This is a genomic window from Phycisphaerales bacterium, assembly GCA_040221175.1.
Taxonomy (GTDB): Bacteria; Planctomycetota; Phycisphaerae; order Phycisphaerales; family UBA1924; genus JAHCJI01.
This window is the reverse complement of record JAVJVK010000013.1, coordinates 115,344-173,014: the sequence shown is the minus strand read 5'-3', so window position 1 is coordinate 173,014 and position 57,671 is coordinate 115,344. Positions and strand designations below refer to the sequence as shown.

Genomic DNA, 57,671 nt, shown 5'->3' with positions numbered 1-57,671 from the left:
CGACCCTGCAGTTCCACCTCGCCTTCGGGCGTGTCGAACGTCGCGCTGGCGTTGTCCAGGTCGACGTGCGTGCAGCGATGGTCGAAACGCAGTTCGACGCCGGGCGTCTGCTCGGCGGCGTCGAGCAGGGCGATGTTCAGCCCGCCGCGCGACACGCTGCGGATGGCGTCGGCAGGGTCCTGGCTGTAGGGCTGGAAGACGGTGCCCCGGCCGGTGGCGTCGGTGAGCGTCTTGGGATGCATGATGCGCCCGGGCATCGGCAGGGCGTCCTGCAGCACCTGGTCGGCGATGCCCGCGGCCTCGAGGGCGGTGATGCCGCGAACCGAGAGGGCCAGGTTGATCGACCGCCCGCCCACGTAGCCGGCCGCCCGCGGATCGCCCCGCCGCTCGGCGACGACGACCGGGAAGCCCTGCCTGGCGAGCAGGACGGCGAGGAGCGAGCCGGCTAAGCCGGCGCCGATGAGGAGGATGGGGGCGGGATTCGGGGTCGCGTTCATCGGCCGATGGTAGGGATTGGCCACGTTCCACCCGCCCTGAGAGCCAAGAAGCCCCGCACACACCCTCGCCCGGACGGCCGGACCACGTGTCCCGCGCTGGTTTCCCCTCGCCAACCCGGCCCGGGCGAACGCCAGGGGCCGCGGGACGCGTGCCCCGCGGTGCGAACCGCGTGCCCCGTTCAACGGGGCACGCGTCCCGTTGGGCGGGGCGAGCGGCCCGTTCGGGAGGGCGTTCGCCCGGGCGGGGTGGGCGGGCGGTCCGTGGGGATGGGCGTGGCGGTGGAGATCCTGGCTCGAGAGGCGGGCGGACGAGGGTCAGTCCACGATCACCGCGGCATCGATGACCCGGCCGGTCTGAGGGTTCAGCCGGATCACGAGCCATCGGCTGTCGATGGCGAAGAACGACCCGTCGTCGCCGAGGTGGTACGCCCTGTCCCAGCCCGCGAAGTCGCGCTCGTATGAAGTTCCAAAGCGCTGCTCGATCTCGGCGACCTCGACCGCACGACCGCGCTCTGCTTGGCGAACGATGGACTCGGCCGCGCGCACCAGGGCGGGCGGACGCGTGAGAAAATAGATCGCCACGAGCGATGCCACGATCAACAGCGGCGCGAGTGTGATGACGATCGTGCGTGTGCGAGGCCTGCTCATGACGGAATTGTACAGGCAGGTAAAGGCGACGGCCCCGGAGTCTCCCCCGGGGCCGTCATGTGGTCGCGTGCGGCCTGTAAGCCGAGTTCTGTCTCTGCCCCGGCGCGAACGGCCCTCCGGAACAGATGACGGCCATTTCTCTGGCCACGCCGTTGCCGGCGTGATCGGGGCATGAATCCGGCAATGCCGGGCCCCAGCGGTCTACCCGCCGCCTGCCGCCCGGGCCGGGCGTCGATGGCCGATTGCTCGACCATCGCGACGGCTGCGTGACCTTGCACGCGGTGGGGTTTGCCGTGCCCCGTCTGTCGCCAGCCGGGCGGTGCGCTCTTACCGCACCATTTCAACCTTACCTGTGCGCTCGCAAGCGAACGCCATCGGCGGTGTGTTTTCTGTGGCACTGTCCCTCGCCGGCTCGCGACCTGACTCTCAAGAGAGCCACGAGTTCCGACGGGTGGGCGTTACCCACCACCGTTGCCCTGCCGTGCTCGGACTTTCCTCGAGTGCGAAGATTGCTCATCACACCCGCGACCGTCCGGCCGCACCACTCGTACCCCCTACTATACGCGCACCGCCGGAGCACCCGACTTTGGACGCCACCCTCGCCATTTGGGCCACGCCGGAACAAGCGCCGCTGCTGCGTGCGCTGGCGACCGAGCTGGGCGCGTCGATCGTCGCCGCCGCCGCGCCCGTGCGCGCCCACGGCACGACGCTGGCCGACGACTTGGGCGCGACGTTCGCCGGCGATCTGCTGGACCTCTTGAACACCGACGCGAGGGCCGTGCTGCTGGCCACCGCGTGCGAGGGCTACGGCGAGGCGTTGCCCCAGGCCGTCGCGCGGGCGGCCGCCGAGGGAAGGCGCATCGCGACCCTCTCGCCGCTGCCGATGCCGCCCAGCGACGCGGCCGAGGCCTGGCACGCGCCCATGCAGGGCCGCGTGCCGACCGAGGCGGTGCGCTTCGGGCCGCTGCTGCGCCACAGCCCGGCCGTTCAAGAAGCGCAGGAGACATTGGTTGCGTTCGGCGAGGTCCGCAGCGCGCTGTTCGCGGGCTTCCGAGACCCGACGATGGCCGGCCAGGGCGCGACGGGCGCGCTGCTCGTCGATGCGCTGGACCTCCTGGTTGGCATGCTGGGCGAGGCCGAGCGTGTCGAGGCTTCTCTCAATGGCCCCACGAAGCCGAGCGCGAGCCTGTCGCTGGGCTCGCTCACCGGCGACCTGACCGCCCACGCCCGCTTCGACAACGGCTCGTCGGCGGCCATCATGCTCAGCGACCGCGCGGGCGGCTGGCAACGCCGGGCCACGCTGCTGGGCGAGGCCGGCCGCCTCGAACTGGGCGACGACGGCCACCGCTGGATCGACCCCGCGGGCAAGATCATCGACAGCACCGAACGCCGGGCGCGATCCCAAACAACCGATCACGACCGCGCCGCCATCGACGCGCTGGTCGCGTTCCTGTCACCCCTGCTCGACGGCCGCGCGACGCCGCCGCTGGATACCCAGCATCTGGGCCCGATGGCGGCGGCTGTGCTGCTGAGTGCTCGGACGGGGCAGGCGGAGAGCCCGAGCACGCTGCGGGCGATGGTGTAGGGCCCGACATGCAATTAAATTCATGGTAGGTTTGCGCTGCCAGAGTCTCAATTTCGCTATTGACTTTGAACGCAGCAGTACACGCTCGCAAGAACTCTGATTCCGCACATCATCTCACACTAGCCGGCGAGAAGCAAAAGATGAATCATGTCGTCATTAAGTTTGCGAAGATCTTCGGAGTACTCGCCATTATCAGCATCGCCCTCCAAACATGTATTGGAACAGCATTGAGCTTTCGGGCCGGTGCCGACGAAGCGAATCAAGACGTCGAATGGCACACCGTGCAAGATTTTATGGCTACCGAAGGGGCCATGATTCAGATCAAAGATGGCGAAGCGACGCCTATCAGCGGCCAAATTCGCGCCACCAAGCCTTCAGTACAGCGATGGCTCCAGCTGGGTGACCTCTTTGCCCTGCTGGCGCTGGCCGTGCTAATCCCCGCCGCGGGGAGAGCTCTGCCACCAGCAAGAGCAAAGTCTGATTAGTCGTCCCGGCCATCTCGGTCGTTCTGTGCGGGTATTTGCATTGTATGTGATCCGCGTGATCACACACACATTCCGGACCGAACTAGTCAACCCTGGTCAACCGCGCATACTCCAAAATCAACGTCTTCACCCCTATCCCCTTGAATTCCACCCGCGCCCTCGCACCGGTTCCGGTGCCGCAGCTCAGCACCTTGCCCACGCCGAACTGGGGGTGGCGGACGCGTGAGCCGACCCTGAGGGCGGCGGTCTTCGGCTCGTCGTCGTCGCCCCAGGGGTCGAAGTCGTCGCTCCCCCCACGACCACCTCCACCAAAATCGCTGAAGTCGTCCGAGCGGTCGCTGAAGCTCACGTGTTCTGCATCTTGCTCGCCGATCTCGCTGAGGAAGCGGCTGGGGATCGTCCGCTCGGGCACGCCGCGGACGGCGCGCACGCGGGCGCTCGTGATGAGCAGCCGCTTCATGGCGCGGGTGATGCCCACGAACGCGAGGCGGCGTTCTTCTTCGAGCTCGGCCTCGCTCTCGCGGGCCCGGCTGTGCGGCAGGGTGCCCTCTTCGAGGCCGATCATCGCGACGGCGGGGAATTCGAGGCCCTTGCTGGCGTGCAGGGTCATGAGCGTGACCGCCCCGCCCGCCGCGTCGACGGCGTCCTGGTCGCTGACCAATGCAACCGTCTCGAGCCAGGCACGGAGCATCGCCAGCAGCGGCGGCGCCTCGGCGTCGTTGCCCGCGCTGGCCTGCTCGGCATCGGTAAACGCGAAGGGGTCGCCCGCGGGGTCGTACTCGCGCTCGAACTCGGCGGCTCCAGTAATCAACTGGTCGAGGTTGTCCAGCCGGCTCTCGTCCTCCTCGCCGCCACTCTTGGCACGAGACTGGTACATCGAGCGCAGCCCGCTATCGTCGATGACCCGCGCCACCAGGTCGGCCAGCGTCGCGCTGACCTCGGCGCCCATGAAGCTGCCGTGGCCGGTCCAGCCGTGCACCATCTCGACGAACTCCCGGCAGCTCTTGCCCGATCGGCTGGTCACCTCGGCGTGCTTCTCGGGCTCGCGAAGCAGGTCGAACAACGGCACGCGGGCCATGTTGGCCGCGGCGTCGAGCTTGTTCAGGCTGGTCTTGCCGATGCCGCGCGTTGGGGTGTTCACGATGCGGAGCAGGGAGATGTTGTCGGCCGGGTTCGCCACGACGCGGAGGTAGGCGATGGTGTTCTTGATCTCTTCTCTGTCATAGAAGGCGGTGCCGCGGGCGATGCGATACGGCACCGCGTGCGAGCGCATGGCGTCCTCGATGACGCGGCTCAGGGCGTTCGTCCGGTAGAACACCGCCATGTCGCGCCACTCCAGGCCGTCCTCCGCACGGGCCTTGAGCCAGTCGGCCACCAGCTCGGCCTCGTGCCGCTCGTCCTGGCACAGCACGGCCTCGACCGGCTCGCCGCCGGTGCTGCTGGTGAACAGGTCCTTGTGCTTGCGGCGTTTGTTCTTGACGATCAGCGTGTCGGCGGCCTTGAGGATCGGCGCGGTGCTGCGGAAGTTTTCGCCGAGGGGGATGACCTCGCACGCCGGATACTGCTGCTCGAACTCGAGGATGTTGCTGATGTCCGCCCCGCGCCAGCCGTAGATGGACTGATCGGGGTCGCCCACCACGCAGAAGTTGGGCCCCGCCTCGCCTCGCCCGTCTTTTCCGGCTTCGCCGGCTAAGAGCGCAGCAATCTCGAACTGGGCGCGGTTGGTATCCTGGTACTCGTCGATGAGCAGGTACTGCCAGCGCTCGCGGAGCTCGGCCCGGGCCGTGTCGCTCTTGCGGAGCAGTTTCGCCGTCAAGAGCAGGAGGTCATCGAAGTCCACCGCGCCCGCCGAGCGCATCGCCTGCTGGTAGGCCTCGTAGATGCGCGCGACCTGCTTGGTGTAGAAGTCCATCGCGTTGGTGGCGTACGCGTCGGCGTCCTGTAGCTCGTTCTTGGCGCCGCTGATGGCGTTGAGCACGCTGCGCGGGGCCCAGTTGCTGCTGTCCATGCCCAGGTCCTTGATGGTCCGCTTCATGAGGGCCACCTGGTCGCTGGTGTCGTAGATGGTGAAGTCGGGCTTGAGGTGGGGCAGCGCGTCGTCGTCGGCGTATCGCCGCAGCAGGCGGGCGCACAGGCTGTGGAAAGTGCCGATGGTCAGCCCCCGCGTGCTGCGGGCGTCCATGCCGTCCTGCCCGCCCAGCAGTACGCCCACGCGCTCGCGCATCTCGGCGGCGGCCTTGTTGGTGAAGGTCAGCGCCAGGATCGACCACGCCGGCACGCCCAATCGAACCAGGTGCCCGATGCGCCGGGTGATGACCCGGGTCTTGCCGCTGCCCGCGGCCGCCAGCACGAGCACGGGGCCCTCGGTGGCCAGCACGGCCCGCCGCTGGTTCTCGGTCAGGTCGGCCAGCAGGGGGTCGTTGTCGGGGTCGGCGTGGGGGTCGATCCGGGCATCTCCCTCCGGCCCGTACGCGTGCGGGTCATAGGGGTCGTGCTCGGGCGTGGTCGTGCCATCCGTGGCGTGGGCGTGGTCCATGGGGCACAGTATGGACCCACCCGGCGCACGTCCGCCCATCGGCCTCGCACGAGCGACAGGTGCCTACGGGCACCCGGCATCGAACGCGTTCTGGAAGGCGAGGAAGTCGAAGATCGTCAACTCGCCGTCGCCATCGAAGTCCGCCGCGGGGTCGCCCATGTCGAAGAGGTTCTGGAAGAACAGGAAGTCGGATGCTGAGTAGGCGCCGTCGCCGTCGAGATCGGCCGCGCACCGGCTCGGGTCGCGGCCATACAGGATGTACGCCTTGCCGGCATCGTCCACGCCGCCCGCGTCGTTGTCGTCGGCCCCGATGATCAGATCAAGTACGCCGTCGGCGTTGATGTCGCCGCCACCCGAGACGTCGCTGCCCGCGCTGTCTTGCGTTTCTTCGCCCTGGAATCGGACGACGCCGCGACCCACCAGCGTCTCGATGTCGGTCAGCGCACCAAACCCGCCGCCCGAGCGACCCGAGACCAGGTAGGCGAACCCGACGCGACGATCTCCGTCGTACGAACCAGCGGCGCCAATGAGCAGATCGTCCACGCCGTCCTGATCGACATCACCGACCGATGCGATCGCGTTGGCCAGGTTGGCCCCGCCGCGCGGGCCGACCAATTGGAAGCCGTTGTCGCCGTCCAGATCGGTCAGGTCGAACACCGATGGCAGCTCGCCGGCAACGCCGTAGACCACGTAGCACGCACCATTACCCCTGGAGGTGTCCGGGCCCCACGCAGCGGCGCCGACGGCGAGATCGTCGATGCCATCGTCGTTCAGGTCGCCCGCCGCCGAGAGCGCACTCCCGCTGGCCACGAACTGGACATCGCCCAGCAGCCGCGCGCCCTCACCCGCGCCCAAGCGCGCAAGCTCCACCACCGGCGGGAACCCGCCCGCGCGGCCGTACACCACGTAGGTCTGGCCCTGGCCCCCGGCCCCACGCACATCGGCCTCGGGCGCGCCCACGGCCACGTCGGCCACGCCATCGGCGTTCACATCGCCCACGCCGGCGACGGCCCGGCCCGCGCTCTCGCCGGTCGTGCCAACGAGGCGGAACCCGTTGACCCCATCCAGCATGGTGAGATCGATCAACCCCGGGAACCCATCGCGCGAGCCATACACTACGTAGGCCTCGCCGATGCCCCGCGGTGCACCGATGATCAGGTCGTCCAGCCCGTCGCCGTTTACGTCCCCCGCGGCCGAGACCGACGAGCCGCTGCTGCCGATGCCGGCCAGGGCGACGCCGTCGCTGCCGTCCAGGTCGGACAGGCGCACGTCGGGCGGGAATCCACCGGCGCGGCCGAAGACGACCCAGGTCCTGCCCGAGCGCGTTCCGGCCGCCCCGGTCGCGAAGGGATCGCTGAGCGCCAGGTCATCGATGCCGTCGCCGTTGAAATCACCGGCCGCCACGACGACCGCCCCGGCATTGCGATCCGGCCCGATGAGCCGGAACCCCAGCACGCCATCCAGGTCGCTCGGCCCGATCTCCCCGGGCAGCGAGCCGCCGGCGGTCGGCCCGCGACCAAAGAGCACGTAGGCCTCCCCGCCCGCGCCGGCGCCGCTGGCGCCAATGGCGACGTCGTCGATCCCGTCGGCGTTTACATCGCCCACCAGCGCGACGGCGCCGCCGACGCCATCGCGGATCGCCGCGCCGTTGAACGCCGCCCCGGTGCGTCCATCGACGCTCGACAGCTCAACGATGGGCTCGAAGGGCTCGCTGAGCGCGCCCTGCGCGCAGGCATCGGGCGTGCTCGCACCGATCAGCGATCCAACGACGACCGACCCCAACAACCAGCGACCACAGCGCGTGTCCATCTGCAACCCTCCCTTGCCTGCCCGCTCCAACGGATGCTCCCTTCCAGCATACCACAAACCAGAGTGAGTTTCATGAGGAAAATGTGAAACGACACGTGAAGCATCGACTTGCCCGCCGCTGACGGTGGGTCAACCAACGATGTTACGGATGATGTATGGGAATGCCGCCTTCTACCGGCACCCCGCGTCGAACGCGTTCTGGAACGCCAGGAAGTCGAAGATCGTCAGCTCGCCATCACCATCGAAGTCGGCGGTGGGGTCGCCCGCGTCGAAGAGGTTCTGGAAGGCCAGGAAGTCGAAGATCGTCAGCACGCCGTCGCCATCGAGGTCCGGCCGGCAACGATTGATCTCCGCCAAGTAGATCCCGTCCTCGCCCAGGCGACTCAGCCCCACGTTCATCACGACCCGATCGCCCGAGAGGGCGCGCGGGCGGAGGTTGAAGTTGTAGACCTCCTTGCCATCGGGCAGGGCCTGGCCGGCACGCAGGATCTCGATGATCTCGCCGTCGATCCACACGTACAGCGCGACGACGTCGCCCGCGTGCGTCTCGCCGCGGAAGAGCACCGTGTCGCCGTCGACGGCGATGCCGCTGACGAAGCCGAACGTCTCGCCGCTGGGCATCGTGTCGCCGCGCTTGACGACTTCCTGGAGCGTGCTCGAGCCGCCCCACAGGTACAGGGCCGAGTAGAAGTCGCGTGGCAGGCTGCCGCTTGAGCCGCCCACCAGCACGCGCTCTCCGTCGGTATCGATGGCCGCCACGATGTCGAACGCCACGCCCGCGGGCGCGCCCACCATGGGCTGGCCCTCCTGGGCGAGCAGCGTGGTTTGTTCGGTCGACGCATCCCACACCCACGCGCCCCAGAGCGCGCCGATGTCCGAGCCGGTCGCGATGCCCCAGAAGGCGACCAGGTTCCCGCCCGCGCTGGGCGGCTCCACGTCGAAGTACGTGCCACCGCCGGGCGCGGCGATGCTGCGCGTGGCGATGGGCGTGATCGCCCCGCCCAGAGTCGTGAAGAACAGCGGCTCGCCCGCGTATCCCGCGTCGCGATACGCCACGCCCGCGTCGTTCTGCGCGGGCAATCGCGGGATGCGCACGCCGGGGAAGAACTCGTCGATGATCACGCTGACCTCGCCCGCGCCACCCGCATCGGCGAGGTACAGGCCCTCCCACTCGTTGGTGAAGAACTGGGCTGCGCCGGGGAAGACCACTTCGTCGCCGCGGATGGTCGGGTTGGTCAGGCTCTTGAAGACCTCGCCATACGTCGGGCTCACGGTCGCGTCGGTGTCGGCCAGGACGATCGTGTCGCCGGTCACGACGTTGCGCACGCACACGGCGTCGTCGCCGTCCATCGTGCCCACGTAGAAGGCGATGCGGTCGCCGTCCATCCCCGCCAGCCCGCCGCCGCCGTAGCGGTAGCCGTTGGGCAGCGTGTCCTCCTCGCCGATGACTTTCGTGATGGTGACGCTCTGGGCGCACGCGAGGGGCGCGGCCGAGCACGTGATGGCGACGGCGGCGGCCATCGCGCGGGCGGTGATCGGTCTATCCATGTCTTTCTTCTCGCTTCCGGGGTCGAGGGGCGTGCCACCGGAGCATACGTGCAACACGCGCGCCGGCTGCACCCGAGCACGAACGTTGCACACGCGATCGCACATTCCCCGCTTCATCGGCCACGCATGGCCTATGGCCGGCCACGAGGGGCCGCCCGCGGGCCGCGATCCCTACGGGCACCCCGCGTCGAACGCGTTCTGGAACGCGAGGAAGTCGAAGATCGTCAGGCTGCCGTCGCCGTCGAAGTCCGCCGCCGGATCGCCCATGTCGAAGAGGTTCTGGAACGCGAGGAAATCAAAGATCGTGAGCACGCCGTCGCCGTCCAGGTCGGCTTCGCATTCGCTGACGATGTGGTCGGCGCGTTCGGCCAGCAGGACGGACAGCGCGCGCTGGTGCTGCTGGGGGGTCCAGGTTTCGAGGCAATCGAGATCGGAATAGCTCATCACGTTGCGCGTGTCGGGCGCGAAGAACTGCCGGCAGCGCGAGGCCGTGCCCGTGTAGATGCAGTCGCGCCCGACGACGCCGCGCAGGTCCGGGTCCGCCGGCGTGTCGCACACGAGGTCGCCCGCGGTGGCGCAGTTGCTCCCATCGGGGCACTCGGCCCCGAAGAACGTCTCGTGCGTGTGGTACAGGTCGAAGTAGTGGCCCACCTCGTGGGGCGTGGTCGGTCCGCCCATGCACGCGGCCTTGATCACGATGCCCTGGATCGCGTCGCCCGAGAAGCTCGCAAAGCCGCACAGCAGCAGGATCTCGGGCACGTAGAACACGTTCACCGCGCCGGGCTCGTTGAAGCGGCTGCGCATCAGGTTGAGGTCGTCCAGGCTCGGAAACTCGTAGAACTGATCGTCGTCGATGAAGCGCACGGGCCCCTCCTGCACGAAGCCGAAGCCCGCGGGCGCGAACGCGTCGTTCATCGCCTGGAGTTCGGCGGGCAGCAGCGCGGGATCGACCCCGCCCGTGCGGTCGCTGGCGCGCACGATGTGGAAGACGACGCGCACGCGCAGCGGCGCATCGGTGCGCGGCGGGAAGGCCTCGAGCGCCGCCGCGAGCACCCCGGCCCGCTCGCGCTCGGCGTGCCGCCGGCCGGTCGCCTCGGTGAGCCGCGTGCCGCAGAACGCGTCGCCGTCGTGTGCCCCAAGGGCGATCTGGCCGAACGCGGGCGCAGCGGCCAGGGCGGACGCGATCAGGCACGCGGCCATCGAGGCCACGAAGGGGGGCGGCGGGCGGCTGGGCATGGTCGGCGTCTCCTCCACGAACACACGGGCCGCCCGTCGGCCGCCCGGCGTCCAATATACCAGGAACGGGGCCGGGCCGCAAGGGGAAGTTCGGCCGGCCCCATCCGCCGGGCCGCCACGAGGCCCGCCCCGTCCGGATCGGCCCCCGGCGGCCGTGCGAGCGGCCCTGGCCGCGCCGCTCGGTTATCCAGGCGCTCCGAAGGGGCCTCGCGCGGCGGCGATGGGGCCCCCGGTGGCGGAGACGGTCCTTCGGGCGGCGGTGACGGAAGCCCGGGTGGCCGTGACGGAAGGACCGTCAGCGGTGACGGAAGGACGGTCAGCGGTGACGGAAGGACGGGTGGCGTGAACGGAAGGACCGTCAACGCTCACGGAGAGACGGGTGGCGGTGACGCAAGGACGGGCAGGGCAGCGCGGAGGACCGTCACCGGGGTTCTCGGGCCTTGCACCGCCGTGGTGGCGTGCGGCGGCGGGAGCGTTTTTGCGGCATTCTTCGGCGAATCTTCGCGTAACGCGGCCTTGACGCCCGCGTATTTGACTTCGTAGTCTCGATTCCATCGCGGGGGTCCCAGAGCCGGTGCGGCGTCGTGCGGGTCCGAGTGCCGCCCGCACGCACGCACTCGGAGGGGACCCGCCATGGCCACGCACGCCTACCGCGCTCGCTCGACCGCCCGCGCTTCGCACCGCCGGAGCACCCCGCTGGCCACCCTGCTCGCCCTCGCGGCCGGGCAAGCCGTGGGCACGGCGGCATTGGGGCAGGCGTGCCCCCTCGCTGATGTCTTCGGGGACGCGCTCGTCGCGGCGGCGATCGATCGGCCTCGCGCCGTCGTTCCCGCGCACCTGAACGGTGACGGCCTGATCGACCTCGTCGTCGTGAGCGCCGACGAAGGCGTTGTCGTTCTCCTGGGCGATGCGCCGGGATCGTTCGGCACGCGCGCGGCCTATCCGGTCGGCAACGCGCCGCTGGACGCCCGGGTCACCGACCTCGACGGCGACGGCGATCTGGATATTGCGGTCGGCCTCGTGGGCGAGGATGGCGTCACGGTCCTCCGCAACGACGGGGCGGGCCTGTTCCCCGACAGCGAGCTTTGGGTGACCCCTGGGATCGCCATCGATCTCGCCATCGACGACTTTGATCTCGACGGCGACTTGGACATCGCCGCCAGCAACGGCGCCGACGCGACCGTGACCGTGCTGTTCAACGACGGGCTTGCATCGTTCCCGTCAACGACCACGCTTCCCACCGGAGCCGTCACATTCGGCACCGCGAGCGCCGACCTCGATCTCGATGGCAATCCGGACCTTGTCGTCACCAACCGCGACGACGACACGGTCGGCGTGCTGCTCGGGGACGGCGCGGGGGGATTCGCACCGCAGGTCGTCTATCCGGCGCGCGAGTGGCCGCGATACGTCGAGGTCGTTGACCTGGACGGCGATGGCGATCCGGACGTCGTCGTGGCTGGCGCTTTGAGCAACGACGTCACCGTGCTGCTGAACGCCGGTGACGGAACGCTGGTGCCCTCGGGCACGCGTGCCGTTGGCAACGAGCCCTCCGGCATGACGGTGGGCGATGTCGACGGCGACGGGCACGACGATGTGGTGGTGAGTTGCATCGACGCCGTCGGCGCGTTCCTGCTTCGCGGCGATGGCGCGGGCGGCCTTGCGGCTGCCGAGTCGATTCTTGGCGCGACCCAGTCGGGCTACGTCGCGCTGGCCGACGTTGATCGAGACAATGATCTGGACCTGTTCGCGTCGGCCCTGTCGCCCGATGCCGTGCTGCTCTTGAAGAACCAGTGCCGCGCGACGACCGACCCGGCCTACTTCGCCAGCGGCTCCGGTCCGGACCTGATGGCCGACGCCGGCGTGATCACGATCGACTCGAGCGCCACGCCACCGAGGCTGACCGGCCCCAGCGCCGCCATCGTGGGTTCGGTCCTCGGCGATGGTTCGGCCTTCTTCGACCTGGGCGTCGTCAACGTCGGGCCGGGCGTCCAGTGGGACATTTCTGGTTCCCGGCCGGTCACGATCGCAGCCGTGGAGATGACGATCGGCGGGTTCATCGACGTGCCGCCCGGCGAACTGGGCGGCGGAGATGGCGGCCTGGGCGGCGCCGCGCCGAGGACTGCCGGCGTGGGCGGAGTTCCGGGATTGGAGGGTGGTCGCGGAGGTCCGGGCGGGTTCGGGATCGACGGGAGCTGCATTCCGTGCGTCGGACGCGGCCGGGCCGGGGGCTCGGGAGATTCGGGAACGCCGGGGCTCTCGGGATCTGCGGGCGAGAACGGTCGAGCCGGGACCCCCGGCGACCCGGGTTTCGGGGGCCCCTCCCAGACGACCGCAGGGGCTGGTGGCGCGAGCTCGGGCGGCGCCGGCACCGCGACACCCATGGGCGGCGATGGAGGCTTGGGTGGGACCCCGCGAACCGGCAGTGGTAGGGATGGAACCTCAGGCGGTTCCATCAGCGGACGACCCGGTGGCGCGACTGACGGTCAAGCTGGTCAAGCCGGCGGTGGTGTGTCCGGCGGGACATTCGTGCCACTTTCCGCCAGCGGTGGTGCAGGCGGCGGGTCCGGTGCCGCAGGTGGCGGTGGCAGCGGCGGCGCTGCGGGCGGCGGAGGTGGCGGAGGCGGTGCGGGCGGTCAAGATTGCTCCCGCTGCGACTCTGGCGGTCGCGGCGGCGGCGGCGGCGATGGCGGCCTCGGGGGGAGGGGAGGCGATGGCGGCCTCGGCGGTGCCGGTGGGCCAGGCGGCAAAGGCGGCGGCAGCCTCATGCTGACCGCGCTGACGCGCATCGTCCTGCCACCGCTCATGACAAGCGACGGTACCGCCGGAATCCCTGGTGCCGCCGGTCTTGGCGGAAGCCCCGGCGCCGCGGGGACGCTGGGCGAGCCAGGGAGCCCTGGGAGGTTTGATGGCACGACGGGGGGCGATGGCGGTGACGGCGGCGACGGTGGTCGCGGTGGCAACGGCGGCAACGGCGGGTCCGGCGGCGGAGGTGGTGGCGGTGGCGGCGGCTCCATCCTGATCGAGGCCAGCATCGTCGAGGTCGACCCCGTCGGCGGGCGCTTCGTGGGCAGCCAGCGCGGCGGCGGCGGCGGCCAGCCGGGCGTCAACGATGGGGCCGATGGTCGCCTCGTTATCATCGCCAACAACGACCTCTTCGGGCTGGACATCGATAACCAGGGACAGACGTTCCTGATCGTCGGCAGCACGGCCCTGCTCGACGACAACCCGCTCACGGGCACGCGCACCCCGCTGCTTCCCGCACTCGTCGGCGACCCGTCCCCGGCGGGCGTGGCCGCCGAAGCAACCGAGGCGCTGCAGTGGAACGATATCGAGGCGGTGATCCTCGACGAGGCGCCCGCTGCAGACGTGGCGCTGGCGGCCGTCGATTCGATCTTCCCCGGGCTCGACCTCATCTCCATCGTGAATCGCGGTGATACCGCGATGGAGATGGTCACGCTGACCACGGGCGGCCTGCCCGGCATGCTCGAGGCGATGGACGTGCCCGCCGGCGGCCTGCTGATGGCGACGGTCCCGGGCGGCGCGCTTCTGGACCCATCGATCACGGTGTCGTTCGAACGCGGCGGCTCGACGTTCGACGAATCTTTCGACACGACCGGCCAGGCCCTGCCCTTCGCCATCGCGCTGGAGGACGCGTGCCGACCGGACATCGACGGCGACGGCGATCTGACCATCTTCGACTTCCTGGCCTTCCAGAACCTCTTCGACGCCGGCGACCTGGCCGCCGACTTCGACGGGGATGGCAGCCTGACGCTGTTCGACTTCCTCGCGTTCCAGAACGCGTTCGACGCGGGATGCCAGTAAGGCATCGCCACGGCAAGTTCATGCTGGCCCGATAAAAGAGTTTTCGCCACAATCCGTGCAGGCCATAAAGCCGCCCCCTGAACGGCGAAGCGTCAAAACAACTCAGTCAAACCGCAGTGCCTTCACCGGATCCATCACCGCCGCCCGCGCCGCGGGAACCAGCGCCCCCACCACGCTCGCGATGATGCCGCCCGCGACGATGATGATGAACTTCGTGGCGTCCAGGTCGGTGGGGATCGTCGTGAAGTAGTAGACGTTGGGGTCCCACACCTGCACGCCCAGGGCCTCGCCCAGCCACTCGTGGATGGGGTTGATGTTCGTGACGACCAGTGCGGCAAGCCCCGCGCCCAGCGCGCTGCCCACGATGCCGATGGCCAGGCCGTAGCCCACCCAGACCGCGGCCACGCCCGTGCCAGACGCGCCGATGGCCCGCAAGACGCCGATGTCCCGCGTCTTCTCGCTGACCATCGCCCAGAAGATCGCCAGCACCAGGAACACGCTGGTCAGGCTCACCACGCCGAAGATGAACAGCACCAGCGTGGTCTCCTTCTGCACGGCGCCGATGAACATGGCGTTGCGCTGCTCGTAGGTCTGGATGCCGATCGACCGCGAGCTTGGCACCTCGCCGGGGTGCTCCTGCGCGAACGCCTCATACACGCGCTCGGCCGCCTCTTCCAGTGCCGCGCTCGTCACCCCCGGGGCGGCGCGCACCAGCACGTCGGTCACCCGCGCCGGGCTCTCGCCCTGGATCGTCGGCCGCACGGGGCGCTCCACCCCGTCGGGGCCAATCTCGACGGCGAAGGGGTCGCTGGCGGGGTCGATGCGCTGGGCCGCGCCCATCTGCAGGAGGTCCTGCAAGGCTTCCAGCGGCACGATCGCCATCGTCGAGTCGTACGCGTAGTTGCCCGTCGAGAGCTCGTTGGCGATGGGGAATTCGATGGTCCGCAAGTCGAGCGCACCCGTGCCCTCCTGGCCCAGGGGCAGCACGGTCAGCCGCACGCTGGTCTCGGGCAGGAACGAGCGATCGATCCGCACGCCGCCGCTGGGCAGCCGCTGCTCGGTAAAACGCGGCACGTAGAAGTTCCCCGGCACGACCCGCCAGTTCCAGCTCGTCGCCGCGATGCCCGTGACCATGGCCGCCTGGCCATCGGGCGTCCGCAGCGTGCGCCCCTCGGCCAGCCACTGCGTCAGGTCGCCCTCGTTCTGGGGCTCCATCCTGGGATCGCGCAGCATGGGCTGGCCGTCTTCGTCCAGTTGCACGGGCTCGTTGCCGCCCTCGATGGGCCGCCAGTACAGGCTCTGCTCGTACACCGTCGCATCGGCGTAGCTGTCGGGGTCGACGCCCAGCAGCTGCACGCTCACGGGCCGGTCGTCGGGCATGCCCAGGATGGCCAGCGTCTCGATCAGCGGCGTGGCGTGGGCGATGGCGGGATCAGACTCGAGCTTTTCGATCAGCTCCTCGTAGTGGCCAAAGCCCACGTGCTCCCAGGTGATGCGAAGGTCGCCGTCGGTCTTGCGGCCTTCATTGACCAGCATCGTGAGGAACCCGCCCATGACCGACCACACGATCAGCTCGGTCGCGACGCTCAGGGTGACCGCCAGCGCCGCCAGCAGGGGGATGGCCTTGGTCGTCAGATACTTTCGAGCCAGCACGGCGGCGTACATGGGCCCAGTGTAGAGGCCCCCCACGGCCCGGTAATGCGTAACCCCGGGCGTGGAACGGGGGTATCGTGCCACCATGAACCCGTTGAAACCCCCACCATACCGCGTCGGCCCGCTCGTGCGGGCCTCCTCGCTCGCGCTCCTGGCTGGCCTGGCCGCCTGCTCGGCCCAGCAAGGCGGTGCGCACGATGAACACTCGCCCCGCGCAGGCCAGCCGCCCCGGGCCGTGCTGACCGAAACGCCCACCGCGTCGCGCATCGTCGCGGCGGGGCACGCCGGCCGCGTGCTCGCGGTCGACCGCTTCCGTATCGGCAGCACCGCGAACGAACAACCCATCTACGTCTACCGGGTCAGCCAGGGCCAAGGCGACCCGGACGCCAAGCCCGGCCTGCTCGTCGTCGCGGGCATCGATGGCCGCCACGAGACCGGCCCGATGGTCGCCCGTGAACTGGTCGGCCACCTCGAACGCGAGGCCGACCTCGAGCACACCACGGTCTATGTCATTCCCCGCGTCAACCGAGACGCCCAGGGCCGCGACGATACCACCGCCGCCGTGCCCGGCGGCACGCGCACGCCCGAAGACGCCGACCGCGACGGCCGCATGGACGAGGACGGACCCGCCGACCTCAACGGCGACGGCCACATCACCATGATGCGCATCGACCGGCCCGTGCCCCGCTACGGCATCGAGTTGACCCACGTGGTCGATCCCGACCATCCACGTCTGATGCGCCGCGCCGACGCCAGTAAGGGCGAGGTCGCCACGCACGCCCTGTTACCCGAAGCGGCCGATCAGGACGGCGACGGCCAGATGGGCGAAGACGGCGCGGGCGGCGTCGATCTCAACAGGAACTTCCCATATCGCTGGCCAGAGTTCGGGACCAGCAGCGGCGCGTACCCGCTCAGCGAAGCCGAGAGCAAGGCACTGGCCACCTGGCTGCTCGAGCGGCCCAACGTCATGGCGGCCATCGTGTATGGCCCGCACGACACCATTATTAACGTGCCCGCCTCGAGCGGGTACGACCACACCGGCCGCGTGCCCACGGGCCTGGAGCGCGCCGACAAGGAGCTGATGGACCGCCTCAGCGAGCAATACAAGGAAGCCACCAAGCTGTCCCAGGCCGACAAGGTCAGCCTGGACGGCTCGTTCTCCGGCTGGTCATACGCCCACCTGGGGCTGGTCACCATCGCCACCAACCCTTGGCAACGTCCCGAAGCGCCCAAGGAAGAAGGCGCCAACGAAGGGGGCGACAACGATGCTGCAGAGGCGGGCGCCCAGGCCGAGCAGCCCGCACCCGACGAGCCGCCGTTCGTGATGATCGGCGATTACAAGCTCGTGCTCACCCAGGAGGCGATCCAGAACGCGCTGGCCGAGGCGCAGACGCTCAGCGAAGCCGAGCAGGCCGAGCGCATGGAAGCCTTCCAGGCTTTGCCCGCCGCCACGCGCGAGCGCATCATGACGATCGCTCAGGGCGCACCAGACCCCATGGCCCAGGAAGCCAGGCCCGAGGCGCCGCGCCCTACCCGTCGCGCCCGCGGCGGTGGCGGCGGCAAGGACTCTGACGACGCCAAGTGGCTGGCCTACGCCGACCGCGTGGGTTCGGGTTTCGTCGACTGGGAAGCGGTCGACCATCCCCAGCTCGGCACCGTCGAGGTTGGCGGGTTCGTGCCGGGGTTCAAGCTCAACGCGCCCGAGGCCGCCGTCGAGGACATCGTCCAGGCGCAAGGGGCGTTCATCGAGCAACTCCTGGCGATGATGCCGCGGCTTGCCATCGACGAGCCGGTGGTCGAGAAGGTCGGAGACGGCGTCTGGCGCATCACCATCGAGGTGCACAACGAGGGCGAGTTGCCCACCCGCACCGCGCTGGGCGACAAGGCGCGACGACTGGCGCCGTACGTGCTCGCGCTCGACGTGCCGCAGGATACGCTGCTCAGCGGCTCGACCATCAACCGCGAGAACAGCATCGCGCCCGGCGGCACCATGCGTGCCGAGTGGCTCGTGCTGGCGAGCGAGGGCGACACGCTCAACGCTCAGCTTCGCACCGAAGAGTTCGGCACCACCGACATCCAGATCGAACTGGCCGAGACGCAGCAGGGAGGCAACCGATGAAACGCTTGCACACGATCAAGAAGATGGCGCTCCTGGCCGCGGTCGCCGCAGCCCCTGCCATCGCACAGACCCAGCAGATGCCCCCGGCGGCCGAAGATGGCACCCGGCGGTACAACCCCGACTACAAGGTCGACATCGCCTGGAACCGCTATTACGACTACGACCAGATCGTCGACCTGCTCAAGCAGATCGAGGCAGCCCATCCCGAACTGGTCACCCTCAAGAGCCTGGGCAAGAGCCTCCAGGGCCGCGACGTCTGGCTTGCCATCGCCAACAACCCCGAAACGGGCGAAGACGGGACCAAGCCGGCCATGTACATCGACGGCAACATCCACGGCAACGAGGTGCAGGCCGCCGAAGTGGTGCTCTACTCGCTCTGGTATCTCGTGGAGAACCACGGCAAGAACGAGCACCTGACCGAACTGCTCGACAACGCCTCGTTCTACTTCGTGCCCGTGACGAACCCCGATGGTCGGGCATGGTGGTTTGCCCAGCCCAATACGTCCAGTTCCAGCCGACACAACCAGCGCCCGTTTGATAACGACGCCGATGGCGTATCGGACGAGGACGGCTACGACGACCTCGACGGCGATGGCTCGATCACGCAGATGTGGCGCAAACGCGTCGGCGGTCCCTTCCGCCGCAGCGAGACCGATCCGCGTCGCTTCGAACGCGTCGGGCCCTACGAACTGGGCGAATGGGAGTACCTGGGCTCGGAGGGCCTGGATAACGACGGCGATGGCCGGATCAACGAAGACGCGCCCTTCGCCGACGACATGAACCGCAACTGGCCGGGCGACTGGCAGCCAGGCTACGCCCAGTTCGGCGCCGGCCCCTACCCGTTCAGCGCGCCCGAGACCTTCGGCGTGGGCCAGTTCATCCTCTCGCGGCCCAACATCGCCGCCGGGCAGAGCTACCACAACTCCGGCGGCATGATCCTCCGCGGGCCCGGCGACGAAAGCCGCAGCAACCTCTACGACCGCAACGACTCGCGCGTCTACGACGCCATCGCATCCGAGGGCGCCCAGATGCTGCCCTACTACCGCGACTGGATCATCTGGCGAGACCTCTACGGCGTGCACGGCGGGCAGGTGAACTGGCTGGCCGAAACGCTGGGCATCGTCAGCTTCACCAACGAGTTGTGGACCAACGCCAAGCGCTACCAGGGCGAGGGCGGACGCGAAAGCGAAGACCAGCAATGGCTCTGGCGAGACCACATGGTCTTCGGCACCGAGTTCACCGACTACACCGAGTACGACCACCCGGACTACGGGCCCGTCCTCATCGGCGGCACCAATCGCTGGTCGAGCCGCAACACGCCGCCGTTCATGCTCGAAGAAGAGGCGCACCGCAACTTCGCCTTCACGATGTTCCACGCACGGCAGATGCCGCTCCTGCGCTTCGGCCGGGTCGACATCGAAGAGCGTTCCCCGGGCCTGTGGCAGGTCGACGTGGCCATTCGCAACGAGCGCCACATTCCCACGCGCCTGAGCATCGCCCGCCGCAACAACATCGGGCAGAACGATCTACTGCACTTCGAGGGCAACGGCGCCGAGGTCATCACCGCCGGCCGCCTGCGCGACTTCAACGATCGGCAGATGAACGAGGTCCGCTTCGAGCCGCATCGCATCCAGCTCAACGAGGGCGTCGGCGGCATGGACGAAGCCATCTTCCGCTACATCATCAGGGGTGAGCAGGGCGCGACCTTCACCCTGCGATACGAGGCCGAGAAGGCCAAGGACATCGATCGCACGTTCACGCTCGAGCCCACCAGCGAGCCCACGCCTCGCCCGCTGGGCCCCTGAGGCCCGACCTTTACCAACGCACCCTGTCCTCCCGGTCGAATCAACACGATCGGCCGGGTCGGGCTGCGCGCGCCGGCCGGTGATCAGCCTCGCCCCGCGGCTCCACGACACGTACAGCCACGACCACTCGATGAGCGCCATGAGCTTGTTGCGAAAGCCGATCAGGAACGACACGTGCACAACCGACCAAAGCACCCACGCAACAAACCCGCCAAAGCGCAGCGAACCGATCTCCGCCACCGCCCGCGCGCGCCCGATCGTCGCCATCGATCCCTTGTCGTTGTACCGAAACGGTTCAACAGATCCGCGTGACGCGCCGCCGACCTCGGCGGCGATCAATTCGCCTACGTATCGGCCCGACTGCATGGCCGCCTGCGCCACGCCGGGCGTGGCCTTGCCGGTGTCCGGGTCTTCGTGCGCCATCAGGTCGCCCACGACGAATATCTCGCGATGGCCGGGCGCCGATAGATCGGCCTCGACCTTCACACGGCCCATCCTGTCCTTGGGAACGTCCAGACCATCCAACACCGACTCTGCCTTAAGCCCCGCGGCCCAAAGCACGCACCGACTCTCGATCCGCCGCGCATTTTCACCCTTGCCGATGGTGACTCCCTGATCGTCGATGGCTGACGCCATCTGACCCAACACGACCTCGACGCCCAGGCCCTCCAGGCTCCGCTTCGCACGCTCCGAAGACTCTTCGTGGAACATCGGCAGCACGCGGCCGGCGCCCTCGACCAGCACGACCTTCGCCGTCCGGGTATCGACGCGGCGAAAGTCCCGCGGGATCGACTGCGTCGCAATCTCTGCGATCGCGCCAGCCAGTTCCACGCCGGTCGGGCCCGCACCGATGACCACGAACGTGAGCTGCGCTCGTCGCGCCGCCTCATCGGCCTCGACCTCGGCCGCCTCGAAGGCCAGCAGCACGCGCTGGCGGATCTCCAACGCGTCGTCCACCGATTTGAGTCCCGGCGCCACGCGTTGCCACTCGTCATGACCGAAGTAATTGTGTCGCATGCCGCATGCGAGCACTAGAAATTCATACCGTCGCTCATTACCGGCAATGCGGATAGTCTTCGCGCCGGCGTCGACGGCTTCGACCTCGCCCATCACCACGGTGCAGTTACGCTGCCTGCGCATGATGCGGCGGATCGGCGCCGCGATGTTTGCCGGCGACAGCGCCGCCGTGGCAACCTGATACAGCAAGGGCTGGAACAGGTGGTGGTTGCGGCGATCGACCAGGACGAGGTCAACCGGGGCTCGCTTGAGCGCCCGTGCACATGCCAGCCCGGCGAACCCACCGCCGACGATCACCACCACGGGCCGGACCTCAGCCATGACCGATCATAGCGATTGCCCCAGGTCCTCCAGCGTGCGCATCGCAAGCGTGCGGAGTTCCTGGTCCGCCGCCGCGTCGCCCGCAACCTCACGCAATCCACGCACCAGCTTCGTCGCGACGTCGTCGCCGGGTCCCAGCCGCCGGATCTCGTTGCCCGCCGCGATGACCGCGTTGCGGCGCATCATGCCAAGCTTGGCCCGCTTCATGGCGCTCTTTGCGAACGCCGCCCGCCGGGCGCCTTCGTCCCAGCCGAGTACTTCCAGCAGATCGAACGACGACCGATCTCCCGCGTACGCCGGGTTCGCATCGCCCACGTCGCCCGATCGGGGCGAGTTGTGCGGGCATACTTCCTGGCATACGTCGCATCCGAAGATCCATGGCCCCATGCCGCGCTGCAAGTCGGGCTCAATCGGCCCGCGTCGTTCGATGGTCAGGTAGCTGATGCATCGCGACGCGTCGACGCTGTACGGCGTGATTGCATCGGTCGGGCAGGCATCGATGCAACGCGTGCACGTACCGCAGTGGTCGGGCTCTTCGGACTGCCGCACCTCCAGTTCCAGCGTGGTCAGCACGCCTCCCAGCAGCATCCAGCTTCCCATCTTCGGATGGATCAGGAGCGTGTGCTTGCCGATCCAACCGAGCCCGGCCGCGAGCGCCATCTCGCGTTCGTGCACGGGCGCAGTGTCAACGAACGCCCGAGTGCGCGACTCGGGCCAGCGTAACGCCAGGTCATCGCACAGCGCGTGCAGCCGCTTCTTCATGATCTTGTGGTAGTCGCCGCCGCGGGCGTATCGGGCGATGCGCCCGTGGCCATCGGGAACGTCATCGGGTCCGCCATCGCGCGTCGCGTAGAGATCCGCGACCATGACGGCGCACGTCGCGCCATCGAGCAACTGCGACGGATCGGCCTTCAAATCGGCATGTCGCGCCAAGTACGCCATCGATCCGTGCCGGCCCCGGGCAAGCCACGCCCGCATCTCGGCCTCGCGGCGCATGCGACGAACCGGTGCGATGCCAGCGAGCGCAAAGCCAAGCTCCTTGCAACGCTCCAGCACCAGCCTCGTGCGCTCGCTCTTGTCCGTAGCGTCAGACCGCCCCGGCTGCCTGGCGCGAGCCGGTCTTGCTCCCGGTTGCGCCCAGCCAGCCGTAGATCGTGCGGATAGCCTCTGGCAGCACGTCCTCGGCCGGCGCGAGCGTGTCGTCCCACGCGCGATCCCATTCGTAGCAGAGCCAACCGTCGAAGTACCCGTATTCCATCAACGCGCGGACGAATGACTCGGGTTCGCTCCGACCCGTGCCGAGTCGAACGCAGCCGTCCTCGCCCACATCCTTCAGCCGCGCGAACTTCAGGCGGCGGCCGAGGGTGCGTACGGCCTTGACATAGTCATCGCCCGCGGCATGGCCGACAGCGTTGTTGTAACAGGCCGCCAGCAGCGGGCTGTCGACCATGTCGATGATCTCGCGCAGGTCTTCGGCGGTCCGGAAGCTACCGCCGTTCTCGAGCACGATCGTCACCCCGCGGTGCCTGGCGTGGTCGGCGATCGCCGTCAGTCGATTCGCAATCAACCGAACCGACGTGGCGCGCTTCTCGCCCTCGGGCACCTCGAAGCCAAAGACGCGCAGGTACGGGGCCCCGACCATCGACGCGAAGTCCACCAGCCGGGTCGCCTGCCTGGTCACACGCTCCTGATCAAACAGGAACGTGCGGCCCACAACGTGGGGGCGCACCGGGTGGTCGAGCGTGATGGAGGTCGCCAGCCCGCACACGTCCACGCCCAGGTCGCTGAAGGTCGACTCGACCTTCTTGGCGCTGGTCATCAGCGGGTCGCACACAAAGGTGCGCGAGTCGTAGCCGAAGGTTCGCAGGTCGACCCCATCGAAGCCCAGGTCGGCTGCGGTCCGGGCCACGCGAACAAGGGTCCAATCGGGACAGGCAACCGTGCTGAACGCCGTGCGAATCATGGAGCAATCCTCTCGCCCAAACGCGGAGAGGCATACGGGATAACACGCACAGCATTATCCCGCACGTCCCGAATGAACGCCGCGTCGGCCCGGATCGTACGACAACCCGCGGGCTGGTCAACGACACCGCCGCCCCACAAACCGGGCAATCTCTCCCAATTCTGCCGATGCCGCGACGCCGAATCGTCCGATGATCGGCCCCCGCCGTGGCCGCCGCCGCGGTCGCAAGCGAACCTCGACCAGAACGCCCGGCGCCCGGTATCCGAACAGCACGCTGACCGACGTGCCAGCGTGCGCTGCCCCCCAACGAAGGACGCTCTTGGCTGTATGACGACCACACACCCTTTCACACGAACTCGAACCCTCTGGCCAGGCCTGCGGACCGTCGGGGGTGTATTGCTTGCCGCAACCGCAGGCTGCATGGTCTCGGGCTGCGCCACGTCCTCACGTCCTGACGGCCCGCCGCAGGCGCGGTCCTACGCGCCCACCGTGTGGCAGGCCACTCCCGCGGCGCTCCAGCAACCCCGCGTCGCCCGCGAAGATCGATGACCCGCCGGGGCTAGGTCTCGGGCTGCTCGGTGGGAAGACCCGCTTCGGTCCATCCGCGGTACCCTCCATCCATGGAGATGACGTCGCGATAGCCCATCTTCTGGAGGTTGTCCGCCGCCAGCGCCGAGCGATAGCCCCCGCCGCAATACAGAACGATCTTCGCGTCTGGGTCGGGCAACTTCGCCTCGGCATCCCGTTCGATGACCCCCTTGCCGATGTGGCGAGCGCCCGGCAGTCGTCCCCTGGCAAACTCGCTTTCTTCGCGAACATCGATCAGTTCGAACGCCTCACCGGCTGCCTGCATCTTCCGGACGTCCTCGACCGTGCATTCCTTGATGCGTCCGCGAGCCTCGTCCACGATCGCCAGAAACTTCTCTGAGTGCTTCAACAGAATCTTCTCCTGATTGGCCTCGGGCGTTCGCGTCGGGGCCTCACGGGTTGCAGTGGCGGTTCAGCCCCAATACGCTACGTCGCAATGCGTGAGCCCATCAGGCACCAATCAGTAACCGACTCCTCCGGAGCACGCTGCCGATGAGCATCCCCGTCGCCATTGCCGGGGCCACGGGATACACGGGACTGGAACTCATCCGTCTCGTCCTTGCCCACCCCTCGCTCGAACTGGCCGGCGTTTTCGCCTCGCCCGAGGGTCGCAGCGTGGGCCAGCGCGTCGAGGACGTCTTCCCGGATCTGCGTGGACGCACCCAGGCAACCTTCGGGGCGGGCGAGCCCGAGTCCATCCTGGCGTGCTCGCCAGAGGTGGTCTTCCTGTGCACGCCGCACGAAGCCAGCGCCACGCTCGCCGGCGCCCTGGTTGGCTCTTGCCCGGTCGTTGCCGACCTGTCGGGCGCCTTCCGGCTGCCCGAATCGGACTACCCGACGGCCTACGGCTTCGAACACCCCACCCCCGCGCTGCTCGGCCAGGCCGTCTATGCGCTGCCCGAGCACAACCGTGCCGCCATCGGTGAGGCCAGCCTGCTCTCGTGCCCGGGCTGCTACCCCACCGCGAGCCTCCTGCCGCTGCGTCCGATTGTCCATGCCGGCCTGCTCGCCGAGGGCCGGGTGCCGTTCATAGACGCCGTGAGCGGCATCAGCGGCGCGGGCCGGACGCCGTCGCAACGCAACCTCTTTGGGGAAGTCAGCCTCGAGCCGTACAACGTCTTCGCGCACCGCCATCAGCCCGAGATCGCCCACCACGCGGGCGTGCAGGTGCTCTTCACGCCCAGCGTCGCGCCGTTCTTTCGGGGCATGCTCGCCCTCGTGCACGTTGATCTCATTCCCGACGCCAGCGAAGACGACGTTCGCGCATGCCTTGCGTCCGCGTACGCCGACGACCACTTTGTGCGCTTACTCCCAAAGGGGCGCTGGCCGAGCGTCGCGGGCGTCGAGCGAACCAACTACGCCGACATCGCCCTGGCATTCGACGAACGCTCGAACCATGCCGTCTTGGCCTGCTCGCTGGACAACCTGCTCAAGGGCGCCTCGGGCCAGGCTCTCCAAGCCGTCAACATCCGGCTTGGGCTCGACGAGCGCGCCGGCCTGACGCCCGATCGCACCACGGCTTCCAAGGAGTTCGCATGAACGCAGTCGTCGTCAAACTCGGCGGACGCGGCGTCGACGCGGCCGTCTCGCGGGAGCCCATCATCGACGCCCTGGCCCGCCTTGCCGCCCACGAGCGCCTCGTGATCGTGCATGGCGGCGGCGGCGCCATCGATGCACGCCTCGATCGGCTCGGCATCGAGGCCCGGCGCGTCCAGGGCTTGCGCGTCACCGACGATCAAACGATGCACGAAGTCGTCGCCGCCGTGGGCGGTAATGTCAACCACGCATTGGTCGGCGCATTGATCTCCCGCGACGTCTCCTGTGCGGGGCTCACGCTGTCGGGCGCCGGCATCTGCTGCCGCGTGCATCGACCGGTCGACGGGGTGGACCTTGGCCGCGTGGGCGTCGTTGATCCCGACGAAGACGCCCATAACGTGGACGGCCTGCTGGCGCTCATGGGCGCGGGCGTGCTGCCGGTAATCTCGTGCGTCGGCGCCGACGACGACGGCCTGCCCCTTAACGTCAATGCCGACGATGCCGCCGCGGGCGTCGCCATCGCGCTCGGCGCCAGCCAACTGGTGCTGCTGACCGACACCGCCGGCGTACTCGACGCCGATGGTGGACTCATCAACGAGCTCGATCGAGCCGAGATCGAACGGCTGATCGATGCGGGCATCATCGCCGGCGGCATGATCGTCAAGGTGCGCGCCGCCGTGGATATGGCCGCGCGATTGCACGCCCCCGTTCGAATCGCATCATGGACCGATGCCGATGCGTCGTGGTGGCGAGATCCTGCCGCACCCGGTGGCACCATCATCCGGGACGGCAAGCCCGCGGCCTCGCTGGGAGCCGGCAATGCCTGACGCACCCACGCCGCCACCGGCCATCCAGATGCCCAAGAGCCTGCTTTCTTCGGCCCAGCTCGATGCCGCCGGCATCCGAGTGGTCATCGACCTGGCCGACGACATGCGATCGGCGTGGCCCACCCCCGCCCGAACGCTGGAGAACAAGGCCGTCGCACTCGTGTTCGAAAAGCCCTCGCTGCGCACGCGGACGAGCTTCGACATTGGCCTGTCTCGCCTGGGCGCCAACGTGACGTATCTCGACCAGTCCGGCTCGCCCCTGGGCGATCGCGAGTCGATCACCGACTTCACCAGAACGCTCGAGCGGTACGCCGATGCCATCGTCGCCCGTGTCCGCCGACACGTGGTGCTCCAGGAGATGGACCGCGTGTCCCGCGTGCCGATCGTCAACGCACTCAGCGACCACGAGCACCCGTGCCAGGCATTGGGCGACGCGATGACCATTCGCGCCGCCTGCGGGCGAATCGAGGGCGTCAAAGTCGCCTACATCGGCGATGGCAACAACGTCTGCAACTCGCTCGTGCTCACGCTGAGCGCGCTGGGCGCCCACGTCACGATCATCGCGCCCAGCGCCTACGACCCACAACCGGCGGTGCTCGCAATGGCACGCGAGCGGGCCGAGGCATCCGGGGGAGCCGTCGAGCTGAACACCGATCCCGACGCCATCGCCGGCCACGACGTGGTCTACACCGATACGTGGGTCTCGATGGGCAGCGAGAGCGAACGCGACGAACGCGTTGAAGCCTTCCAGCGATACCGCGTGACCGCTGCGACCATGGCCCGCGCGGCGGAGAACCGCTCCGCGGCGCACTTCATGCACTGCCTGCCGGCCTTCCGCGGCGTCGAGGTCGACGACGAGGTCATCGATGGTCCCGGCTCGCTCGTGTACGAACAGGCCGAGAACCGAATGCACGCACAGAACGCCCTCCTCACGATGCTGCTGGGCGGCGATTCCACGAACACGAACGGAGCGAACTCATGACCCAGCGCAAGGTCGTCCTTGCCTATTCCGGCGGCCTTGACACCTCGGCCATCGTGCCGTGGCTCGTCGAAACCTATGGCTTCGAGGTGCATTGCATCGTTGCCGACGTGGGCCAGGGCGCCGAAGAGCTCGAGGGCGTGATCGAGAAAGCGCGCAAGACCGGCGCCGAGAGCTGCAAAGTCGCGGACCTCAAGCAGGAATTCGTCGACGACTACGTCTTCCCGACGCTGATCGCAGGCTGCCAGTACGAAACCACGTACCAACTCGGTACGGCAATGGCCCGCCCGGTCATCGCCAAGGCGCAGGTCGAGTACGCGATCGAGGTCGGTGCCGACGCCGTCTGCCACGGCTGTACGGGCAAGGGCAACGACCAGATCCGCTTCGAGGCCGGGTATGCGGCCCTGGCGCCCCACATGGAAATCATCGCCCCCTGGCGCATCTGGGACCTTCACTCGCGTGAAGACCTGCTCGAGTACCTCCGCCAGCGCGACATCAAGAGCACTGCGAGCGCGACCAAGATCTTCAGCCGAGACCGCAACCTCTGGCACATCTCCCACGAGGGCGGGCCCATCGAAGACCCGTGGAACGCGCCGCCGCCGGACGTCTGGATGATGAGCCGCAACATCGAAGACACGCCCGACCAGCCCGAGGAGGTGAGCCTGACCTTTGAAGACGGCCGCCCCATCTCCCTCAACGGCGCCTATCTCGGCGGGGTCGAACTCATCGAGCAACTCAACGAGATCGCCGGCCGGCATGGCGTCGGACGCGTCGACATCATCGAGAACCGCGTGGTGGGCATCAAGAGCCGCGGGCTCTACGAGACCCCCGCGGGCGCCGTGCTCGTGAACGCCTTGCGCGGGCTCGAAGAACTCGCGTTCGATCGCGACGTCCGCCGGTATCGCGAGCACATGGCCACCACCTTCGGCGAACTCGTCTACGCCGGCAAGTGGTTCACGCCGCTGCGCCAGGCCATCAGCGCCGCCGCTGAGTCGATGGCGTCGCGTCTGACCGGCCAGGTCGTCGTGCGTCTGTTCAAGGGCCACGCCACCGTCGTGCAACGCTCCTGCGATGCGGCCCTGTACGACCCCGGACTTGCCTCGTTCAGCAACACCCCGCTGTACGACCAGAAGCACGCCGGCGGATTCATCCGCCTGTGGACGCTGACCCAGCGTGTCGAGGCCCTGCGTCTGCAGCGTGACATCAAGGAGCCCGAGGCGCCCGCCCGGATCATCCCGTGAGTCCCGCCGGCAAGCCTGCTTCGATGTGGGGCGGTCGCTTCGACGAACCGCCGGACGAACTCTTCAAGCGGTTCAACGACTCGCTGCCCATCGACTGGCACATGGTCCAGCAGGACATCACCGCGTCCATCGCATGGGCGCAGGAGATCCGCAACGTTGGCGTGCTCACCAGCGAAGAGTGCGAACGCATCACCGCCGGCTTGCGCGAGATCGCCGATCATGCCGCCTCGCTGCCCGGCCCGCCAGTCGAGTCCGGACTCGAGGACGTCCATACCTGGGTCGAGCACCAACTGGTCGAACGCCTGGGTCCCCTAGGAAAGAAGCTACACACCGGCCGCAGCCGCAACGACCTCGTTTCGACCGATTTCCGCCTGTGGACACGCGATTGCGTCCATGGTCGCCGTCGCGAGTTGGCCGACCTCCGCCGCGCGCTCATCGACGTGGCCGAGAAGCACGCGGCCGACCCCATGCCTGCCTACACCCACCTGCAGCCCGCCCAGCCAGTGACCATCGGCCATTGGGCGCTTGCCTACGAGGCCATGCTCACCCGTGACAGCGCACGCCTTCTCGACACGCTCGACCGCGTGAACGAGTGCCCGCTGGGCTGCGGCGCTTTGGCGGGCACGGCCTACGACATCGACCGCCACCGACTCGCGCACAACCTCGGCTTTGCGCGCCCGAGCACCAACAGCCTCGATGCGGCAAGTGATCGCGATTTCGCGCTCGAGACGCTGGCCGTCTTCGCCGCCTGCGCCGTCCATCTTTCGCGCCTGGCCGAGGACATGATCATCTACAACAGTGCCGAGTTCGCACTGGTCAAGCTCAGCGACAAGGTCACCACCGGCTCTTCGCTGATGCCCCAGAAGAAGAACCCCGATGCGCTCGAACTCATTCGCGGCAAGTCCGGCCGCATCGCTGGCGCCCACAACCAGTTGCTCATCCTACTGAAGGGCCAGCCGCTGGCGTACAACAAGGACAACCAGGAGGACAAGGCCGCCCTCTTCGACGCCGCCGAAGAGCTGAGCATGTGCCTGCGCGTTGGAGCACTGGTCATCGACACGACCACCTTCGATCTGGATCGGTGCCGAACCCGCGCCGCTGCGGGCTACGCCAACGCAACGGAACTGGCCGACTACCTGGTGGCAAGGGGCGTGCCCTTCCGCGAAGCCCACGACGTCGCCGGCAAGGCGGTACGGGCAGGCCTGGATGCCGGGTTGCCGCTGGAAGAACTCCCCCTCGACACCCTGCGCACCATCCACGAGAAGATCGATGCCGACGTCGCCGACGTGCTGACCATCGAGGCCACGCTTGGCAAGCGTTCGGCGTTCGGTGGTACGGCGCCCGCCCGAGTAGCCCAGGCCGCTGCAGCCGCTCGCGATCGGCTGCGTACCGAGAGCGGGGCGAAAGCCCGCGGCTAAGGGGCCAACCCGCTCCAGTCTGGCGGGCTCGATCCGCAATGGCGAAGACCCGTACGGGATCATTGCCCAAATCCCCAAAACTACCCATTTTCTCAAAAGAATGCAGGAAAATTCAACGGTTTTGCAGTGAAAGCTCGTTAACCTGTCCGCAGTGATGCTGGCGTTTGCACGGGCGCTCTCGCCGGGACCCGAAACCGTGACCCGCCTCGACGGCTCTAACGCCCCGAGGTGCAGGAAGCACAAGGACCACTCCCTCAATGCTCACAGAAACATCCGCGTCGCGAGCGCGGGCGGTCTGCCTTGCCGCCGCGTTCACGCTGGTCTGCTCACCAGCCCTCGCCGACCACGGGACCGTCTCTCAAGACTCCCACGCAACCCTGAAACTGCGGTATGCCGCATTCGATCCGATCGACACCGTCCCCGCCGTCCCCCGGGTGCTCCGGGCCGACAAGCACCCCGGCGTGTACATCGTGCAGTTGCATGATCACGCCACCGATCAGTCCCGCCAGGCCATCACCGAAGCCGGCGCGCGCATCGGCCGCTTCCTTCCCCATAACGCCTACATCGTGCGCATGGACGAGCACGCTGCCGACGCGGTGCGCTCGCTTGCGTCCGTCCGCTGGGTTGGGCCCTTTCACCCCGCGTACAAGCTCGACGAGCCGCTGCTCCAGGCCATCGTGCTCGGCACGGGGTACGCAACGCCCACCCGCTACTCCATCCAGATGCTCTCCCGCGGCAACGCTGACCAGCAGGCGGTCGCACGAGCGATCGACCAGATGGGCGGCCAGGTGCATGGCTTCGAGCCGATGGGGTTCCGCATCGAAGCAACGCTGACGCTGGATCAACTGACCGCCGTCGCCCGACGACCCGAGGTGCTCTTCATCGACGCCAAGGGCGCGCCCGAGCCCGACATGGACATCGTCAGGCTCTTCAGCGGCGGCGATCGCCTGCACGGCCTGGGCTTCAGCGGACGGGGCGTGCGAGGCGAGGTGCTCGATGGCGGCCTGCGCACGAGCCACCTCGATTTCCAGGCAAGGCCACCGCTCATCCATACCGCCAATGGCCCCGTGACCGCCCACGGCACCGCGGTGTACGGCATCGTCTTCGGCGATGGAACGGCCGACCCGACCAAGACCGGCATGTTGCCCGAGGGCCAGGGGATCTTCGCGAGCTATCCGGAACTTGGCTTCCTCGATGAGGGACCCGGGCGCTACGAGCACACCGCCGAACTCGTCGATCCCGACGGCCCGTACCGCGCCGTATTCCAAACCAACAGCTGGGGCGACCCGCGCGCGACCGACTACACGACCATCTCGGCCCAGATGGACGACATCGCGTTTCTCAACGACATCGTCATCACCCAAAGCCAGTCAAACTCGGGTGATCGCAACTCCCGCCCCCAGGCATGGGCCAAGAACATCATCTCGGTCGGCGGCATCAATCACGAAAGCACCGTCGGACGGATCGACGATTTCCACTGGTCGGCAAGCACCGGCCCCGCAGCCGATGGCCGCGTCAAGCCCGACCTGTCGCACTTCTACGACAGCATCGAAACCACCAGCAGCGCTGGCCCAGGCGAATACACCGTGTTCAACGGCACCAGCGCATCCACGCCGATCGTTGCCGGGCATTTCGGCATTCTGTACCAGCTCTGGGGAGAGGGCGTCTTCCGAGACGCCGTGGAGCCACTGGGCGACGTGTTCTCCAGGCGGCCGAGCGCCACCACCGCCCGCGCGTTGATGATCAACACGGCACAGCCCTGGACCATTGGCGACGACATCTCCCGCGACGAACAGGGCTGGGGGCCTCCGAACGTATCCAACCTCTTCGACGCGCGCGACTCGCTATATATCGTCGACCAGTCGTGGACACTGCTGCATAGCGGGGATCGCGCCGAATACCTCGTCGCCATGCCGCCCCAAGGCGCGCCGCTCCGCATCACGATGGCATATCTCGATCCGCCCGGCAATCCGGCGGCGACCGTCCACCGAATCAACGACCTCGACCTGCGTGTGACCTCGCCCAGCGGCAAGGTCTATCACGGCAACGTCGGCCTGCACGAAGGACTGTTCTCCGCACCCGGCGGCTCGCCGAACTCGGTCGACACGATCGAGAATGTCTTCGTCCAGCGTGCCGAGCCCGGACTCTGGACCGTGGAAGTGCTGGCCCAGGAGATCAATGAGGACGCCGACCTCTCCACGCCGGGCATCGATGCACACTTCTCTCTGGTCATCCAGGGCGGGGCCTCGGCGCCCGTTTGCCGGGTCGACTTCGACCGCGATGGCAAGTTGTCGATCTTCGACTTCATCGGCTACCAGTCCGCCTTCTTCGACGGTGACCTGAAAGCGGACTTCGACGGTGACGGCGTGCTGACGATGTTTGACTTCATCCTGTTCCAGTCGCGGTTCGTCGTCGGCTGCGACTGAGAACTCACCGACAGGCTCGAATGCGAACGCCCCGCCTCGGAATCCTCCGGCGCGGGGCGTTGTCGTCGATGATTTGAGCGAGTCCGACCTTCGGCTAGTTTGCCCGGGCGATGTCCTTCGCGTCACCGGTATCCGAACCCTTCCCCAGCGCGATTGCGTCCATCACGGTGCTCGTGTCGTACGCGTTGCTCATCCAGGGCGTGTCGCCCTCGATGCCCGGGCCGTACACCGCCAGCACGGGCGGAGCTTTTTGGTTCAGTTCCTTCATGAGCGCCCACGCGGGCTGGCGGGTGCTCGTCAGGTCGGCCTTCATCATCACCACGTCCTTGTCACGCAGCCGAGAACGCACGGGCTCGGCCCCGAGCACCTTTTCTTCGAGCGCTTTGCAATTGATGCACCAGTCGGCGGTGAAGTCGACCACCACCACGTAGCCCTCGGCACGCGCCCGTGCCAGCAGCTCTGGTGAATAGTCCACCCAGGTGCTGGTCAGGATGGCGCCGCCATCGGCTTCTCGCTGTGCTTCGGCGAGCCTTGCTTCGCGTTCGAGATAATCTTCCTTGGCGTTGCCGGTCACGTCGACCGCAAACCAGATGACACCCAACGCCACGACGAGGCCCAGCACGCCGAAGACGCCGCGCTTGGGCACGCTCCTGGTGATCTGCATGGTCCTCACCGCCAGCCACAGGCATGCGAGCGCCACGAACACCGCCGCCGCCCACCAATGCAATTGCCGACCGATCCAGGGCATGTCCAGGATGAGCGCCTGAAGGCCAGTCGCGATGAAGTACGCGCCCGCGCCCAGCAGCAGCAGGCCCATGACCTGCTTGACAAGTTCGCTGGCCGGCCCGGTGCGAGGCAAGACCTCCACCCACTTGGGATTCATCGACAGGATCAGGTAGGGCAGCGCCATGCCCACGCCCAGGGCGGTGAAGATCAGCATCGTTACCACGGGGGGAATGACCGTGGAGCTGGCCAGCAACGCGCCCGCCACCAGACCGAAGCACGGCAGGCCCAGCACGCCCGTCATCACACCGAACACGAACGAGCCCCAGGGCGAGTCGGCCTTGGGGTTCACCTTGTATACCGACTGGGGCAGTTGCAGCGTGAACAGGCCCATGAGCCCGATCGACATGAGCGCGATGATCACGCCCACGCCAAAGGTAAACCACCAGATGCCGAAGATGGCGCCCACGGCCTTGCCCAGAAGAGCCGCCGGCACGCCGAGCGCCACCCAGAAGCCCACCACGCCCAGCGCCATCCAGATGCCCAGCATCAGCGTCTTGCCGGGAGAGCCGGCGTGCTGCGAGAGCGTCATGACCTTAATGGGGATCACCGGGAGCACGCACGGGGTCAGGTTCAGCACGAAGCCGCCCACCACGCCCAACAGGACGATGACCACGACGCCGCCGGCCGAATCAGGGCTCGGCACCGGAATGAACCCGAGGAACTTGTTGCGTGTCTCGGCCGTTGCGTCCTCCGATGGTGCGGATTGCTGCGCAGCCTCGGTTTCACTGCTTACGTCCGCCTGGCTCTCCGGCTCCGAAGGCTCGGCGGCACCGCTGGCCGCAAGGACGGCCCGTGCGATTGCATTGTCGATCGTGGCCGAATCGATGCCCGCGGCCTCCGCTGGCGCCTCACCCGCTCCGAAGGCCGGCAAGCTCGCGACAACGTCGACGTCTTCGGGGGGGTAGCACACCGTGTCGTCGCACGCCTGGTAGCTCACGACCAGTTCGAGCGAGCGAGCCTCGCTCGCTGCATCACGGTCGATCAGGACCGGCACGAAGACCACGGCCGCGCCCGAGTAGACGGGCACCTCGATGGGGTCGCCCATGCCGCTGGGGTCGGGCACCGGATAGGGCTTGGGCGCCGGCCACTGGACGTCGCCCGTCTCGAGCACGCCGGGCCCGCCCTTCAGGGCGACCTCGGTGCGGATGGCAAACGACGCTACGGACTCGGGCAACACGTCCTGATCGGCGCTCGGCCAGCTATGGAGCCCGGGCGGGTGGTCCATGGTGACGGCCACCAGGGCGACCAGCGGCCCCTCGTCGGCCTGCCGCGGAGCCCACCACGCACGCGCCGACATCGAGACCGAGTCGCCAAAGCCCATTGGCTGGGCGGCCGCCGACGGGGCGAAGAGTCCGAGAAGCAGGGCCACCAGACCCAGAATCGTCACCTGACGCATGCATGCCCTCCGTGGCCCCCCAGGGGCCGCAGACCGAGATTCAACGAGCGTGCCCAGTGTAATCCGCCGCCCTACGGCCGTGTTCCCGGATCGCTCAAGCCATTCTGGCCCGCCAGTTGCGGCTCGTTCCTCAAGCCTCGGCATCCGCGGGACCGATCCAACCCCGGGCCCGACCGGAACGCCAGGTGGTGGCGCCGGCTCGCTCGATCGACCTTGCTTGAGACCCTGCATGGACGTGCTTGACCAGAACGAGGTCGATGCTCTACTGGCCGCGGTGAATTCCGACGCGGTCGAGCAGGAGCCGCCGCGCGCCCAGATCTTCAGCCGACACCACCGGGATTTCGACGAGATCGAGGTCCGCTCGTACGACTTCAAGCGGCCTGAGCGCGTCAGCAAGGACCAGATGCGGGCCTTGCAGACGCTGCACGAGCAATTCGCCCGCAACTTTGGCGCTTCGTTATCGGGCTTTCTGCGCACGATCGTGGAGGTCAAGGTCGCCACATGCGAACAAATGACGTACGGCGAGTTCATCAGCGCCCTTCCCAACCCCACCAGCTTCAACCTCATCGAGAGCAACGTCCTTGAGGGCCAGATCTGCATGGAGCTGAGCCCGCTGATCATCTACCCGATCATCGATCGCCTCCTGGGCGGCACAAGCCAGGACCTGTTCATCCCCCAGCGGCCCATGACCCTCATCGAGGCCCGCCTGATCAGCAACGTCACCAACCGTGGCCTGGGGGCGCTCAGCGAAGCCTGGGCGGGCGTCAAGGAAATGTCCTTCGAGATCAAGGCCACCGAGAGCAACCCACAGCTGGTCCAGATCGTGCCGCCCAACGAGGTGGTGGTCGTCGTGGGCTTCGAGATCAAGATGTCCAACCGCGCCGGCACGATGAGCCTGTGCATCCCCTACAACGTCATCGAGCCGGTCATCAGCGCCGTAAGCGCCCAGAACTGGTTCTCCTCGAGCCAGAGCACGAAGTTTGAGGGCATGCGGGAGTGCCTGGGCGGTTCATTGGCCGGGGCCAGCGTGTCGGTGGCGGGCGTGCTGGCTCGCACCACCATTAGCCTGCGGGACCTTGCCACGATGGCTCCGGGCGACCTGATCATGACCGAAACCCCTGCCAGCCGCCCCATGGTGCTGGCGGTCGAGGGCGAACGCAAGTTCCTGGCTCATATCGGCCAGCACCGCAACAAGCGGGCGCTCCGCATCGACCGCCCCACCACGCCCGCCGATCGGGTGTAGCCTCGCTCGCCGACGTTCGGGCCGCCCCTTGGGGCCATCGGGCCCGGGGGCTTGGTTGACTCCCACCCGCGCCGATCGCTACCATGCTGTTGCTATGAGCCACGCCGGGACTCATGTCGGACCCATGCCTGCGCCGCCAATCGGCGAGGGCATCGGTGCTGGACTGGCCCGGGCCTGGAAGGGTTGCTGCCGATGATGTGAGGTTTCGGCACAATCTGCACGCCAGCGACGAGCGGGCTGACCCTTCGTCGTGCGGCTTGTGGCCGGGTCATGGGCGCATTCAGCGGCTCGTGGCCCGGGTTGTTGTTGGCGGAGAACCCGCCAAAGAGAATCGGATTTCTGAATCGCTTGCACGGTCTCGACAAGACGGCAATCTGGAACAGTGACGCCCCTCGAGGCGTCGGAGGAAGCGGACTTTGAACGGCCCCGAAATGCTGAGGATCCTCGACTCGATCGCACGCGACCGCAAGGTCGAGCGTTCGGTGCTGGTTGCCGACCTTGAGCAAGCCATGGTGAGCGCGGCGCGCAAGCACTTCGGCTCGCTCGATCTCGAAGAGTTCGCCTGCACCGTCGATCAGCTCAGCGGCGAGATCAGTCTGACCCGCCACGGCGAGCCCGTGGAGCTCAACCCGCAGGACTTGGGTCGCATCGCCGCCCAGACCTTCAAGCAGGTCATGATCCAGAAGTTCCGCGAGGACGAGCAGACCAGCCTCTACGACCGCTACCACACCCGCGTGGGACAGATCGTCACCGGCACCGCCCAGCGCTACGAGCGCGGCGGGCGCCTGGTCGTCTCGCTCGACGCCGGCGAGGGCGAGATGCCCCGGCAGGAGCAGATTCCCGGGGAGCAGTTCAGCCCGGGCGACCGCGTCCGCGCGATGATCCTGGACGTGAAGCGGGATGGCTCCGCGACGCGCGTCGTGCTCAGCCGAGGCCACACGGACTTCATCAAGCGGCTCTTCGAGGTCGAGGTGCCCGAGGTGGCCGAGCGCATCATCGAGGTGAAGGCCATGGCCCGCGAGCCGGGCCAGCGCACCAAGATCGCGGTGAGCTCGATCGACAGCCGCGTGGACGCCGTAGGCGCTTGCGTCGGCGTGCGTGGCAGCCGCATCAAGAACATCGTCGACGAACTCAACGGCGAGAAGATCGACATCGTGCGTTGGAACGAGTCCAGCCAGATCCTGATCCAGAACGCGCTCAAGCCCGCCGAGGTTGCCGAGATCAGCCTGTGCTTCGAGCTCGGCCGCGCCACCGTCGTGGTCCGCGACGACCAGCTCAGCCTTGCCATCGGCAAGCGCGGGCAGAACGTGCGTCTGGCCGCCAAGCTGACCGGCTGGGACGTGGACATCCTCACGCCCGAGGAGTTCACCAAGAACCTGGAGATCATGTCGACCACGCTCCAGCAGATCGACGAGATCGACGAGCAGATGGTCGACCGCCTGGCGGCCCTTGGCATGATCAGCGTGTTTGACGTCGAGGAGATCGGCGCCGACATGCTCGCGACCGAACTCGAGCTCAGCCCCGAGGTGGCCCAAAAGGCCGTCGAGCTGGCCAGCGAGCGAGCGAAGGTGGTGGCCGAAGAGCAGGCCCGCGAGAAGGAAGAGGCCGAGAAGCGCCGCCAGGAAGAGCAGGCCCGGATCGCCGCGGGCGAGGACCTGCTCGGCCCCGAGGGCGCGCCCGACGCGGACAGCGCCGCGGCCGCCATCCTCGGCGGTGGTTCGTCGGCTGGCGATTCGGCCAGCACTGAAGATTCTGGTGGTGAGAAGGCCTCGCCCGAGAGCCCCAGCGAGTCGGCCGAAGGCAGCGACTCGGAGCAGGGTTCGAGCGAGGGGAATGACAGCAACGGCGATAGCCGGGCCGCGGAGATTCTCGGCGGCTGAGTGTTTGGCGCAGCGCGCCCCGGTGGCCCCTCCTTTGTGTGGATCGGGGTCGGGCGCATGGAGTGACGTTTGGCAAAGCGTGTGTTCGAGATCGCGAAGGAACTCGGTGTAGCCTCGAAGGCCGTGGTGCAGAAGTGCCGCGACGAGGGCATCCCCGAGTCAAACATCAAGAACCACATGTCCACCGTTTCGGTCGGACTGGAAGCGACCATCCGCGAGTGGTTCGGTGGGGAAGAAGCGCCCTCTGCGACCTCGGTCGAAACGTCCAAGCGCGTCGATCTGGAGAAGGTCCGCGCCAAGCCGCGCGCCCGCAAGGTAGCAGCCAAGAAGGCGACCGCCAGCAAGGCGAGCAAGGCAAGCGAAGCGAGCGAGAGCGAGACGAGCACCGCCGTCGCCGAACCGCCCAAGCGTGCCGGGCGTTCGACGCCCGCCGCGTCGGAGCAACCCGCCGACGACGAATCGACGCCGCAATCCGAGTCGCCAAGCACGAAGGCTGATCGCCCCGAGGCCGACAAGCCCGAGAGCAAGCCGGACAGCAAGCCCGAAACCAAGGCCGCTCCGGCAGCCGAGCAGCCCGCCGCGCCCGCGGCCGAGCAGGACTTGCCCGATGCGGCCGCCACCGAGCCCGAGCGTTCACCGGCAGCTGAATCTCAGGGTGCCGACGAGGGCACCGGCAACGGCCAGTCGGCCGCGGCCGAGGAACCCAAGACGCCCCCGACGCCGGCGCCCAAGAACGTGCCGACGCGCCCGACGGTCGTGAAGCCCGCCGGCCCGATGATCGACCAGCACGAAAAGACGCCGGTGAAGCTGAGCGGCCCGAAGATCGTGCGCGTCGAGGCGCCCGAGCAGGTCGACACGCGCCCACGTGGTCGCGGTGGCCCACGCGGCGGCGGCGGTGGCGGAGGCGGCGGCGGCTTCGGCGGCCCCATGGGCCCGATGCCCCCCGGAGGCGATGGCGGCGGCCGGCGTGGCGGGCCCAGTTCCCGTCGGCGCGGCCGCAACGAGCCCCAGCAGGGTGGCAGCGGCATGTGGCGCGAGCAGGACCTCATCGAGCGTGAGGCCAAGCTCCAGCAGGCCGGCGGCTACCTGCGCAAGCGTCGCCAGGACCTGGCGCGCGGCGCGGGCCAGCAGAACCGCCAGCAGAGCCCGGCTCAGCAGGGCGGCACGGTCAAGATCACCGCGCCGTTCACCATCAAGGACTTGTCGGCCGCTACCGGCGTGAAGGGCGCCGAGATCGTCAAGAAGCTGTTCATGCAGGGCATCATGGCCCAGATCAACAGCGGCATCGAGGTCGAGAAGGCCCAGGAAATCATGATGGACTTCGACATCGAGCTCGAAGTCACGGCCGCCAAGAGCGCCGAAGAAGCGGTCGCCGCCCAGTTCGAGGAGCGCACCACCGTCGACGAACGCCCACGCGGTCCGATCGTGACCATCCTGGGCCACGTGGACCACGGCAAGACCAGCCTGCTGGACAAGATCCGCGACGCCAACGTGGCCGCGGGCGAGGCCGGTGGCATCACGCAGGCCACCAGCGCCTTCCGCGTGCCCGTGCACTTGGGTGACGACAAAGAGCGCGAAGAGAAGCAGGTCGTGTTCATCGACACGCCCGGCCACGAGGCGTTCACGTCCATGCGTTCGCGCGGCGCCAACGTGACCGACATCGTGGTGCTGGTCGTGGCCGCCGACGACGGCGTCATGCCGCAGACCATCGAGTCGATCAACCACGCCAAGGCGGCGGGCGTGCCCATCGTGGTGGCGCTCAACAAGATCGACCGCCCGCAGGCCACCGACGCCAAGATCCAGGAGATCCTGGGACAGCTGGCCCAGCACGAGCTCAACCCCGTGGACTGGGGCGGCGACGTCGAAGTCATCCGCACCAGCGCCCACACGGGCCAGGGCATCCAGGAACTGCTCGAGACGCTCGATTTCCAGGCCCAGCTCCTGGAACTCAAGGCCGACTTCGGCGGGGCCGCTCGCGGCACGGTCATCGAGAGCCAGATGGAGCCCGGCCGCGGCGCCGTCATGAACGTGCTGCTCCAGGAAGGCTCGCTGAACGTGGGCGACTTCATCGTCGCCGGCCGAGCCTTCGGCCGCGTGCGCGACATGACCGACGACAAGGGCCAGCGCATCCGCGAGGCCCACCCGCCCATGCCGCTGCAGGTGACGGGCATCGACGAGTTGCCCGACGCGGGCGACAAGTTCTTCGTGGCTTCCAGCCTGAAGGACGCCCAGAACGCCGCCGAGCAGCGTCGATCCCGCGAGCGCGAGGAGCAGCTCGCCCAGCCGGCCATGACGCTGGACCGCATGTTCAGCCAGATGGCCGAGGCCGAGCTGAAGGAGATCCTGGTCGTCCTGAAGGCCGACGTGCAGGGCTCGGTCGACGTGCTGAAGAACGAGATCGAGAAGGTCTCGACCGACGAGATCAAGGTCCGCGTCATCCACGCTGCCGTGGGCGGCGTGACCGAGAGCGACGTGCTGCTGGCCGAGGCGTCCAAGGCCGTCATCGTCGGCTTCAACGTCATCCCCTCGGGCAAGGCCCGCAAGCTGGCCGACAGCAAGGGCGTGCAGATCCGTACGTACGACGTGATCTACCACATCACCGAGGACATGCAGAAGGCCGCCGAGGGCATGCTCGACCCCGAGCTCCGCCAGGAGGTCCTGGGCCACGCCGAGGTGCGCGCGGTGTTCAAGGTCTCCAAGGTCGGCACCATCGCCGGCTGCTACGTCACCGACGGCGTGGTGCAGCGCGATGCGCTCATCCGCGTCACCCGCGGCGACATCGTCATCGAGAACGACCGCAAGCTATCGCAGCTCAAGCGCTTCAAGGACGACGCGAAGGAAGTCCGCGCCAACATGGAGTGCGGCATGAAGATCGACGGCTACGACGATATCAAGGAAGGCGACATCCTCGAGTGCTACAAGCAGGTCGAGGTCAAGCGAACCCTTTGATCGAGTTAGCGGCGTAACCCATGGTCATCGGCGTCCTCCAGTTCGAGCTGCTCGTGCCCGGCGCCGAGTCCCTCAAGGACAAGCGGGCCGTCGTGCGCTCCGTGCGCGACAAGCTCAGCCGCGAGCTGCGCATCAGCGTGGCCGAGGTGGGCGCCCACGACAATCCCACGGTCGCCATGATGGGCGCGGCCCTGGTGGCCACCGACGGCCCCCGCGCCCACGAGTTGCTCGACAAGGCGTGGAACCGCCTCAAGGAACTCCGCGACGGCCAGATCGGCAGCGTACGGCGAGAGATCATCGTCCCCACGCGCGAGGAAGACGCGCCGCCGCACGAGCCGGATGCCGAGGCCCTTCAACAGGAAATGCTCGAGCACTATGCTCAAGGCGACACGCGCCAGGGAGACGAGAACCCATGAGCACCAAGACCGATCGCCTGGCGTCCTCGCTCGAAAAGGGCGTCCAGCAGGTCCTCGCCCGGGGCCTGCAGGACCCCCGCGTCCGCGGGCTCATCACCGTCACCAAGGTCGACGTGACCGAAGACAGCAAGCAGGCCACCATCGGCATCAGCGTGCTGCCCGCCGAGCACCAGAAGCTGACCGTCCACGGCCTGCAGAGCGCCGCGCGGCACATCCGCCGCGAAGTCGCCGAGCTCATCCGCACCCGCACCATGCCCGAGTTCCGCTTCGTCGAGGACGACAGCCTGAAGAAGCAGGCCGAGGTGCTCTCGACGCTGGCCAAGGTGCGCGCGGAGATGGACGAGGACGAACAAGACCGTTCCGGTGAGGGTGAGCAGCCAGGTCAAGGCTCGGAGCCCCGGCCGTGAATCACCCCGTCGCCGAGACCCAGCGCCGACTCGAGTCCTGGCTCGAGGGCGTGCCCATGGCCCCCACCGTGGACGCCGCGGCGTTGCTGCCCGGCTCGTCGGACATGGCCACGGCCGAGCTGGTGTTCTCGCTGCTGGTGTGGGAGGCCGGCCTGCCCGCGGCGGTCAGCGCCGCCCGCCGGCTGGCCGAGCAGTTCGTCGACCTCAACGAGGTCCGCGTGGCGCTTCAGGAAGAAGTCGAGGACACGGTGGGCCTGGCCGACGAGCACGCGACGCGTCGGGCCCGGGCCATCCTGGACACCCTCCACGCCGTGTTCGAGCAGGAAGACGCCGTGAGCATCGATCGCGTCGCGCGGGCCGGCGCCCACGAGGGCGGGCCCTATCTGCGGGCCATCGAGGCGCTGCCGGCCTTCGCCGTCGATCGCGTGCTGGCCCTGGTCTTCGGCGAGCAGCGCGTGCCCGTCGACGGCCGGCTGCTGGGCGTGCTCATCGAGCGGGGCGTGGTGCCGGCCCAGACCACCACCGCCGCGGCCGGTGACCTGCTGGCCCGCTGCTGCACCGCGGGCGAGGCCGCCGACCTGTACCTTCGGCTGGAGGCCGCCGCCGGCCGCGTGGTGCGGGCGTAGGGGCGCGTTAGAATCATCCAGACGCATGGGCCGGGACTCGCAATCGGCCGCAGAAGATCGGCTTTCGCCGGGGAGCAGCACGTGGCCGGACACAGCAAGTGGGCGAACATCCGCCACCGCAAGGAGCGGCAGGACAAGAAGAAGGGCAAGATCTGGAGCAAGTGCTCCAAGGCCATCATGGCCGCGGCCCGCGCGGGCGGCGGCGACCCGGACACCAACCTCGCCCTGCGCTACGCCATCGACGAGGCCCGCTACGCCAACATGCCCAAGGACACGATCCAGCGGGCCGTCGAGAAGGGCAGCGGCGCGGCCGACGGCGAGGGCTTCGCCGAGATCACCTACGAGGGCTACGGCCCCGGCGGGGTGGCGATCATCGTCGATACGCTGACCGACAATCGAACGCGAACCGTCAACGACCTGCGGTTCATCTTCAACAAGGCCGGCGGCAGCATGGGCAACGCCGGCAGCGTCGCGTTCGTGTTCGAGACCAAGGGCCGGATCTACATCGAGGCGAGCAAGACGACCGAGGAGCAGCTCATGGACGTCGCGCTCGAGGCCGGCGCCGAGGACATCGAGGCTCCGGAAGCCGATGGCGATGAAGAAGGCTACTGGGTCATCACCACCGAGCGCACCGACTACCACGCCGTGCGTCAGGCCCTCGAACAAGCCAACATCGAGGTGAGCGAGGGCGGCATCGACAAGATCCCAAACGTCATCGCCAAACCCACGCCCGAAGAGGCCACCAAGCTCATGAACCTCGTCGACGCGCTCGAGGACAACGAGGACGTGCAGAAGGTGTACCACAACCTGGATGAGGAGATGGCGGCGGAGGCGGCGGAGTAGGAGCACGATTTACGATGCGAAGGACGATGTGAGTTGGGGAGCCATTAACCTCGTTGTCGTCTTGACGGTTCTTGTTGTTGGAACCATCGTGCTCTCGACGAGAGAGCTCAGACGAAGCATCAGGCAAGGCCTGCCTCACGCCGAACCGATATCGGTGGATCAGGTCGTACGAAGTCTCGACCGCTTTCGGTGGTTTCGGCGTCGCGTGCCTTGGCAAGATTGGACTTTGACTAGAGCATTTACGCTACCCAACGCGACGCAACGTGAATCGATCTTCTTGGCCGGGGTAGATGATGACCGAATTGTCTGTCTGTGCATCGAGGATCCATCAATACCGACAGGCCCGGTAGGCGTCGTGGGAACGCGGGGCGGTTGGCTCGGTGGGCCTAAGCCTTTTCGATACCAAGTCCTCAAACGTTGGCTGTTGTCGGAAGGCCGCAAGCCCATCGAACTCGTGACGAGCCGACATCCAGATGATGCCACAACGTCGGCGGATCTGGCTGTGACATGGGTGGAGGCAGCATTCAAGGCGTGCGAGTTATGTGATCTACCCCATCCGCGATTCGTCGAGTTCGCTGACGAGGGCGCTCTATTTGTCTTCGACCTAGACAAGATACTCAAGCACCTGGACCGGGTCGCGAACCTGCACGCGATGATCCGCGAGGCCGGCGGCGTGGGCGGGCTGGCGGCGGAGGCGGCGGCAGAGTAGGCGGGCAACGGGGATCGGGCACTGGGCAATGGAAAGAACGAGGCCCGGGCGCGAGCCCGGGCTTTGTTGTTCGAAGCGGAGATTGGTCGCGGAGGCCTGCTACGGGCAGCCCGCGTCGAAGGCGGTCTGGAAGGCCAGGAAGTCGAAGAGGGTGAGCTCACCGTCGCCATCGAAGTCGGCGCGAAGGTCGCCATGCTGGAACAGGTTCTGGAACACCAGGAAGTCGAAGATCGTCAACGCCCCATCGATGTCGAGGTCGGCCGGGCACGGGGTGCAGGCGCCCCAGCGCGGCACGCCGCCGATGTACCGATCGTCGATGTACCCCGACCCTCCCACGGCGTACAGGCCGCGCAGGTCGCCCTGATCCCACCCCGTGATGAGGATGGCGCCGCCTTCCAGGGGTTCGTCGAGCGGCCGCCACGCGTCGCCATCCCATCGGGCGATGTACTCGACGCGGTCGTCGCCGATCTCCTCGAAGCGCCCGGCGGCGTAGAGCGCTGGCCCGTCGCCGCGATCGAAGAACGCCAGCGAGAGGGCGTCATCGTCGAAACCTTCCCCGAGCGCGGTCCATGCGTCGCCGTCCCAACGGGCGGCGCCGATGCTACTGGCGATGCCGGGAAGGTGCATCCGCCCACCCAGGTACAACGACTCGCCGCCACCATCATCGATGACCAGCATGTCACGCACCACCGAGGCCGGAGACCCTTCGACCACCGAGAACGCGGCGCCATCCTAGCGGGCCACACCGATCTCTACTGGCAGCGGCGCTCGATCCGGCCAGACTCGATCCCCGGCGAGGTAGAGGGCGGGCCCGTCACCGTCGTCGAACACCACCATGTCGTTGACCGTCCCGAACACGCCGTAGAAGTTGCCAACCGTGCCGAATCCCGCCCACTGGCCGTCTTCCAGCCGGGCCACGCCGCGCACCCGCAGATCATCGAAGCCGAAGTTGATGTCGCCCGAGGCGTAGAGCATCGGGCCCGAACCGTCGTCGAAGGCCACGAGCTGCCGGGCGACGCCGTCGAGCGCCGGCCCGTACGGAACCCACGCGTGGCCGTCGAGCACATGAATGGTTGATGTTGACGCGAGGAAGTCGCTCAGCGCCGCGTACAGCCGCGGCCCGTCTCCCAGATCGAGCGTGCTGAGCGCCGAGACCCAGACCTCGCCCAGGTCGCCTACGGCCGACCACGCGTCGCCGTCGAATCGTGCGATGGGACCCAGCCGCTCGTCGCCTGCGGTCAGCACGCCGGCCGAGACGTACAACGCCGGGCCGCTCCCGTCGTCGTGCACGAGCATCTGCCGCCTGGACTCGCCGTAGGGACGCACCTCGGCGTCGAGTCCCTCCCATCCGCATTCCTGCGCCAGCCCGGCGCCGGGCATCACCAGCCCGCCCGCGGCCGCCAGCAGCGCCGTGGCCGTCTTCGTGTTCGTTCGCATGATCGAAACTCCTTGTCCGAGATGTCTCCCCCGACACGCGGTCTGGCGTGGTCCTGGGGTCGTGCCGCGGCCGGTGGCACGGCAATGAATGGATCGGGTCCGGGGAATCGATGGCTACATGCATCGGACCCGTGCGGCCGCCACCCTTCCGTACCGCCAACCGCCCAGAAGGGTTCCTGGGGGATCGGGCGCGGCGGGCTGCGGACCAGGCCCGCCGGCATGCCCGCCGGACACCCGACATGTCCGGCGGGCGATGCGCCGCCCCTGGCGAGCAATCCCGCGCCGCTGGAGGAATTTTTCGATTTTCCCCCCAGCGATCGGGCGTTGCCCGCCGGAATCGCTGCGGTTCTGGCGTGATTGGCGGCGATTCTGGCGGGATCTTCCGTTCATCCCCCGAACACGCGGGCGATTCCGGAGTTTTTGCGGGCCCGGCGCTCAAGTGGCGTCCCGGTTCGCTCGATGCTTGGGGAGCGAACGCCCCGGCCATGCCGGCCGGGCGCCGGAGACCAGCGCGATGGCGTCCATCCCCAAGCAGCTTCCCAAGGCGATCAACTGGGTGCGCCGGCGCGTGCCCATCTGGGCGGCCGCGCCCGAGGCCATCGGCCTGCGCCCCGAGCAGGTGGACGAGCTCACCGATCTTGCGACCCAGGCCCACGCGGCCCTGGCCAAGTACCGCCGGCTGGAGGCCCAGCTGAAGGCCCAGGGCGACCGCTACCGGAGCCTGGCGGGGAAGATGCGCGCCAAGGCGAGCGCGCAGGTGACGCAGGTGCGCGGCTACGCGCTGACGACGACCGACCCGCAGGAGGTGTACGCGAGCGCGCGGCTGAGCGCGCCCAAGCGCCGCGGCCGAGCGCCCGCGCCGGGCAAGCCGATCCGCTTCGAGACGCGGCTGACCGCGCGCGGCGGGCTGGAGATCACGTTCAAGTGCCCGCACCCCAAGGGCGTCGAGGGCGTGACCTACAGGATCGAGCGGCAGGACGAGTACGAGGGGCCGATGCGCTACCTCGCGACGGTGAAGGAGCGGCGCTTCGTCGACGAGGCCATCCCCATCGGTGTTGGCGCGGTCTTCTACCAGGTGACGGCGATGACCTCGACGCGCGATGGGCCGATGGCCACGCACTCGGTGCGGCTGGGGACGGTACGCGAGCGGGCGCGGAGCCAGCGGGCCAGGGAGCACGCGGCGTAGCGGGCGGCCGGGCGTGATCTCCATCCGACCGTGCGCTACTGCGCGATCTCGGCGTCCTCTTCCAGATCCTCCACCTGCGCCTGCACCAATCCCGCGTAGGCCCCGCCGCGGGCGAGCAGCTCCTCGTGCGTGCCGACCTCGGTGACCTGGCCCTTGTGCATGACGACGATGGCGTCGGCGTGGCGGATGGTGCTCAGGCGGTGGGCGATGACGAACGTCGTGCGTTCGCTGGTCAATTGGGCCAGGGCGCGCTGGATGAGCTTCTCGCTGTGGGTGTCCAGGTTGCTCGTGGCCTCGTCCAGGATAAGAACCTTGGGGTCGGCCAGCACCGCGCGGGCGATGGCGATGCGCTGCTTCTGCCCGCCGCTGAGGCGCACGCCGCGCTCGCCGACGATGGTCTGGTAGCCCTCGCTCAGCTCCTCGATGAACTCGTCGGCGCTCGCGATGCGCGCCGCCTCGCGGACCTGGTCCTCGGTCGCCCAGCGCCGGGCGTAGGCGATGTTGTCGTAGATGCTGCCGTCGAAGAGGAAGACGTCCTGCTCGACCACGCCCAGCAGCGCGCGGTACTTGTCCACGTCGATGTCGCGCAGGTCCACGCCGTCGAGCAGCACGCGGCCCCTCGTTGGGTCATAGAAGCGGGCCACGAGATTACACAAGGTCGTCTTGCCGCTGCCGCTGCGGCCAACCAGCGCGACCGTCGAGCCGGCGGGGACGTCCAGGTTGATGTCCTTCAGCACGTACTCGGGCTCTGGCTCGGGCTCGCCGGGTTGGGTCTTCTTGCTCCTTGGATACGCGAACCACACGCCCTCGAGCGAGATTCGCCCGTGCACGACGGCGGGCATGCTCGTCGCCGCATCGCGCGTGTCGGCGAACTCGAGGGGCTCTTCCAGCAGGTCCAGCGATCGATCGAGGCCCGACAGCGCGTTCTGGATCTGCGTCGCGCTGGCGGCCAGTGCCTCGACGGGGCCTAAGAGATAGAGCAGGTACACCGAGAACATCATGACGTCGCCGATGGTCATCGTGCCGCCAAGCACGGCCGCGCCGCCGTAGAGCAAGACGCCCGCCGACGCCGCGGGGATCATGACCGACCAGACCAGTTCCACAGACCGGCTCCACCACCACGCGCGCAGCTCCTGGCGGGCCATCAGGTGCACGCCCCCGGTGAAGCGGCTGGCCTCCTGCTGCTCGCGGTGGAAGCCGCGGACGACCCTTGCGCCACCGAACGCTTCCGTCGCGTGGGCGTCGATCTCGCTGCGGGTCTTTCTGACATCGCGGTAAATGGGCCGGATGCGCCCGATCCACGCGCGGTGCGTGACCCACACGACCGGCAGCAGGAAGATGGCCCCCACCAGCATCCGCCAGTCGACAACCGCCATGGCGATGAGCGCGCCCAGCAGCGTGACGGCGGCGCGCCAGGGGTTGTAGATCATGCCGAAGAGCAGTTCGGCCGCCGCGCCGGCGTCTTCTCTCAGGATGCTCGAGACGCCGCCCGAGCGCATCGCCTGGACCCTGTGCAGCGGGAGCCGCGCGGCGTGCTCGAACACGCGGCGGCGCAGCATCGCCTGCACGCGCTTGGTCATGCGCGTCATCTGCCAGCGGCCCCAGATGCCGAAGGCCACGCCCAGCGTCGCGACGATCATCATCGCCCCGCACAAGACCAGCAGCGCCCGCCACCGCAGCGTCCTCAGTTCGGCATCGCCCATCGATCCCAGAGCCTCGAGCGACCGCCCGCGCTGGGGCTCGGGCAGGTTCTCGGCCAGCCCGCTCAGACCGGGCTCGGTGCTCAGGATGTAGTCCAGGGCGATCTTGGTCGACAGCGGCAGCAGCAGGCCCAGGCCGGTCGCGATCGTCAGCGTGACCAGCGAGGCGATGACCATGCCGCGATGGCCGCGCAGCAGCTTCCAGAACTGGCGCGCCAGCGTGCCGAAGCCGCGCGAGCGCTTGCCCTTCCTGGCGAGGGGGTCGTCGCTGGGCTCCCTGGCCTCCGCCCGCCGCTCGCGTTCACGCTCGATGTAGTGCCGGTATCGCCGGCTGCTGACTTGCTGGTTCCTCGCCACCCCGTATGGTAACGGGTCGCGAACGCGAGCCGCATAGGGTTGGCGGATTCACTAGGCCGTTCGAGGATAAGAACGCACTCGCAGGAGGTTCCCATGGCCGACGCCCCGACGACCACCCCGGGCCGCATTCCGTCCCGCCGAAAGGGCCTGGCCCTGCACTGGCAGATCATCATCGGCCTGGTCGCCGGCATCGTGGTCGGCCTGATCATCAACCTCGCGTGGACGCAGGGGACCTGGGCGTCGATGGGCGTCGACAACGTGCCGGCCTTCCTGGCAAAAGAGCGCGTGCTGGTCATGCCCGATGGCAAGCCCTTCGCCCAGGTCGCCACCGACGCCGGCCTGCCCGAGTGGGCCGTGCTCGATCCGACCGAACTCGAAGACTCCGACCTCGAGCGGCTCGGCATCGCCGTCGCCAACCAGGACGCCAGCTTCCTGGCCCACGCGTCGCGGTTCATCCGCAACGCCAACCTCTTCGTGGGCGACCTGTTCATGCGTTGCCTGCGCTTCATCGCCGTGCCCATCGTGCTGTTCAGCCTCATCGTGGGCGTCAGCACGCTGAACAACCTGACCAAGCTCAGCCGCATCGGCGGCAAGACCATCGGCATCTACCTGGTCACGACGGCGGTTGCGATCTCGCTGGGCCTGGTCATCGCCAACATTGCGCGCCCGGGCGCGTTCGTGCCGCAGGAGATGCGCGATCGCCTGCTGGCCGACTACAAGGACGCGGCCCAGGGCGGCGTGGACGTCGCCCAGGCCAGCGGCGACCTGAACCCGTGGGAGCGCATCGTCGACCTCGTCGCCGCCAACCCCTTCGCGGCCATCGCCGAGGGGAACATGCTGCAGATCGTGTTCCTCGCGCTGCTGATTGGCATCGGGCTCAGCCTCATCCTGCCGTCCGAAGCCAAGCCCGTCGTCGACTTCTGCGATGGCATGACCAAGGCGGTCATCAAGCTCGTGGAGTTGCTGATGCTCACCGCCCCCATCGCCGTCTTTGCGCTCATCGTGAAGGTGGTGGCCGACCTGGGACTCGAGGTCCTCGGTGCGCTCGCGGTCTACAGCCTGTGCGTCGTGGGCGGGCTGGCGCTCATGGTGTTCGCCGTGTACCCATTAGTCCTGAAGCTCTTCACGGGCGTGGGCCCGGGCCGGTTCTACAAGGCCATCGCCCCCGCGCAGCTCCTGGCCTTCAGCAGCGCCAGCAGCAGCGCGACGCTGCCGGTGACGATGGAGTGCGTCGAGAAGCGCCTGGGCGTGAGCGACGAGGTCTCCAGCTTCGTGCTGCCCCTGGGCGCCACCATCAACATGGACGGGACGGCGCTGTATCAGGGCGTGGCGGCCGTCTTCATCGCCCAGCTCTACAGCATGAACCTCGGGCTCGGCGACCAGCTCGCCATCGTCGGCACCGCCACGCTCGCCTCCATCGGCACCGCCGGCGTGCCCGGCGCGGGCGTCATCATGCTGGTGATCGTGCTGCAAAGCGTGGGTGTCCCCCTCGAGGGCATCGCCGCCATCCTGGGCGTCGACCGCCTGCTGGACATGTGCCGCACCACCTGCAACATCACCGGCGACGCGATGGTGGCGACGGTGGTGGCGGGGACGGAGGGGGAGTTGGCGAGTGTTCAGGAAGTGGAGCGGCAGTTGGTGCAGGAGGCGTCGAGGGGACTGGATGAGTCCCCGCCGAATTAGCCGCGCCGTCTACTCAACCTGCCCTGGCAATTGGGTCTCAGGAAAGTGATGCTCAAAGAAAGCGCTCAAAGCAAAATCAAGCATCCTAATGAACTTGTGTTGCACATGAGGGTGTACACCCCACGCAGCACTCTGGCTCCTCAAGTCCATTCCATACTCGGGCTTGCCGTAGTAGTCGACGCGAACATAGCCACGATCGTCAGCGTGATGAGCTACAAAATCGCCAAAGTCGCCCGCATTCAGCGTTCTAGTGTCTTTATCAACCAGTTGCATCCATCGCTCAAACGGGTTGAATGTGCACTTCTCTTCGATCGACTTGCCAATTTCCCACGCCCGCTCACGGTCGACAATGCTGGCAGACTGGTCAATGGAAAGCTTACATAGCAAGTAGAAGGACAATCTCCACAGTCGCTGCAACTCCCCATCCTCTGGTGGCTCTCGCCTTTCAATGTCGAGATTTTGGATTGCCTTGGAACACAGGCTCAAGAGTGCGTCGTCGTCAGGATGAGTCTTGCCTTCGAGCCAGGCTTTCATGGCAATGAAGGCTGCCACCTCGCTATCATCCATACTTCCCCCCAAGAAGTGAATTTACACCCAAGCGGCATACCCCAGCGGCGCTGCCCGTGAGGTGTTACGCTACTAACGCGCCAGTCGAATGGCACCATCTTCGCAAACTGCCAACGCTAGCAGAACTCGCGGACTTGGTGGTCAACCCCGACCGGCTTGGGAACGCCCACTACCACTCCGGCCCCCCCGCATACCGCCCATAAATATCCGCCATCGCCTGCACCATCTCGCCCAGCGTCGCGTTCGCCAGCGCGCCCTCGATCAGGTGGGGCATCACGTTCTCGCCCTTCTGGCAGGCGGTGCGGATGGCGTCGAGGGCCTTCTTCGTCTCGTCGGCGTTGCGGTTCTTCTTGAAGGCGCCCAGGCGGTCGAGCTGGGCCTCTTCGACCTCAGGCCCGATCTGGAGGATGTCGATCGGCCGGCCTTCCTGGTCGTCCTTGTATTCGTTCACGCCCACGATGATGCGGTCGTGCGCCTCGCACTCCTCGCTGAAGCGGTAACTCGCCTCGGCGATCTTGCGGCGGAAGTAGCCCTGGTGGATGCCCTCCACCACGCCCCCGTAGCCGCCGGTGGGCTTGCCACCATCCTGGCCCTTCCAGATGCCGCCGCCCATCTCGTCGATCTCGCCGATGTAGTTGAGCGCCTCGGCCTCGACTTCATCCGTGAGCGCCTCGACGAAGTAGCTGCCGCCAAGCGGATCAACCGTGCGCGTCACGCCGGTCTCGTGGGCCAGGATCTGCTGCGTGCGGAGCGCGACGGTCACGGCCTGCTCGGTGGGCAGGCCCAGCGTCTCGTCCATGCTGTCGGTGTGCAGGCTCTGGCAGCCGCCCAGGACGCCGGCCATCGCCTGATAGGCCACGCGCACGATGTTGTTCAGCGGCTGCTGCTCGGTGAGCGAACACCCGGCCGTCTGCACGTGCGTCTTCATGAACCAGCTTCGCTCGCTCTGCGCGCCGTATCGCTCGCGCATCATGCGGGCCCAGATGCGGCGTGCCGCGCGGAGCTTGCAGACTTCCTCGAAGAACTCGTTGTGGCTGTTGAAGAAGAAGCTGAGGCGTGGCCCGAACTTGTCAATGTCCAGCCCGCGCAGCAGGCACGCCTCGACGTACTCCATGCCGTCTCGCAGCGTGAAGGCAAGCTCCTGCGGCCCCGTGCTCCCCGCCTCGCGGATGTGGTAGCCGCTGATGCTCACCGAGTTCCACTTGGGCATGTGCTGGGCCTGGAACTCGATGGTATCGACGACCAGCTTGACGCTGGGCTCGGGCGGATAGATGAACTCGTTCTGGGCATGGAACTCTTTGAGGATGTCGTTCTGGAGCGTGCCACCCAGGTCGGCGATGTCGAAGCCGCGCTGCTTGGCCATCGCCAGGTACATCGCCCAGATCACCGCCGCCGGCCCGTTGATGGTCTGGCTCACCGTGACCTGATCGATCGGGATGTCGGCGTACAGCCGGTGCATGTCCTCGATGGTGTCGATCGCCACGCCGCACTTGCCCACCTCGCCCACGCTCAGCGCATCGTCGCTGTCGCGGCCCATGAGCGTGGGCAGATCAAAGGCGGTGGAGAGCCCGGTGTTGGCCTTGGTCTTGGTCGTCTTGCCCGCGTTGAGCAAGTACTTGAAGCGCTTGTTGGTGTCGTCGGCACTCCCGAAGCCCGCGAACTGCCGCATCGTCCACAGCCGGCTGCGGTAGCCCTGCGGATACAGCCCCCGCGTGTACGGGTACTGACCCGCCTCGGCGATGTCGCGGTCGAAGTTCTTGAGCGAGGTCGTCAGGTTATCGGGCCCGTACGACTCGTCGAGCACGATGCCCGAGATGGTGACGGCGGCCGGGTCGACGCCCGCGGGCTTGCCGCTCGCGTCGAGGCCAGAGCCCGTGATGTTCGTGTTGGCGGTGGTCATGGTCGTCTCCGTGGCCCTTTGGGGCATGGCAGGCGGGCCGGGCGGCCAGTTGGTCTCTCTTTCGAATCCGATTTCAAGTATACGTCCGGAGGCCGGACAGCCCGACCGATCGACGACGCTGGCTGGGGCTTCCCCACGGGTGCAACCCGCCCCGCATCGGACGGTACTGGATGTCGCAGACCCACCAAAGCCGCCGGGGCCACCCGGCGCACGACACAACCCCCGTCCTGGGAGGAAACCACGATGTTGAAGTCAACGACGATTGTTGGGATGACGCTGATGCTGAGCGGAGCGGCGTTCGGGCAGGATTGGATCGAAACCCAACGGCTCACGGCTGACGAACCGGCGATGGAGGACGTATTTGGTAGTGCCATCGACTTTGATGGGGAGTCGATCATCGTTGGCGTTCCGAATCTTGACAGCGACCTGGAGAACGAAGGCGGCGCATACGTGTTCGTTCGTGATGGCGAAGGCTGGCGCCGGCAGGCGGTGCTTCGATCGGCCTCGCCCGAGATTGACGGCATATTCGGATCGTCCGTCGCCATTCAGGGTGATCTCGCCGTCGTTGGCTCCATCTTGGGTGATGGCATCGAGGTGGATAGCGGTACAGCTACAGTGTTTCGTCGATCTGGGGATGAGTGGATTGCGATCACGACGCTGTCAGCCAGCGACGGCGAAACTGGCGCACAGTTCGGGCACAGTGCCACCATTGACCATGGCACGATTGCCATTGGAGCCGTGACCGACAGCGATACCGGGTCCGTCTATGTCTTCGAGCCAGACGCAGGCGCGTGGGTCGAATCGGCAAAGCTCCAACCGATATCGTTTCCGATGACCGGGTCCTTCGGCTCTTCGGTCGCGGTCAGTGGTGAAGTCTTGGCGGTCGGTGCCACTCGGAGCGGTACTGACGACGATCGCCCCGGCGCGGTGTACGTCTACGAACGAAGCGATGGGAACTGGATCGAGACCGTCCGGCTCGTCGGCACTGGCTTGCAAAGCGGGGCCCGCTTCGGCTGGGACGTCGACATCGACGCGGATCGAATCATCGCAGGCGGCATCTCTGCCGGACGTCAGCAGGGGAAAGCATTCATCTTCCTCAATGATGGTGAGATGTGGCAAGAGGAAACCGAGCTTATCGCGCCAAATACCGAGGGCAGCACCTTCGGCACCGTCTCAATCGACGGAGGCATCGCCGTCGTTGGCGCCCAGAATTTCGACTTGGGCGCTCGAGCAACAGGCCGCGCGTTCATCTACCAGCTCCGAAATGGTTCCTGGGTATTGAGCGACCTGATCAACTCGAGCAATCCCACAGAGTTCGCGTTGTTCGGAAACTCGGTGGCGGTTGATGGCCAGACGATCGTTGCGGCAGCCGCGCTCGAGAGCGACGACGCGTTCCGCGCCGGCGCCGCCTACGTCTTCGAACCCAACCCCTGCCTACCCGACATCGATGGCGACGGCAGCCTCACCATCTTCGACTTCCTCGCCTTCCAGACCGCATTCGACGCTGGCGACCCCGTCGCCGACTTCGACCGCGATGGCGATTTCACGATCTTCGATTTCCTGGCATTCCAGACGGCTTTCGATGCCGGCTGCCCGTAAGCCGCAACGGGGGACGGCGTCCAAGCGTACTCAAGTCGGTCATCCCCGAGGAGCCATGCCATGCGACTGCCCGCCCTTGCCGGTCTCTGCCTCCTGCCCGCGTCGCTCTTCGCCCAGGACTACCACTGGGTGAACTACGAGAGCGAGGCCGCGCTCGAAGCGACCGGCTTCGCGTCCAGTGCCGTCCGCATGCCCGACTCGCTGCGCATCGCGGCGGACGACTTTCGCGTCATCGAGGACACCACGATCACCCAGATCGTCTTCTACTCGGTGTGGATCGATCCGCCGGTAATCCTCGGGGCCGACTGGTACATCTACTGGTACCTCGATCCGATCCACGCGCCCGGGGCCCTCATCGCGGGCGCATCGGACGTCGCCGTGGAGGTGGTCGATAGCGGGCTGCGGAACCCGACGTTCGGCACGATCTATCGAAACACGATCACCGTCGACGTCGAACTCATTCCTGGGCGATACTTCCTGGGCTTCCGCACCTACTGTGCGCCCGGCAGCGGCAAGCCCGTGAACGCTCCCCTGCACCCCGAGTGGACCAACGGCGACGCGACGGCCCACTGGAACTTCTCGGCGCTCGAAACCGGCGAGGTGATCGAAGCCTGGCAACCCATGACCGACTTCCACCCCACGCCCAAGGAATGGGCCTTCGAGATCCACGGCACGACCGGGCCGGCGTGCAAGGTCGATCTCGATGGCGATGGTTCGCTCACCGTGTTCGATTTCCTGGCGTTCCAGAACCTGTTCGACGCCGGAGACCCCGCGGCCGACTTCGACCTCGATGGCTCCCTCACGGTATTCGACTTCCTGGCGTTCCAGAACCTGTTTGATGTCGGCTGCGAGTAGCGATTAGTCCTTCGACAGCGATACCGAGAGCTGACGCAGCACCTCGCACACGTCGGCGCCCAACCGCTCTGAGACTTCCCGCTGGGCCGCGTGCCAGTGCGGCAGGGCCTCGAGCAGCAGGGCCCTGCCTTCAACGGTCAGCGAGTATCGCCGCACCCGCTTGTCTCGTTCGCATTCCACGCGCTCGGCCAGCCCGCGCTCGACCAGGCGATCGAGGTTTCGGCTGAGCGTCGTGGCGTCGGTGTGCGTCGCCTCAGCCAGTTCGCTCTGGCTCGGCCGGCCCAGCTTGGCGATCATGCCCAATAACGACATCTGCGTGCCGCGGAGCCCGACCTCGCGCAGCCGCTCGTCGAACACCGCCGCAACCAGTCGATCGGCCTGGCGGATCGCCGAGGCCAGGCACCCCGTGAAGGTCTCGGCCAGTTCTCGATCGTTCTGGGGCGGTGTGGGAAGCATCTGCATCTGTATCGGACGAATCCATGCAGATGCAAATATCTTCCGCCGCGTCGCGAATCCGCAACATGTTGCTCGGTGGCGTTGCCAGGCGCCATCATCACATGTCTGATAACCGACCTGGCACGCCCCTGGAGCGTGCTCCGCCGCCGTCGTTTGCTCCCGAGCCGGTTTGGCACCGGGGTTGAAGGTGTACCGTCGAGCCGACCCGGGTGCGGGTCGGCGACAACAGCAGAAAGGCCGAAAACCATGAAGAGCGTCCTCAAGGTCTCCGACAACGGCAAGCGGGTCATGCTCCTGACGGTCCTCAGCTTCATCGCTCTGATGTGAGCCGAAGGTAGAACCAGGCTCCGGCGCCAGCCGGGGCCGTGGCCCCATTCTGTATGCACGAAAAAGCCCGGGCTTGCGCCCGGGCCTCGTTGCGTTGCAGGGTTGGGACCTACGAGATCAGAACTCGATCTTGTTGGTGCCCATGGCGTCGTGGTCGTCCATGCCGCCGCGGGTGGGGCCCGCATCGGCCGAGTAGGAGCCATCGCCCGCGTCGCCCCACTGGGCGCGCTTCAGGCTCAGGCCGATCTTGCGATCGCTGATGTCCACGCGGAGGATCTTGACGTCCACCTCGTCGCCGGCCTTGACGACCTCTTGCGGGTCTTCGACCTTGTGGTCGGCCAGCTCGGAGATGTGCAGCAGGCCTTCCAGATCATCCTCGAGTTCGACGAACACGCCGAAGTTGGTGATCTTGGTGACCGTGCCACGCACGACCATGCCGGGCTGGTAGGCGCCGGGAATGGCGTTGAGCCACGGATCTTCGGTGAGCTGCTTGACGCCCAGGCTGATGCGCTGCTTTTCCTGGTCGACGTCGAGCACCACGCACTTGACGACATCGCCCTTGGCGACGATCTCGTTGGGGTGGGTGACCTTCTTGGTCCAGCTCATGTCGCTGACGTGCAGCAGGCCGTCGATGCCCGGCTCGATCTCGATGAACGCGCCGTAGTTGGCCAGGTTCCGCACCGAGCCCTCGATGATGGTGCCGGGAGGATACTTCTCGGCTACCAGCTCCCAGGGGTTCACCTCGGTCTGCTTCATGCCGAGGCTGATTTCCTGCTTGTTCTTGTCGATGTCCAGGACGACGACCTCGACCTGGTCGCCCACGCTGACCACCTCGCTGGGGTGGTTGACGCGGCGGGTCCAGCTCATCTCGGAGATGTGCACCAGGCCCTCGATGCCGTCCTCCAGACGCACGAAGGCGCCGTAGGACATGATGTTGACCACTTCACCGGTGATGCGGCTTCCCACGGGGTACTTGGCCTCGATGGCCTCCCACGGGCTGGGGTCCTTCTGCTTGAGGCCCAGGGCGATCTTCTCCTTCTGCATGTCGATGGAGAGGACCTTGACCTCGACCTCCTGGTCGACCTTGAGCATCTCGCTGGGGTGGTTCACCCGGCTCCAGCTCATGTCGGTGATGTGCAGCAGGCCGTCGATGCCGCCAAGGTCGATGAACGCGCCGAAATCGGCCAGGTTCTTGACCACGCCCTTGACGATCTGGCCCTCTTCCAGGGTGTCCAGCAGGCGCTTCTTGGCCGCGTCGCGCTCCTTCTCGATAAGGCGGCGGCGGCTGATCACGATGTTGCGGCGCTCGGTGTCGATCTTCAGCACCATGGCGCGGACCGAGCGGCCCACGAAGTCTCGCACGTCGTGCGGGCGACGGACGTCGACCTGGCTGGCCGGCAGGAACACCGGCACGCCGATGTCCACCAGCAGACCACCCTTGATCTGCTTGACCACCTTGCCCTCGACGATGTCGTCTTCCTTGGTGTTGTCGACGATGCGGTTCCAGGCGATCTGGCGATCGGCCTGGCGCTTGGACACCTCGACCACGCCGCTGGAGCCTTCGAGGCTCCGCAGCAGCACGTCGACCGTGTCGCCGATCTTGGGCTCTTCGTCGAACTCTTCGCGGGGCACGAGGCCCTCGCTCTTGAGCCCGACTTCCACCACGACGTCATCGCCGGCAAAGCCAATGACCTTGCCCTTGATGATCTTGCCCGGCTCGAGGTCGGAGATCTGGTTGTCCAGCAGGTTGTCCATGTCGCCGCTGGCGACAGCCTCGCCAAGCGCCTCACGGACCATCGCCTCGGCCTCGCTGTCTTCCAGGCCAAGCGATGCGATCAGGGTTTCGTCCACCATAAAGTTGCGTCTCTCACATCGGTCGTGCTCGTCGATTCCGGGCCGCCGGGCCACCGAAATCAATCGACACGCCGCCGTGCCGGCTCGCACGCCCCGCGGGCGTATCGCTCGAGTCGGCCCGCCCGAAGGCGGCTTGGGGCTCGTTCTGGGTTCCGGGGCGCCACCACAACGCCTGCGAACAACACCGGACCGGCGGAACGGAACTGGATACTAGGCGCCGCCCCCAACGGGTAGAGCCATCATTCTCGTTCGGATCCCGGCAGGATTCAGCCCCACAATTTCCGTCATCGCGGGCCGCATCACTCCGATAATGCCGACCCCGCGGAGCGATTTTGCGCTCCGTTCCTGCTAGCCTTACGGCTCAGCTCGACGCATGGGCCCGGCGGCATGGAAAAACCCCATCGCCCGGGCCGCCCGCGATGGCTGGGGCCTTGCC

General features: G+C 67.5%; 41 protein-coding genes, 1 other RNA gene and 1 pseudogene (1 of these 43 only partly in view). 23 read left to right on the top strand and 20 right to left on the bottom strand.

Annotation, left to right across the window (positions count from 1 at the left end):
• From RIE32_10740 to rnpB, 3 genes are all read right to left on the bottom strand, one after another.
• Positions 1–497, bottom strand: partial view of an NAD(P)/FAD-dependent oxidoreductase gene (locus RIE32_10740; GenBank protein MEQ9096727.1) — the start only. The gene continues 964 nt to the left of window position 1, outside the view; 497 of the gene's 1,461 nt are visible here — the first part of the coding sequence; it begins with the start codon at positions 495–497; its stop codon lies beyond the left edge, outside the window.
• Positions 498–812: 315 nt separating this feature from the next.
• The gene (locus RIE32_10735; protein ID MEQ9096726.1) at positions 813–1,145 is read right to left on the bottom strand and encodes a hypothetical protein; all 333 of its coding nucleotides are present in this window, start codon (positions 1,143–1,145) and stop codon (positions 813–815) included.
• Positions 1,146–1,205: 60 nt separating this feature from the next.
• Positions 1,206–1,689: RNase P RNA component class A (gene rnpB / locus RIE32_10730), an RNA gene on the bottom strand.
• A 42-nt stretch (positions 1,690–1,731) separates the two neighbouring features.
• Here rnpB and RIE32_10725 point away from each other — a divergent pair.
• Complete coding sequence (locus tag RIE32_10725; GenBank protein ID MEQ9096725.1) at positions 1,732–2,730, top strand: hypothetical protein; 999 nt, start codon at positions 1,732–1,734, stop codon at positions 2,728–2,730.
• Positions 2,731–2,870: 140 nt separating this feature from the next.
• Entirely contained in the window at positions 2,871–3,215 is a 345-nt protein-coding gene (locus RIE32_10720) for a hypothetical protein (GenBank protein MEQ9096724.1), read from the top strand.
• 82 nt (positions 3,216–3,297) lie between these two features.
• On the opposite strand, the gene RIE32_10715 is transcribed toward RIE32_10720, so the two are convergent.
• The 4 genes from RIE32_10715 to RIE32_10700 form a co-directional block, all read right to left on the bottom strand.
• Positions 3,298–5,751 carry a UvrD-helicase domain-containing protein gene (locus RIE32_10715; protein ID MEQ9096723.1) on the bottom strand — a complete coding sequence of 818 codons (2,454 nt, stop codon included), beginning with the start codon at positions 5,749–5,751 and terminating at the stop codon, positions 3,298–3,300.
• Positions 5,752–5,814: 63 nt separating this feature from the next.
• A complete protein-coding gene (locus RIE32_10710; GenBank protein MEQ9096722.1) occupies positions 5,815–7,560 on the bottom strand; it encodes an integrin alpha in 1,746 nt (581 codons plus the stop codon).
• 171 nt (positions 7,561–7,731) lie between these two features.
• Entirely contained in the window at positions 7,732–9,108 is a 1,377-nt protein-coding gene (locus tag RIE32_10705; GenBank protein MEQ9096721.1) for a GC-type dockerin domain-anchored protein, read from the bottom strand.
• 171 nt (positions 9,109–9,279) lie between these two features.
• On the bottom strand, positions 9,280–10,344 hold the full coding sequence (locus RIE32_10700) for a GC-type dockerin domain-anchored protein (protein MEQ9096720.1): 1,065 nt from the start codon (positions 10,342–10,344) through the stop codon (positions 9,280–9,282).
• 633 nt (positions 10,345–10,977) lie between these two features.
• Between RIE32_10700 and RIE32_10695 the strand changes: the two genes are divergently transcribed.
• Positions 10,978–14,166, top strand: a complete 3,189-nt coding sequence (locus RIE32_10695) for an FG-GAP-like repeat-containing protein (protein MEQ9096719.1) — start codon at positions 10,978–10,980, stop codon at positions 14,164–14,166.
• A gap of 102 nt (positions 14,167–14,268) precedes the next feature.
• On the opposite strand, the gene RIE32_10690 is transcribed toward RIE32_10695, so the two are convergent.
• Complete coding sequence (locus tag RIE32_10690) at positions 14,269–15,831, bottom strand: FtsX-like permease family protein (protein MEQ9096718.1); 1,563 nt, start codon at positions 15,829–15,831, stop codon at positions 14,269–14,271.
• Between the two features lie 73 nt (positions 15,832–15,904).
• Between RIE32_10690 and RIE32_10685 the strand changes: the two genes are divergently transcribed.
• On the top strand, positions 15,905–17,938 hold the full coding sequence (locus RIE32_10685) for a M14 family metallopeptidase (protein ID MEQ9096717.1): 2,034 nt from the start codon (positions 15,905–15,907) through the stop codon (positions 17,936–17,938).
• Positions 17,935–19,080 (top strand): annotated as a pseudogene (locus RIE32_10680) (M14 family metallopeptidase). The gene RIE32_10685 and the pseudogene RIE32_10680 overlap by 4 nt, the downstream one beginning before the upstream one ends.
• A gap of 384 nt (positions 19,081–19,464) precedes the next feature.
• Here the strand turns inward: RIE32_10680 and RIE32_10675 are convergent.
• The 4 genes from RIE32_10675 to RIE32_10660 all read right to left on the bottom strand — a co-directional run bounded on the left by RIE32_10675 (position 19,465) and on the right by RIE32_10660 (position 23,981).
• Positions 19,465–21,081, bottom strand: a complete 1,617-nt coding sequence (locus RIE32_10675) for an NAD(P)/FAD-dependent oxidoreductase (GenBank protein MEQ9096716.1) — start codon at positions 21,079–21,081, stop codon at positions 19,465–19,467.
• A 6-nt stretch (positions 21,082–21,087) separates the two neighbouring features.
• Positions 21,088–22,137: a tRNA epoxyqueuosine(34) reductase QueG gene (queG, locus tag RIE32_10670; GenBank protein ID MEQ9096715.1), complete on the bottom strand. Its 1,050-nt coding sequence runs from the start codon at positions 22,135–22,137 to the stop codon at positions 21,088–21,090.
• A 31-nt stretch (positions 22,138–22,168) separates the two neighbouring features.
• Entirely contained in the window at positions 22,169–22,990 is an 822-nt protein-coding gene (locus tag RIE32_10665; protein ID MEQ9096714.1) for a sugar phosphate isomerase/epimerase family protein, read from the bottom strand.
• 613 nt (positions 22,991–23,603) lie between these two features.
• Entirely contained in the window at positions 23,604–23,981 is a 378-nt protein-coding gene (locus tag RIE32_10660; GenBank protein MEQ9096713.1) for a rhodanese-like domain-containing protein, read from the bottom strand.
• A gap of 143 nt (positions 23,982–24,124) precedes the next feature.
• Between RIE32_10660 and argC the strand changes: the two genes are divergently transcribed.
• From argC to RIE32_10630, 6 genes are all read left to right on the top strand, one after another.
• On the top strand, positions 24,125–25,171 hold the full coding sequence (gene argC / locus RIE32_10655) for an N-acetyl-gamma-glutamyl-phosphate reductase (protein ID MEQ9096712.1): 1,047 nt from the start codon (positions 24,125–24,127) through the stop codon (positions 25,169–25,171).
• On the top strand, positions 25,168–25,995 hold the full coding sequence (gene argB, locus RIE32_10650; protein MEQ9096711.1) for an acetylglutamate kinase: 828 nt from the start codon (positions 25,168–25,170) through the stop codon (positions 25,993–25,995). The genes argC and argB overlap by 4 nt, the downstream gene beginning before the upstream one ends.
• Positions 25,988–26,977 (top strand): ornithine carbamoyltransferase, encoded by a 990-nt coding sequence (gene argF / locus RIE32_10645; GenBank protein ID MEQ9096710.1) that lies wholly within the window; start codon positions 25,988–25,990, stop codon positions 26,975–26,977. The genes argB and argF overlap by 8 nt, the downstream gene beginning before the upstream one ends.
• The gene (locus RIE32_10640) at positions 26,974–28,215 is read left to right on the top strand and encodes an argininosuccinate synthase (protein ID MEQ9096709.1); all 1,242 of its coding nucleotides are present in this window, start codon (positions 26,974–26,976) and stop codon (positions 28,213–28,215) included. The genes argF and RIE32_10640 overlap by 4 nt, the downstream gene beginning before the upstream one ends.
• Entirely contained in the window at positions 28,212–29,633 is a 1,422-nt protein-coding gene (gene argH / locus RIE32_10635) for an argininosuccinate lyase (GenBank protein ID MEQ9096708.1), read from the top strand. Before RIE32_10640 ends, argH begins: the two co-directional genes overlap by 4 nt.
• Positions 29,634–29,890: 257 nt before the next feature.
• Positions 29,891–32,059 (top strand): S8 family serine peptidase, encoded by a 2,169-nt coding sequence (locus RIE32_10630; protein ID MEQ9096707.1) that lies wholly within the window; start codon positions 29,891–29,893, stop codon positions 32,057–32,059.
• 94 nt (positions 32,060–32,153) lie between these two features.
• On the opposite strand, the gene RIE32_10625 is transcribed toward RIE32_10630, so the two are convergent.
• Positions 32,154–34,241 (bottom strand): thioredoxin family protein, encoded by a 2,088-nt coding sequence (locus RIE32_10625; GenBank protein ID MEQ9096706.1) that lies wholly within the window; start codon positions 34,239–34,241, stop codon positions 32,154–32,156.
• 229 nt (positions 34,242–34,470) lie between these two features.
• On the opposite strand from RIE32_10625, the gene fliM reads away from it, so the two are divergent.
• The 8 genes from fliM (at position 34,471) to RIE32_10585 (ending at position 43,314) form a co-directional block, all read left to right on the top strand.
• On the top strand, positions 34,471–35,484 hold the full coding sequence (gene fliM / locus RIE32_10620) for a flagellar motor switch protein FliM (protein MEQ9096705.1): 1,014 nt from the start codon (positions 34,471–34,473) through the stop codon (positions 35,482–35,484).
• Between the two features lie 416 nt (positions 35,485–35,900).
• Positions 35,901–37,364, top strand: coding sequence for a transcription termination factor NusA (gene nusA / locus RIE32_10615; GenBank protein MEQ9096704.1), 1,464 nt, complete (start codon positions 35,901–35,903; stop codon positions 37,362–37,364).
• Between the two features lie 69 nt (positions 37,365–37,433).
• Positions 37,434–40,313, top strand: a complete 2,880-nt coding sequence (infB, locus tag RIE32_10610; GenBank protein ID MEQ9096703.1) for a translation initiation factor IF-2 — start codon at positions 37,434–37,436, stop codon at positions 40,311–40,313.
• Between the two features lie 20 nt (positions 40,314–40,333).
• A complete protein-coding gene (locus RIE32_10605; GenBank protein MEQ9096702.1) occupies positions 40,334–40,729 on the top strand; it encodes a DUF503 domain-containing protein in 396 nt (131 codons plus the stop codon).
• Positions 40,726–41,136: a 30S ribosome-binding factor RbfA gene (gene rbfA, locus RIE32_10600; protein MEQ9096701.1), complete on the top strand. Its 411-nt coding sequence runs from the start codon at positions 40,726–40,728 to the stop codon at positions 41,134–41,136. The genes RIE32_10605 and rbfA overlap by 4 nt, the downstream gene beginning before the upstream one ends.
• The gene (locus RIE32_10595; protein ID MEQ9096700.1) at positions 41,133–41,762 is read left to right on the top strand and encodes a hypothetical protein; all 630 of its coding nucleotides are present in this window, start codon (positions 41,133–41,135) and stop codon (positions 41,760–41,762) included. The genes rbfA and RIE32_10595 overlap by 4 nt, the downstream gene beginning before the upstream one ends.
• A gap of 81 nt (positions 41,763–41,843) precedes the next feature.
• Positions 41,844–42,605 carry a YebC/PmpR family DNA-binding transcriptional regulator gene (locus tag RIE32_10590; GenBank protein ID MEQ9096699.1) on the top strand — a complete coding sequence of 254 codons (762 nt, stop codon included), beginning with the start codon at positions 41,844–41,846 and terminating at the stop codon, positions 42,603–42,605.
• A gap of 502 nt (positions 42,606–43,107) precedes the next feature.
• Complete coding sequence (locus RIE32_10585; GenBank protein MEQ9096698.1) at positions 43,108–43,314, top strand: hypothetical protein; 207 nt, start codon at positions 43,108–43,110, stop codon at positions 43,312–43,314.
• Positions 43,315–43,413: 99 nt separating this feature from the next.
• Here RIE32_10585 and RIE32_10580 read toward each other — a convergent pair whose 3' ends face one another.
• Positions 43,414–44,028: a GC-type dockerin domain-anchored protein gene (locus RIE32_10580; protein MEQ9096697.1), complete on the bottom strand. Its 615-nt coding sequence runs from the start codon at positions 44,026–44,028 to the stop codon at positions 43,414–43,416.
• Positions 44,029–44,046: 18 nt separating this feature from the next.
• Complete coding sequence (locus RIE32_10575) at positions 44,047–44,751, bottom strand: hypothetical protein (protein MEQ9096696.1); 705 nt, start codon at positions 44,749–44,751, stop codon at positions 44,047–44,049.
• A 514-nt stretch (positions 44,752–45,265) separates the two neighbouring features.
• On the opposite strand from RIE32_10575, the gene RIE32_10570 reads away from it, so the two are divergent.
• Complete coding sequence (locus RIE32_10570; protein ID MEQ9096695.1) at positions 45,266–45,937, top strand: hypothetical protein; 672 nt, start codon at positions 45,266–45,268, stop codon at positions 45,935–45,937.
• Positions 45,938–45,972: 35 nt separating this feature from the next.
• Here the strand turns inward: RIE32_10570 and RIE32_10565 are convergent, their stop codons facing one another.
• Positions 45,973–47,994, bottom strand: a complete 2,022-nt coding sequence (locus RIE32_10565) for an ABC transporter ATP-binding protein (protein ID MEQ9096694.1) — start codon at positions 47,992–47,994, stop codon at positions 45,973–45,975.
• Positions 47,995–48,087: 93 nt separating this feature from the next.
• On the opposite strand from RIE32_10565, the gene RIE32_10560 reads away from it, so the two are divergent.
• Positions 48,088–49,677, top strand: coding sequence for a dicarboxylate/amino acid:cation symporter (locus tag RIE32_10560; protein ID MEQ9096693.1), 1,590 nt, complete (start codon positions 48,088–48,090; stop codon positions 49,675–49,677).
• A gap of 9 nt (positions 49,678–49,686) precedes the next feature.
• On the opposite strand, the gene RIE32_10555 is transcribed toward RIE32_10560, so the two are convergent.
• Entirely contained in the window at positions 49,687–50,244 is a 558-nt protein-coding gene (locus RIE32_10555) for a hypothetical protein (GenBank protein MEQ9096692.1), read from the bottom strand.
• A gap of 169 nt (positions 50,245–50,413) precedes the next feature.
• Complete coding sequence (locus RIE32_10550; protein MEQ9096691.1) at positions 50,414–52,144, bottom strand: methylmalonyl-CoA mutase family protein; 1,731 nt, start codon at positions 52,142–52,144, stop codon at positions 50,414–50,416.
• A 270-nt stretch (positions 52,145–52,414) separates the two neighbouring features.
• Between RIE32_10550 and RIE32_10545 the strand changes: the two genes are divergently transcribed.
• Complete coding sequence (locus RIE32_10545) at positions 52,415–53,743, top strand: GC-type dockerin domain-anchored protein (GenBank protein MEQ9096690.1); 1,329 nt, start codon at positions 52,415–52,417, stop codon at positions 53,741–53,743.
• A gap of 60 nt (positions 53,744–53,803) precedes the next feature.
• Positions 53,804–54,598, top strand: a complete 795-nt coding sequence (locus RIE32_10540) for a GC-type dockerin domain-anchored protein (protein MEQ9096689.1) — start codon at positions 53,804–53,806, stop codon at positions 54,596–54,598.
• 3 nt (positions 54,599–54,601) lie between these two features.
• On the opposite strand, the gene RIE32_10535 is transcribed toward RIE32_10540, so the two are convergent.
• The gene (locus RIE32_10535; protein MEQ9096688.1) at positions 54,602–55,054 is read right to left on the bottom strand and encodes a MarR family winged helix-turn-helix transcriptional regulator; all 453 of its coding nucleotides are present in this window, start codon (positions 55,052–55,054) and stop codon (positions 54,602–54,604) included.
• A 444-nt stretch (positions 55,055–55,498) separates the two neighbouring features.
• The gene (locus tag RIE32_10530; GenBank protein ID MEQ9096687.1) at positions 55,499–57,235 is read right to left on the bottom strand and encodes a 30S ribosomal protein S1; all 1,737 of its coding nucleotides are present in this window, start codon (positions 57,233–57,235) and stop codon (positions 55,499–55,501) included.
• Positions 57,236–57,671 lie beyond the last annotated feature (436 nt).

Excerpts from the sequence above, each read along its gene's own strand:
- argC (MEQ9096712.1), top strand. The coding sequence starts at position 24,125 with ATGAGCATCCCCGTCGCCATTGCCGGGGCCACGGGATACACGGGACTG.
- RIE32_10570 (MEQ9096695.1), top strand. The coding sequence starts at position 45,266 with ATGGCGTCCATCCCCAAGCAGCTTCCCAAGGCGATCAACTGGGTGCGC.
- RIE32_10640 (MEQ9096709.1), top strand. The coding sequence starts at position 26,974 with ATGACCCAGCGCAAGGTCGTCCTTGCCTATTCCGGCGGCCTTGACACC.
- RIE32_10690 (MEQ9096718.1), bottom strand. The coding sequence starts at position 15,831 with ATGTACGCCGCCGTGCTGGCTCGAAAGTATCTGACGACCAAGGCCATC.
- RIE32_10555 (MEQ9096692.1), bottom strand. The coding sequence starts at position 50,244 with ATGGATGATAGCGAGGTGGCAGCCTTCATTGCCATGAAAGCCTGGCTC.
- RIE32_10530 (MEQ9096687.1), bottom strand. The coding sequence starts at position 57,235 with ATGGTGGACGAAACCCTGATCGCATCGCTTGGCCTGGAAGACAGCGAG.
- RIE32_10675 (MEQ9096716.1), bottom strand. The coding sequence starts at position 21,081 with ATGGCTGAGGTCCGGCCCGTGGTGGTGATCGTCGGCGGTGGGTTCGCC.
- RIE32_10710 (MEQ9096722.1), bottom strand. The coding sequence starts at position 7,560 with ATGGACACGCGCTGTGGTCGCTGGTTGTTGGGGTCGGTCGTCGTTGGA.
- argF (MEQ9096710.1), top strand. The coding sequence starts at position 25,988 with ATGCCTGACGCACCCACGCCGCCACCGGCCATCCAGATGCCCAAGAGC.
- RIE32_10695 (MEQ9096719.1), top strand. The coding sequence starts at position 10,978 with ATGGCCACGCACGCCTACCGCGCTCGCTCGACCGCCCGCGCTTCGCAC.
- RIE32_10535 (MEQ9096688.1), bottom strand. The coding sequence starts at position 55,054 with ATGCTTCCCACACCGCCCCAGAACGATCGAGAACTGGCCGAGACCTTC.
- RIE32_10715 (MEQ9096723.1), bottom strand. The coding sequence starts at position 5,751 with ATGGACCACGCCCACGCCACGGATGGCACGACCACGCCCGAGCACGAC.
- RIE32_10625 (MEQ9096706.1), bottom strand. The coding sequence starts at position 34,241 with ATGCGTCAGGTGACGATTCTGGGTCTGGTGGCCCTGCTTCTCGGACTC.
- rbfA (MEQ9096701.1), top strand. The coding sequence starts at position 40,726 with ATGAGCACCAAGACCGATCGCCTGGCGTCCTCGCTCGAAAAGGGCGTC.
- fliM (MEQ9096705.1), top strand. The coding sequence starts at position 34,471 with ATGGACGTGCTTGACCAGAACGAGGTCGATGCTCTACTGGCCGCGGTG.
- RIE32_10720 (MEQ9096724.1), top strand. The coding sequence starts at position 2,871 with ATGAATCATGTCGTCATTAAGTTTGCGAAGATCTTCGGAGTACTCGCC.
- RIE32_10560 (MEQ9096693.1), top strand. The coding sequence starts at position 48,088 with ATGGCCGACGCCCCGACGACCACCCCGGGCCGCATTCCGTCCCGCCGA.
- RIE32_10630 (MEQ9096707.1), top strand. The coding sequence starts at position 29,891 with ATGCTCACAGAAACATCCGCGTCGCGAGCGCGGGCGGTCTGCCTTGCC.
- RIE32_10685 (MEQ9096717.1), top strand. The coding sequence starts at position 15,905 with ATGAACCCGTTGAAACCCCCACCATACCGCGTCGGCCCGCTCGTGCGG.
- RIE32_10575 (MEQ9096696.1), bottom strand. The coding sequence starts at position 44,751 with ATGCGAACGAACACGAAGACGGCCACGGCGCTGCTGGCGGCCGCGGGC.
- RIE32_10705 (MEQ9096721.1), bottom strand. The coding sequence starts at position 9,108 with ATGGATAGACCGATCACCGCCCGCGCGATGGCCGCCGCCGTCGCCATC.
- RIE32_10735 (MEQ9096726.1), bottom strand. The coding sequence starts at position 1,145 with ATGAGCAGGCCTCGCACACGCACGATCGTCATCACACTCGCGCCGCTG.
- RIE32_10700 (MEQ9096720.1), bottom strand. The coding sequence starts at position 10,344 with ATGCCCAGCCGCCCGCCGCCCCCCTTCGTGGCCTCGATGGCCGCGTGC.
- RIE32_10550 (MEQ9096691.1), bottom strand. The coding sequence starts at position 52,144 with ATGACCACCGCCAACACGAACATCACGGGCTCTGGCCTCGACGCGAGC.
- argB (MEQ9096711.1), top strand. The coding sequence starts at position 25,168 with ATGAACGCAGTCGTCGTCAAACTCGGCGGACGCGGCGTCGACGCGGCC.
- RIE32_10540 (MEQ9096689.1), top strand. The coding sequence starts at position 53,804 with ATGCGACTGCCCGCCCTTGCCGGTCTCTGCCTCCTGCCCGCGTCGCTC.
- RIE32_10545 (MEQ9096690.1), top strand. The coding sequence starts at position 52,415 with ATGACGCTGATGCTGAGCGGAGCGGCGTTCGGGCAGGATTGGATCGAA.
- RIE32_10605 (MEQ9096702.1), top strand. The coding sequence starts at position 40,334 with ATGGTCATCGGCGTCCTCCAGTTCGAGCTGCTCGTGCCCGGCGCCGAG.